Annotated in this window: 42 protein-coding genes (1 of these 42 running past the window's edge); 20 read left to right on the plus strand and 22 right to left on the minus strand. The window is 74.3% G+C overall.

Annotated features, from left to right (window positions below):
* Positions 1-420: 420 nt before the first annotated feature.
* Positions 421-870 (plus strand): PTS glucose transporter subunit IIA, encoded by a 450-nt coding sequence (locus tag ABZ861_RS27950; RefSeq protein ID WP_361635585.1) that lies wholly within the window; start codon positions 421-423, stop codon positions 868-870.
* Positions 871-949: 79 nt separating this feature from the next.
* Positions 950-2,620 (plus strand): phosphoenolpyruvate--protein phosphotransferase, encoded by a 1,671-nt coding sequence (ptsP, locus tag ABZ861_RS27955; protein ID WP_361635587.1) that lies wholly within the window; start codon positions 950-952, stop codon positions 2,618-2,620.
* A gap of 96 nt (positions 2,621-2,716) precedes the next feature.
* Here the strand turns inward: ptsP and ABZ861_RS27960 are convergent, their stop codons facing one another.
* The gene (locus tag ABZ861_RS27960; RefSeq protein ID WP_361635590.1) at positions 2,717-3,655 is read right to left on the minus strand and encodes a hypothetical protein; all 939 of its coding nucleotides are present in this window, start codon (positions 3,653-3,655) and stop codon (positions 2,717-2,719) included.
* Between the two features lie 180 nt (positions 3,656-3,835).
* Positions 3,836-5,803, minus strand: coding sequence for an acetoacetate--CoA ligase (locus ABZ861_RS27965; RefSeq protein WP_361635593.1), 1,968 nt, complete (start codon positions 5,801-5,803; stop codon positions 3,836-3,838).
* Between the two features lie 215 nt (positions 5,804-6,018).
* On the opposite strand from ABZ861_RS27965, the gene ABZ861_RS27970 reads away from it, so the two are divergent.
* Positions 6,019-8,403 carry a TIM-barrel domain-containing protein gene (locus tag ABZ861_RS27970; RefSeq protein WP_361635596.1) on the plus strand — a complete coding sequence of 795 codons (2,385 nt, stop codon included), beginning with the start codon at positions 6,019-6,021 and terminating at the stop codon, positions 8,401-8,403.
* An 84-nt stretch (positions 8,404-8,487) separates the two neighbouring features.
* Here the strand turns inward: ABZ861_RS27970 and ABZ861_RS27975 are convergent, their stop codons facing one another.
* On the minus strand, positions 8,488-9,021 hold the full coding sequence (locus ABZ861_RS27975; RefSeq protein WP_361635599.1) for an NUDIX domain-containing protein: 534 nt from the start codon (positions 9,019-9,021) through the stop codon (positions 8,488-8,490).
* A gap of 601 nt (positions 9,022-9,622) precedes the next feature.
* Between ABZ861_RS27975 and glpK the strand changes: the two genes are divergently transcribed.
* On the plus strand, positions 9,623-11,161 hold the full coding sequence (glpK, locus tag ABZ861_RS27980) for a glycerol kinase GlpK (RefSeq protein WP_361635602.1): 1,539 nt from the start codon (positions 9,623-9,625) through the stop codon (positions 11,159-11,161).
* A gap of 251 nt (positions 11,162-11,412) precedes the next feature.
* Here glpK and ABZ861_RS27985 read toward each other — a convergent pair whose 3' ends face one another.
* The 4 genes from ABZ861_RS27985 to ABZ861_RS28000 form a co-directional block, all read right to left on the minus strand.
* Positions 11,413-12,018, minus strand: a complete 606-nt coding sequence (locus ABZ861_RS27985) for an ATP/GTP-binding protein (protein WP_361635605.1) — start codon at positions 12,016-12,018, stop codon at positions 11,413-11,415.
* Between the two features lie 115 nt (positions 12,019-12,133).
* On the minus strand, positions 12,134-12,523 hold the full coding sequence (locus ABZ861_RS27990; RefSeq protein WP_361635608.1) for a DUF742 domain-containing protein: 390 nt from the start codon (positions 12,521-12,523) through the stop codon (positions 12,134-12,136).
* 9 nt (positions 12,524-12,532) lie between these two features.
* Entirely contained in the window at positions 12,533-12,967 is a 435-nt protein-coding gene (locus ABZ861_RS27995) for a roadblock/LC7 domain-containing protein (RefSeq protein ID WP_361635611.1), read from the minus strand.
* A complete protein-coding gene (locus ABZ861_RS28000; protein ID WP_361635614.1) occupies positions 12,964-16,074 on the minus strand; it encodes a nitrate- and nitrite sensing domain-containing protein in 3,111 nt (1,036 codons plus the stop codon). Before ABZ861_RS28000 ends, ABZ861_RS27995 begins: the two co-directional genes overlap by 4 nt.
* A 422-nt stretch (positions 16,075-16,496) precedes the next feature.
* Between ABZ861_RS28000 and ABZ861_RS28005 the strand changes: the two genes are divergently transcribed.
* The 4 genes from ABZ861_RS28005 to ABZ861_RS28020 all read left to right on the plus strand — a co-directional run bounded on the left by ABZ861_RS28005 (position 16,497) and on the right by ABZ861_RS28020 (position 19,137).
* Positions 16,497-17,072: a hypothetical protein gene (locus ABZ861_RS28005; protein WP_361635768.1), complete on the plus strand. Its 576-nt coding sequence runs from the start codon at positions 16,497-16,499 to the stop codon at positions 17,070-17,072.
* Positions 17,073-17,369: 297 nt separating this feature from the next.
* Positions 17,370-17,999: a DUF3887 domain-containing protein gene (locus tag ABZ861_RS28010; RefSeq protein WP_361635617.1), complete on the plus strand. Its 630-nt coding sequence runs from the start codon at positions 17,370-17,372 to the stop codon at positions 17,997-17,999.
* A 59-nt stretch (positions 18,000-18,058) separates the two neighbouring features.
* Entirely contained in the window at positions 18,059-18,280 is a 222-nt protein-coding gene (locus ABZ861_RS28015; protein WP_361635620.1) for a PLDc N-terminal domain-containing protein, read from the plus strand.
* Between the two features lie 65 nt (positions 18,281-18,345).
* A complete protein-coding gene (locus ABZ861_RS28020) occupies positions 18,346-19,137 on the plus strand; it encodes an alpha/beta fold hydrolase (RefSeq protein WP_361635623.1) in 792 nt (263 codons plus the stop codon).
* Between the two features lie 9 nt (positions 19,138-19,146).
* Here ABZ861_RS28020 and ABZ861_RS28025 read toward each other — a convergent pair whose 3' ends face one another.
* From ABZ861_RS28025 to ABZ861_RS28040, 4 genes are all read right to left on the minus strand, one after another.
* The gene (locus ABZ861_RS28025) at positions 19,147-23,850 is read right to left on the minus strand and encodes a hypothetical protein (protein ID WP_361635626.1); all 4,704 of its coding nucleotides are present in this window, start codon (positions 23,848-23,850) and stop codon (positions 19,147-19,149) included.
* A gap of 96 nt (positions 23,851-23,946) precedes the next feature.
* Positions 23,947-24,855: a hypothetical protein gene (locus ABZ861_RS28030; RefSeq protein ID WP_361635629.1), complete on the minus strand. Its 909-nt coding sequence runs from the start codon at positions 24,853-24,855 to the stop codon at positions 23,947-23,949.
* Between the two features lie 334 nt (positions 24,856-25,189).
* Positions 25,190-26,716, minus strand: coding sequence for a hypothetical protein (locus ABZ861_RS28035; RefSeq protein WP_361635632.1), 1,527 nt, complete (start codon positions 26,714-26,716; stop codon positions 25,190-25,192).
* A 228-nt stretch (positions 26,717-26,944) separates the two neighbouring features.
* A complete protein-coding gene (locus ABZ861_RS28040) occupies positions 26,945-27,640 on the minus strand; it encodes a GntR family transcriptional regulator (protein WP_361635635.1) in 696 nt (231 codons plus the stop codon).
* A gap of 235 nt (positions 27,641-27,875) precedes the next feature.
* On the opposite strand from ABZ861_RS28040, the gene ABZ861_RS28045 reads away from it, so the two are divergent.
* Genes ABZ861_RS28045 through ABZ861_RS28055 form a run of 3 tightly spaced genes read left to right on the plus strand, consistent with a single transcriptional unit; the run spans position 27,876 to position 30,291 of the window.
* Positions 27,876-28,634 carry a 5-oxoprolinase subunit PxpA gene (locus tag ABZ861_RS28045; protein ID WP_361635638.1) on the plus strand — a complete coding sequence of 253 codons (759 nt, stop codon included), beginning with the start codon at positions 27,876-27,878 and terminating at the stop codon, positions 28,632-28,634.
* The gene (gene pxpB, locus ABZ861_RS28050; RefSeq protein WP_361635641.1) at positions 28,631-29,422 is read left to right on the plus strand and encodes a 5-oxoprolinase subunit PxpB; all 792 of its coding nucleotides are present in this window, start codon (positions 28,631-28,633) and stop codon (positions 29,420-29,422) included. Before ABZ861_RS28045 ends, pxpB begins: the two co-directional genes overlap by 4 nt.
* On the plus strand, positions 29,419-30,291 hold the full coding sequence (locus ABZ861_RS28055; protein WP_361635644.1) for a biotin-dependent carboxyltransferase family protein: 873 nt from the start codon (positions 29,419-29,421) through the stop codon (positions 30,289-30,291). The genes pxpB and ABZ861_RS28055 overlap by 4 nt, the downstream gene beginning before the upstream one ends.
* A 105-nt stretch (positions 30,292-30,396) precedes the next feature.
* Here ABZ861_RS28055 and ABZ861_RS28060 read toward each other — a convergent pair whose 3' ends face one another.
* Both ABZ861_RS28060 and ABZ861_RS28065 read right to left on the minus strand, forming a co-directional pair.
* Complete coding sequence (locus tag ABZ861_RS28060) at positions 30,397-31,815, minus strand: HEAT repeat domain-containing protein (RefSeq protein WP_361635646.1); 1,419 nt, start codon at positions 31,813-31,815, stop codon at positions 30,397-30,399.
* A gap of 332 nt (positions 31,816-32,147) precedes the next feature.
* Complete coding sequence (locus ABZ861_RS28065) at positions 32,148-32,540, minus strand: ankyrin repeat domain-containing protein (protein WP_361635649.1); 393 nt, start codon at positions 32,538-32,540, stop codon at positions 32,148-32,150.
* A 359-nt stretch (positions 32,541-32,899) separates the two neighbouring features.
* Between ABZ861_RS28065 and ABZ861_RS28070 the strand changes: the two genes are divergently transcribed.
* Both ABZ861_RS28070 and ABZ861_RS28075 read left to right on the plus strand, forming a co-directional pair.
* Positions 32,900-33,094 carry a hypothetical protein gene (locus ABZ861_RS28070; protein WP_361635652.1) on the plus strand — a complete coding sequence of 65 codons (195 nt, stop codon included), beginning with the start codon at positions 32,900-32,902 and terminating at the stop codon, positions 33,092-33,094.
* Positions 33,095-33,164: 70 nt separating this feature from the next.
* Positions 33,165-34,976, plus strand: coding sequence for a hypothetical protein (locus ABZ861_RS28075; RefSeq protein ID WP_361635655.1), 1,812 nt, complete (start codon positions 33,165-33,167; stop codon positions 34,974-34,976).
* Between the two features lie 320 nt (positions 34,977-35,296).
* Here ABZ861_RS28075 and ABZ861_RS28080 read toward each other — a convergent pair whose 3' ends face one another.
* Positions 35,297-36,796: a PLP-dependent aminotransferase family protein gene (locus ABZ861_RS28080; RefSeq protein ID WP_361635658.1), complete on the minus strand. Its 1,500-nt coding sequence runs from the start codon at positions 36,794-36,796 to the stop codon at positions 35,297-35,299.
* A gap of 115 nt (positions 36,797-36,911) precedes the next feature.
* Between ABZ861_RS28080 and ABZ861_RS28085 the strand changes: the two genes are divergently transcribed.
* From ABZ861_RS28085 to ABZ861_RS28100, 4 genes are all read left to right on the plus strand, one after another.
* Positions 36,912-37,595, plus strand: a complete 684-nt coding sequence (locus ABZ861_RS28085; protein ID WP_361635661.1) for a hypothetical protein — start codon at positions 36,912-36,914, stop codon at positions 37,593-37,595.
* On the plus strand, positions 37,592-38,359 hold the full coding sequence (locus ABZ861_RS28090) for a glycerophosphodiester phosphodiesterase (protein WP_361635663.1): 768 nt from the start codon (positions 37,592-37,594) through the stop codon (positions 38,357-38,359). Before ABZ861_RS28085 ends, ABZ861_RS28090 begins: the two co-directional genes overlap by 4 nt.
* 49 nt (positions 38,360-38,408) lie before the next feature.
* A complete protein-coding gene (locus ABZ861_RS28095; protein ID WP_361635666.1) occupies positions 38,409-39,755 on the plus strand; it encodes an MFS transporter in 1,347 nt (448 codons plus the stop codon).
* Positions 39,756-40,035: 280 nt separating this feature from the next.
* Complete coding sequence (locus ABZ861_RS28100) at positions 40,036-40,410, plus strand: RNA polymerase-binding protein RbpA (protein WP_009187548.1); 375 nt, start codon at positions 40,036-40,038, stop codon at positions 40,408-40,410.
* A gap of 165 nt (positions 40,411-40,575) precedes the next feature.
* Here the strand turns inward: ABZ861_RS28100 and fxsA are convergent, their stop codons facing one another.
* The 4 genes from fxsA to ABZ861_RS28120 all read right to left on the minus strand — a co-directional run bounded on the left by fxsA (position 40,576) and on the right by ABZ861_RS28120 (position 44,726).
* A complete protein-coding gene (gene fxsA / locus ABZ861_RS28105) occupies positions 40,576-41,139 on the minus strand; it encodes an FxsA family membrane protein (RefSeq protein ID WP_361635669.1) in 564 nt (187 codons plus the stop codon).
* A 41-nt stretch (positions 41,140-41,180) separates the two neighbouring features.
* Positions 41,181-42,005 (minus strand): polyprenol monophosphomannose synthase, encoded by an 825-nt coding sequence (locus ABZ861_RS28110; protein WP_361635672.1) that lies wholly within the window; start codon positions 42,003-42,005, stop codon positions 41,181-41,183.
* A 590-nt stretch (positions 42,006-42,595) separates the two neighbouring features.
* Entirely contained in the window at positions 42,596-44,200 is a 1,605-nt protein-coding gene (locus ABZ861_RS28115) for an amidohydrolase (RefSeq protein ID WP_361635675.1), read from the minus strand.
* 85 nt (positions 44,201-44,285) lie between these two features.
* The gene (locus tag ABZ861_RS28120) at positions 44,286-44,726 is read right to left on the minus strand and encodes an Lrp/AsnC family transcriptional regulator (RefSeq protein ID WP_361635678.1); all 441 of its coding nucleotides are present in this window, start codon (positions 44,724-44,726) and stop codon (positions 44,286-44,288) included.
* Positions 44,727-44,994: 268 nt separating this feature from the next.
* On the opposite strand from ABZ861_RS28120, the gene ABZ861_RS28125 reads away from it, so the two are divergent.
* Positions 44,995-45,504: a hypothetical protein gene (locus ABZ861_RS28125; protein ID WP_361635681.1), complete on the plus strand. Its 510-nt coding sequence runs from the start codon at positions 44,995-44,997 to the stop codon at positions 45,502-45,504.
* A 595-nt stretch (positions 45,505-46,099) separates the two neighbouring features.
* Here the strand turns inward: ABZ861_RS28125 and ABZ861_RS28130 are convergent.
* The 3 genes from ABZ861_RS28130 to ABZ861_RS28140 form a co-directional block, all read right to left on the minus strand.
* Positions 46,100-47,272 (minus strand): acyl-CoA dehydrogenase family protein, encoded by a 1,173-nt coding sequence (locus ABZ861_RS28130; protein ID WP_361635684.1) that lies wholly within the window; start codon positions 47,270-47,272, stop codon positions 46,100-46,102.
* A gap of 339 nt (positions 47,273-47,611) precedes the next feature.
* A complete protein-coding gene (locus ABZ861_RS28135; protein ID WP_361635687.1) occupies positions 47,612-51,169 on the minus strand; it encodes a choice-of-anchor D domain-containing protein in 3,558 nt (1,185 codons plus the stop codon).
* Positions 51,170-51,826: 657 nt separating this feature from the next.
* Positions 51,827-53,245, minus strand: coding sequence for a peptidase C39 family protein (locus ABZ861_RS28140; RefSeq protein WP_361635690.1), 1,419 nt, complete (start codon positions 53,243-53,245; stop codon positions 51,827-51,829).
* 374 nt (positions 53,246-53,619) lie between these two features.
* On the opposite strand from ABZ861_RS28140, the gene ABZ861_RS28145 reads away from it, so the two are divergent.
* Both ABZ861_RS28145 and ABZ861_RS28150 read left to right on the plus strand, forming a co-directional pair.
* On the plus strand, positions 53,620-54,240 hold the full coding sequence (locus tag ABZ861_RS28145) for a hypothetical protein (protein WP_361635693.1): 621 nt from the start codon (positions 53,620-53,622) through the stop codon (positions 54,238-54,240).
* Between the two features lie 465 nt (positions 54,241-54,705).
* Positions 54,706-56,589: an AAA family ATPase gene (locus ABZ861_RS28150; protein WP_361635696.1), complete on the plus strand. Its 1,884-nt coding sequence runs from the start codon at positions 54,706-54,708 to the stop codon at positions 56,587-56,589.
* A 351-nt stretch (positions 56,590-56,940) separates the two neighbouring features.
* On the opposite strand, the gene ABZ861_RS28155 is transcribed toward ABZ861_RS28150, so the two are convergent.
* Positions 56,941-57,671 carry the 3' portion of a hemolysin family protein gene (locus ABZ861_RS28155; RefSeq protein WP_361635699.1) on the minus strand. The gene runs 355 nt beyond the window's last position, so 731 of the gene's 1,086 nt are visible here — the last part of the coding sequence; its start codon lies off the right edge, out of view — the gene reads right to left on this strand; the stop codon is at positions 56,941-56,943.

Genomic DNA, 57,671 nt, shown 5'->3' on the forward strand with positions numbered 1-57,671 from the left:
GCGTTGACTTTTGGCACGCTGTTGAGTTCTCAAGGAACGGACGCTTCCTTCGTACTCACCCTCTCGGGCTTTCCTCCGGGCGCTTCCCTTCGGTGATCCAAACTCTATCAGGCTTTTCCGGTCTCTCTGACCACCGTCCCGCAGGCATGCGGAAGTGATCCGGAGATAGGATCTGATTTGTTGGATGCCGCCAGAGCCGAGACGCTGAGTCGCGCCGTTCGGCCTCAAGCAGAAGAACGACAGTACACGGACTGCGGAGCTGATGCAAACCTCCGGGCTCGGTGGTCTAGACCACTAGGGTGAGCTGTCGTAAGCTCGCGCCCGGATCCGGTGCTTACCGTGACATGCGCTGCTGCGCAGCGCGCCGTCCGGGACACGCAGCGACGGCCCACACCCATCTCCACTCCTGGGAGGCTTCCCATGACCACCGTGACGTCCCCGATCGCCGGACGCGCCATCGGACTGGCGGCAGTGCCGGACCCGGTGTTCTCCGGCGCCATGGTCGGACCGGGCACGGCCATCGACCCGGTGCGCGAGCCCTCCGAGGCGGTCGCCCCCGTGGACGGCGTCATCGTCTCGCTGCATCCTCACGCCTTCGTCGTCGTCGACGCCCACGGCCACGGTGTGCTCGTCCACCTCGGCATCGACACCGTGCAGCTCAACGGCGAAGGCTTCGAGCTGCTCGCGAGCAAGGGCGACACGGTGACGCGCGGCCAGGCCGTGGTGCGCTGGAACCCCGTCGCCGTCGAGGCCGCCGGCAAGTCCCCCGTGTGCCCGGTCGTGGCGCTGGAGGCCACCGCCGAGTCCCTCTCCGAGCTGCGCGAAGACGGCGACGTGAAATCCGGCGACAGCCTCTTCGGCTGGCAGTAGCACTTCCGCCGCTCTGAGCACGGCGCACAGAACGACCACCGCGGCGGCCGGGTCCGCCGCACTACCGGAGACGGGTGACATGGAGACAACGCTGCGAGGCGTCGGTGTGAGCCACGGCGTGGCGATCGGCGAGGTTCGGCACATGGGGACGGCGGTGCTGGAGCCGCCCGCCAAGCAGATATCCGCGGAGGAGGCCGAACGCGAGCAGGGACGGGCCCGCCAGGCCGTGGACGCGGTGGCCGCCGATCTGACGGCGCGCGGCCATCTCGCCGGCGGGGAGGCCCAGGCCGTGCTCGAGGCGCAGGCCATGATGGCGCAGGACCCGGAGCTGATCGCGGACGTGGACCGGCGCATCGTCGCGGGCAGCACCGCCGAGCGTGCGGTGTACGACGCCTTCGCGGCGTACCGGGACCTGCTGGCCGGTGCGGGCGAGTATCTGGCGGGGCGGGTGGCGGATCTCGACGACGTGCGCAATCGCATCGTCGCGCGTCTGCTCGGCGTGCCGATGCCGGGCGTGCCGGACAGCGACGAGCCCTATGTACTGGTCGCCCGGGACCTGGCCCCGGCGGACACGGCGCTGCTCGACCCGGCTCTGGTGCTGGGCTTCGTCACCGAGGAGGGCGGGCCGACCAGCCACAGCGCGATTCTGGCGCGGGCGCTCGGCGTGCCGGCGATCGTGGCGCTGCCCGGCGCGGGTGAGCTGGCCGAGAGCACGGTGGTCGCCGTGGACGGGAGCACCGGCGAGGTCTTCGTGAATCCCACGGCCGAGAAGCGGGCCGAGCTGGAGGCCGCGGCGGCCGAGCGGAAGGCGGCGCTGGCCGGGTCCACGGGTCCGGGGGCCACCTCCGACGGTCACAAGGTGCCGCTGCTGGCGAACATCGGCGGCCCCGCGGACGTGGCTGCCGCGCTGGAGGCCGGCGCCGAGGGCGTGGGCCTGTTCCGGACCGAGTTCCTGTTCCTGGACGACGCTGAGAACGCGCCGTCCGAGGAGCGGCAGGTCGCGGCTTACCGGCAGGTCCTGGAGGCCTTCCCGGAGGCCCGGGTGGTCGTGCGGGTGCTGGACGCGGGTGCGGACAAGCCGCTCGGCTTCCTGACACCGTCCGACGAGCCGAACCCGGCTCTGGGCGTGCGGGGGCTGCGGAGCCTGCTCGATCACCCGGAGGTGCTGCGCACACAGCTCACAGCGCTCGCCAAGGCGGCCGAGGGCTTGCCGGTGTACCTGGAGGTCATGGCGCCGATGGTCGCGGACCGGGCCGACGCCAGGGCGTTCGCCGACGCGTGCCGTGCGGCGGGGCTGCGGGCGAAGTTCGGTGCGATGGTCGAGATCCCGTCGGCGGCGCTGCGGGCGCGTTCGGTGCTTCAGGAGGTCGAGTTCCTGTCGCTGGGGACCAATGACCTGGCGCAGTACACGTTCGCGGCCGACCGGCAGGTGGGCGCGGTGTCCCGGCTCCAGGACCCGTGGCAGCCCGCGCTGCTCGACCTGGTCGCGCTGGCCGCCGAGGCGGCGAGGGCCGAGGGCAAGAGCTGCGGCGTCTGCGGTGAGGCGGCGTCCGATCCGCTGCTGGCGTGTGTGCTGACGGGTCTGGGGGTCACCTCTCTGTCGATGGGTGCGGCGTCGCTTCCCTATGTGCGGGCGACACTGGCCAAGCACACGCTGGCGCAGTGCGAGCGGGCCGCCGCCGCGGCGCGGGCCGCGGACAGCGCGGACGAGGCGCGCGGTGCGGCGCAGGCGGTGCTGTCGGGCGCGTGACGGCCGGTCGGGCGGTCGGCTGGTTCGCGAGGGGCGCTCCACCGGTGGGTGGGGCGCCCCTCGCGTGTGGCAGTGCGCGTGCCCGTGGGTCGGTTTTCAGTGCGGGTGTCCGTGGGTCGGTCCGGCGTCGCCGAGGTCGGGCGGGGTGCTGTAGTCGACGTCGGACTCGGGTCCGATCAGGTCGCCGGATTCCATGTCGGTGCAGTAGGCGTCGAAGACCTCGCCGGCGGTGAGGGGTTCCAGGCCGTCACCGCGCAGCCGCCAGCCGTAGACACGGTCCGGGGCGCCGGGCGCGGTGGTGCGCATGACGAGTCCGCCGGGGCTGCGGGTGGCGATGCCGAGGGCGAGGACGGTGGTGAATCCGAGCGCTTCGGTCTCGTCGAGCCGGGTCACGCCGGTGTCCGGGGCGGGGAGGCCGGAGTGCGCGCCGCGGTCGCCTTCGGGTGGGTCGTCGTCCGCGTGCAGGGCGGCGACGAGGGGCTGGGGCACGGTGGTGACGCTGCACACGAGGTGCCGTTCGCCCGGTGGGGCCGTGTCGAGGACGCGGGCGACGAGGTCGGCGGCGCGGGCGAACGCGGCGCGGCCGATGTCCTCGCCGCAGGTGGCGCAGGGGCCGAGCCGGGCGAGGAGTGTGGTGGCGTACTCCCAGGCGGCCTGGCGGGCGGCCTCGTCGACGAGGTCGGGGACGAGTTCGGCGAGCGGCCTGCCGTCGTAGGGGACGGCGGGGCCGGTGGTCGCCAGCTCCGCGGTGTAGCGGGCGCGGCTGGCGGAGGCGTCGGGGTCGAGTCCGGCGCCGGCGCACCAGGCCGCGTACTCCTCGGGGTCGAAGAGGGCGACGGTGGTGTGGCTGCCTTGGGCGGCCAGGGTCTTGAGGAGGGCCTCGACCTGTTGGAGGTAGACGGCGTGGTCGTGGAAGGCGAAGCTCCGGTAGCGCCGCATGGCGCGGAAGTCGTGTTCGTCGGCGAGCAGGCCGATGGTGCCGACGATCTCCCGGCGCAGGACGCGTCGCATGGTCCGGTGGTCGGTGTGCGCCATGTTCTCCCCCTGTGTGCACAGTCGGTCAATGCTCACTCACAGTAACCGGGGGCACTGACAACGGGGCGGCGAGGCAAGGGGGGCGGCCGGGACGGGGCCGCCCTCGGACCGCGCCTGGGTCGTCGGCGGGTCCGGGGCCGGCTTCGGCGGCTGACCGCTGGGCTGCGGCCGGCCTCGGGGTCAGGCGCGCTCGCGGGCCAGGTTCTCGTAGAAGCGCAGCAGGTCGAGGTCGTCGACGGAGCCGGGGTTGACCGCCTGTTCCAGCGGGGCGCCCTGGAGCAGGCGCTTGACCGGGACCTCGATGCGCTTGCCGGTGAGGGTGTGCGGGATGCCCGGCACCTGGATGATCTCGTCGGGGATGTGCCGCGGGGAGAGCTGTTCGCGGATGGTCTGCTTGATCTTGCGCACGAGCGCGTCGTCCAGGACGGCGCCGGGGGCGAGGTGCACGAACAGCGGCATCCAGTAGCCCCCATCGGACTGCTCGATGCCGATGACCAGGGATTCCTTGATCTCGGGGAGCCGTTCGACGGCTTCGTAGATGTCGGCGGAGCCCATGCGGACGCCCTGGCGGTTGAGCGTGGAGTCGGAGCGGCCGTGGATGACGACCGAGCCGCGGGAGGTGAGCGTGATCCAGTCGCCGTGCCGCCACACGCCGGGATACATGGCGAAGTAACTGTCGTGGTAGCGACTGCCGTCGGGGTCGTTCCAGAAGTGGATCGGCATCGAGGGCATCGGGTTGGCGACCACCAGCTCGCCGACCTCGTCGATGAGCGGCGCGCCGCTCGGATCCCAGGACTGGAGGTCGGTGCCCAGGCAGGGGGCCTGGAGTTCGCCGATGTGGACGGGGAGCGTCGGCACGGCGCCCGCGAAGCAGGAGCACACGTCGGTGCCGCCGCTGACGGAGGCGATCCACAGGTCGTCGCGGACCTCGTCGTGCAGCCAGCGGAATCCGTCGGGGGGCAGCGGGGAGCCGGTGGTGGCGACGCACTGCACGCGGGAGAGGTCGTAGTCGCGGCCGGGGTGGACCCCGGCCTTGCGGCAGGCCATGACGTAGGCGGCGGAGGTGCCGAAGAGGGTGGCGCCGGTGCGTTCGGCGATCCGCCACTGGGCCCCGGTGTCGGGGTGGCCGGGGCTGCCGTCGTACAGGATGACCGTCGTGCCGGTGAGCAGGCCGGAGACGAGGAAGTTCCACATCATCCAGCCGGTCGAGGTGTACCAGAAGAAGCGGTCCTCGGGGCCGAGGTCGCAGTGCAGGCCGAGCTGCTTGAGGTGCTCGACGAGGATGCCGCCCTGGGACTGGACGATGGCCTTGGGCAGGCCGGTGGTGCCGGAGGAGTACAGGACCCACAGCGGGTGCTCGAAGGGCACCTGCTCGAAGACGGGTTCGGTGTCCCCGGCCGTGAGCGCCGCCCATTCGAGGGCGCCGTCGGGGGCCGGGGCGCCGAGCAGCGGGATGTGCACGACCGCCCGCAGGGTGGGCAGCTCGCGTCGCAGCTCGGCGACGACGTCGGCGCGGTCGTGCTCCTTGCCGCCGTAGCAGTAGCCGTCCACGGTGAACAGGACGACGGGTTCGACCTGCTGGAAGCGGTCCAGGACGCTGCGGGCGCCGAAGTCGGGCGCGCAGGAGGTCCAGACGGCGCCGACGGCGGCCGTGGCCAGGAGAGCGACGACGGCCTGCGGGATGTTCGGCAGGTAGCCGCTGACGCGGTCTCCCGGGCGCACGCCCAGGGCGCGCAGTTCGGCGGCGAGCGAGCCCACCTGGCGGCGCAGCTCGGCCCAGGTGACGGGACGCGGTTCGCAGCTCTCGTCGACGTACAGGAGCGCGGCGTCGTCCGGCCGGGCGGCGGCCGCGCGCAGGGCGTGTTCGGCGTAGTTCAGGGTCGCCCCGGGGAACCAGCGCGCGCCCGGCATCGTGCGGTCGCCGAGCACTTGTGCGGGGGGCGTGTCGAACCGTACGTCGAACCACTGCGTGACGGCCGTCCAGAAGGCCTCCGGCTCGTCGACGGACCAGCGGTGCAGGGCGGCGTACCCGCCCCCGGACGGTGCTCCGCAGTGCTCGGCCGCCCATGCCTGGAAGGCGGTGATCCGGGCCCGCGCGATGCGCTGCGGGTCGGGCTGCCAGAGCGGCAGAGGGTTCGCGGTCGGCATGGGGGCGGCTCCCGGACTGTGCGCGTCGTGTGCGTCGGACCGCGCACGGGCTGGGGTGTGCGCGTGACGCGGCTGACAGCGACGATGCCACGTGATCGACTTCAGCACCAGGGCGGAGCCCACACAGTCCGGGTCGGGAAAGTGTGGTCCGGCACTCGGTGAACGGCAGTTGAACGACGGGCGCGGGCGGCGCCGTCAGTGGCAGGGTGAACAGCATGGACGGTCGTGACCTGGTGCGTGCGGTGAAGGCGGTCGGCTCCGCGGGGGCGGCGCAGGGACTGCGGACCGTACGGGCCGCCTGGCGCACGCGGCGCGCCGACGCCAGGGACCTGCCGCGGCGGGGGGCCGAGCGGGCGCGGACGCCCGGCGCGGTCCAGGACGCGGCGCCGGAGCCGGGCGGCGGGATCGTCCGGTTCAGCCGGTCGGAGCTGCGCGTCCTGGTCGCGGTCAACGGCGCGGTCTTCTGGGGCTGGGACGGCGCGGCGCCCGAGCCTTCGTACGCGCTGGCCGGCCGGTGTCCGGACCCGGACCCGCGCGCGGTGCTGGAGCCGGACAAGGACGGCGGCTGGCGCGTCGTGGCCGAGCGGGTCACCGTCGCCGTGTCCCGGCAGGGCGCGGTCGAGGTGCGCACGCCCGGGGGCGTGCCCCTGCGCCGCGATCTGCCGCCGCGGTGGTGGGAACCGGTCGGCGGGGGCCCGGGACGCTGGATGCAGCGCTCGGAGGTGGCGCCCGACGCGAGGTTCTACGGGCTCGGCGGGCGAGCCGCGGGAGTCCGGCTGCGCGACGGCGTCTACCGGCTGTGGAACACCGATCCCGGCCGGCCCTTCGCACCGGGTGACGACCCGCCGCACCTGACCATGCCGGTGCAGTGGGCGGTGGCCGACGCGGGCACGCATCTGGCGTTCCACGACAACTCCGGGGACGGCGCGGTCATGCTGCGCGAGGGCGAGGAGGGCGCCGGGTCGGGCCATGACCGGGCCGGGGTGAGCGAACTGCGGATGGACGGCGGCCCGCTGCGCTGCTGGGTGGTCGTCGGCACTCCCGCGCGGGTGGCGCACGTCTGGGCCTCGCTCACCGGGGCGGCGGCGCTGCCGCCCGCCTGGGCGCTCGGACACCACCACGCGCGCCGGCGCTTCGGCGTCGAGCAGGAGGTGCGGCGGACCGTGGCGGGCTACCAGGAGCACGATCTGCCCCTCGACGCGGTGCATCTGGACGTCGAGCACCTAGACGCGCACCAGGTGTTCACCGTCGACCAGGACCGCTTCCCGAAGCTCCCGGTGCTGGCCGAGGAACTGCGCCGGGACGGGATACGCCTGGTGTCGGTGATCGGCCCAGGGGTGCGGGCCGCGCCGGGCGGCGCGGTGCGCGACGAGGGAGCGGCGCGGGACGTCTTCGTGCGCGACGCATCGGGCGAGGTCGTCCGGGGGGTGGGATGGCCCGGGGAGACGGTCTTCCCCGACTTCACGGACCCGCGCGTGCGCGCGTGGTGGGGCGCTCTGCACGAGGAGCGGCTGGACCAGGGGTTCGCGGGGGTCTGGCACGCCATGGACGCGCCGACCTCCTTCGCCGCCTTCGGCGAGCCGACGCTGCCCCGGTCGGCCCGGCACGCCCTGGAGGGTCGCGGCGGCGACCACCGCGAGGCGCACAACGTGTACGCCCTGTGCATGGCCCGCGCCGGGTACGAGGGGCTGCGCGCCCTGGCCCCCGGTGAGCGGCCGTTCGTGCTCTCCCGCTCCGGCTGGGCGGGCACGCAGCGCTACGGCGGCGCCTGGTCGGGGGACGTGGCGCCGGACTGGCCGGGGCTGCGGGCGTCGCTGTCGCTGGTGCTGGGGCTGGGTCTGTGCGGGGTGCCCTACACGGGTCCGGACGTCAGCCAGCCGGACGCGAGCGCCTCGCCCGAGCTGTATCTGCGCTGGTTGCAGATGAGCGCCTATCTGCCTCTGTTCCGCACCCGGACGGACGGGCCGGAGGGGTGCCGGGAGCCGTGGGAGTTCGGGCCGGACGTGCTCCGGCACGCGCGCGGGACGCTGATGGAGCGGCGGCGGCTGCTGCCGTACTTCGTGACGCTGGCGCGTCTGGCGCGGCAGACGGGGGCGCCGTACGCGCGCCCGCTGTGGTGGGGCGCGCCGGAGGACCGTGCCCTGCGGGACTGCGAGGACGCCTTCCTGCTCGGCGACGGTCTGCTGGTGGCCCCGGTGCTCCACCCGGGCGCGGACGGCCGCACGGTGCGGCTGCCGCCGGGGCGCTGGTACGACACGGCGACGGAGCGGGCGTACGAGGGGCCGGGGCCGGTGCGGGTGGACGCCCCCCTGGGGCGGATTCCGCTGCTCGCGCGCGCGGGCGCCCTGATACCCGTGCGGGGCGACGGAGGCGGGCTGGAGCTGGAGGCCTGGGCGCCGGCCCCGGGGCGCACCGGCGGCGGGCTGGTGGCGCCGGACGCGGGCGACGGCTGGGACGAACCGGAGTTCGAGCGTTACGCGGTGCGCTGGGCGGGCGGCCGGGTGGTCGTGGACCGAGAGGGCACCGACGGTGCGGCCGGGGCGGGTGGGCCGTCCCGTCCGGTCCGGGTGCGCGGGCTCGGCGGGCCCGACGAGCGTTGAGGCAGGGAGACGGCGGCCCTCCCCCTTTTTGGAAGACCGGCGCCCTTCAGGTACACCAGCGTCCTTCGGGGACACCGGCCCTGTTCAGTACCGGCCCTCGAACCAGGCGCGTACGGCCAGGGTGTGCAGCGGGAAAGCGAGTTCCTCGGCCCGGCGGAGCAGGCGCCAGCCCTCGGTCTCGTCCGTGGCGGCGGACGGCGGCAGTTGCCCGGCCGGGCGTTCCGGCAGGAGCCCGAAGAGCAGCAGGTGACCGTCCGGGGAGCTCATGGCGTCGGCGAGGCGCACGTCGCGCGCCGCCGCCTCGATGCCGGTCTCCTCGCCGAGTTCGCGGACGACGGCGTGCCGCCAGTCCTCCCGGTCGTCGACGTAGCCGCCGGGCAGAGCCGTGCCCCCGCGCGCGGGAGCGACAGTGCGGGTGATCACGATCAGGGCGGCGCCCCGGGTGTCGTACACCGGCTGGAGGGCCACCGCGACCGGCAGCGGGTTGCGGTAGGCCGTGGTCCCGCAGGCGGGGCAGGTGCGGGGCCAGCCGGAGACGCCCTCTCCGTACGAGGCTCCGCAGGCCGAACAGTGCGAGTTCGGAGCGGAGTTGACAGGCGGGTGCTGGTTTTCGGACACGCGCGGACTGTATCCGATCGCGACACGGTCACCGGCAGCCTGGGTCTCCGCCTGCGTCGGCCGCTCGCGCGCCTGCCGTGCCGGGCGAGGTCCGTGAGGCGCGCGCCTGCTCTGCCGGGTGGTCGGCGCCGCGGCCCGCGCGTGCGCCCTGCCGGGTCAGCGCCGTGGCCGCCGCCGTAGGAGCTATCGCCGCCGTCGCCGCTGCCCTTACTGTCGGCTGCCTTGACGCTCTGTGTGCGCGGGTGAACACTTCCCGTGTCGGTCAGTCGAGGTCGGCTCCCGGCCCGGCGCTTCCGGCCTGCGGTGCCGTGGGGCCCGCCCGCGCTCGTACGCCCGCTCGCGGACGGCCTCTCCCCCGGCGGGGGCGGCGTCCGTCGCTCCTGCCGAGCAGGTTCCCGCGCGTGAGGGACAAACTGATAGCAGTGAGGACAGAAGGGCTGCCGCGGCCCCTCGGTCCTCCGCCTCTTCTCCGCCCCTGGAGACGCGGCTACGTGATCCAGCGGTCCGCGGCCGGGCCGGGCGCCGACTCCGCGGAGCGGAGGAGCGTTCGCGGGCGCCGGCCACCAGGCAGCCAGAGGACCCTCGTGACCAAGGGGTAGCCATGACGGACAACGCCGTGAAGGCCCGCAAGGCCGAGAAGTACGTGGCCGCAATCGACCAGGGCACCACCTCCAGCCGCTGCATCGTCTTCGACCGCAGCGGCTCCATCGTCGCCGTCGACCAGCGGGAGCACCGGCAGATCTTTCCCAAGCCGGGCTGGGTGGAGCACGACGCCATCGAGATCTGGTCCAAGGTGCAGGCGGTGGTCGCGGGAGCGCTGGCCAAGGCGGGACTGCGCGCCGAGCAGCTCAGCGCGCTGGGGATCACCAATCAGCGCGAGACCACCGTCCTGTGGGACCGCGCCACCGGCAAGCCCGTGCACAACGCGATCGTCTGGCAGGACACCCGCACGGCGGCCCTGTGCGACGAGCTGGGCGGCGCAGCCGGGCCGGACCGGTTCCGTGAGCAGACCGGTCTGCCGCTCGCCAGCTACTTCGCCGGCCCGAAGGCCGCCTGGCTGCTGGACAACGTGCCCGGCCTGCGCGACCGCGCCGAACGCGGGGAGATCGCCTTCGGCACGATCGACTCCTGGCTGATCTGGAACCTCACCGGCGGCGTCGACGGCGGGCGGCACGTCACCGACGTGACCAACGCCAGCCGCACCATGCTGATGAACCTGCTGACCCTCCAGTGGGACGAGGCCATCCTGTCCGCCATGGGCATCCCGGAGGCGATCCTGCCCGAGATCAAGTCCTCCTCCGAGGTGTACGGGACGGCCGTGGGGCAGCTCAGGGGCGTGCCGGTGGCCTCGTCCCTGGGCGACCAGCAGGCGGCCGTGTTCGGCCAGGCCTGCTACGACGTCGGCGACGCCAAGAACACCTACGGCACCGGGAGCTTCCTGCTGCTGAACACCGGCGACCGGCCCGTGCCGTCGAAGTCCGGGCTGCTCACCACCATGGGCTACCAGATCGGCGGCGAGGCGCCCGTGTACTGCCTGGAGGGGGCCATCGCGATCACGGGCGCGCTGGTGCAGTGGTTCCGGGACCAGCTCGGCATCATCCGCCACGCGGACGAGATCGAGTCGTTGGCGGCGAGCGTGGAGGACAACGGCGGCGCCTACATCGTGCCCGCGTTCTCCGGTCTGTTCGCGCCCTACTGGCGTGCGGACGCGCGGGGCGTGGTCACCGGGCTGACCCGGTACGTCACCAAGGCGCACCTCGCGCGGGCGGTGCTGGAGGCGACGAGCTGGCAGACGCGCGAGGTCGTGGACGCCATGTACCAGGACTCCGGCGTAAAGCTGACCACGCTGAAGGTGGACGGCGGCATGACGAAGAACGACCTGCTCATGCAGCACCAGGCGGACGTGCTGGACGTCCCGGTGATCCGGCCCCGGATCTCGGAGACTACCTGCCTGGGCGCCGCGTACGCGGCCGGGCTCGCCACCGGGGTGTGGAGCGACCTGGAGGAGCTGAGGTCGCACTGGAAGACGGACGCCGAGTGGACTCCGTCCATGGAAGCCGCCGTGCGGGACCGCGAGTTCCGTCGCTGGCGGCGGGCCGTGGAGAAGAGCTTCGGCTGGATGGAGGACGGCGACGAGTGAGCGCGGGCGCCCGGCTGCGGACGGCTCCGCAGCCCCTGGACGCGGCCCGTGCCCCGGTCGGCGGGGCGCGGGCCGTGCGCCGTCCGGGGGCGGGCGTCGGGCGAACGCGGTCGGCGGGCACGGGCGCTCAGCGGTGGGCGCGGGCGCTGAGCGTCGGGCATGGGCGCTGAGCATCGGTCGCCGGTGCGGGCACGGTGCCGCGGGCGGTTGCCGCCTCGTCCGCCGGGCGCGGGTGGGGGCGCGAGTGCGGGTCAGTTGGTGAGGGCGCGGCGGCGGCTCGCGGTGTGCGCCATCGCGTGCCGGACGACTCCGATGAGGACCTCCTTGACCGACTCCCGGTCGCGTGCGTCGCACAGCACGACGGGCGTCCCGGCGTCGAGGTCGAGGGCCTGGCGGATCGTCTCCTCCGGGTACCGGACGGCGCCCTCGAAGCAGTTGACGCCGACCAGGAACGGTATGGAGCGGCGCTCGAAGTAGTCGACGGCGGCGAAGCAGTCCTCGAGGCGGCGGGTGTCGGCCAGCACCACGGCGCCGAGCGAGCCCTCGGACAACTCGTCCCACATGAACCAGAAGCGCTCCTGGCCGGGCGTCCCGAAGAGGTACAGCACCAGGTCCTCGCGCAGCGTGATGCGGCCGAAGTCCATGGCCACGGTGGTGGTGCCCTTGGCCTCCACCCCGCTGAGGTCGTCGACCGGGCGGCCCGCCTCGGTGAGCACCTCCTCCGTGCGCAGCGGCCTGATCTCGCTGACCGCGCCGACGAGGGTCGTCTTGCCCACGCCGAAGCCGCCGGCCACCAGGATCTTGAGCGTGACGGGCTCGACCGGGGGCTTGCCGCGCTCAGAGCGCCCGAAGATCATCGCTTTCCTCTCCTGCTCGACAGGGGTCGGGCGGCGGGACGAGGTCGGTGACGGCGTTGCCGCGGTCGGCCCAGAACTGCCGGCCGGTCATGCCGTCACCCCGCTTCCGCGCCGTTCACAGCGCCCGCAGGCCGTTGATCACATCGCGCAGAATACTCTCGTCGGGCAGTTCCGCGGGCGGCACCGGACGGCTCACGTGGACGTATTCCTCGTCCACGAGGTCACCGATCAGCACGCGCACCACGCCGACCGGAAGATCGAGTTCGGCGGCGAGTTCGGCGACCGACTGCGGGGCGTCGCGGCACAGGTCGACGATGTCCACGTGCTCCGGCGACAGCGCGTGGTCCGGGTCCTCCACGCGGTACTCCGCGACGACCAGCGCGATCAGGTCGAGGCGGTGCTGGGCCGCATGGCTGGTGCGGCCCCTCGTCATGGCATACGGACGGACCACCGGACCGGCTTCGTCGTCGAACCAGTGGCTTGCCGCCTGGCCGTCTCCGCTCATGTCCTCTCACTACCCGCCGGCGGGCAGGTCGGTGCGCGGAGCGGCCCCCAGATGCACGCCGACCCGTTTGACGAGCAGCGTCATCTCGTAGGCGACCATCCCGACGTCGGAGTCGGCCTCGGACAGCACGGCGAGGCAGCTCCCGTCGCCGGCGGCGGTCACGAACAGGAAGGCGTCGTCGAGTTCGACCACCGTCTGCCGGACGCTGCCCGCCTCGAAGTGCCGGCCCACGCCCTTGGCGAGGCTGTGGAAGCCCGAGGCCACCGCGGCCAGGTGCTCGCTGTCCTCCCTGGTCAGGTCCTTGGATATCCCCGTGGGCAGGCCGTCTCCGGAGAGCACGATGGCCTTGCGGACGCAGGCGATCCGGTCCACGAGGTCGTCGAGGAGCCAGTTCAGCCCCCCGCGGTCGGTCGCGGTGTGGCCGGTCGCCTTCGGTGCGGTCATCGACCGTCCCCCTTAGTCGTTCCTGGCGCTGTGCCAGTGGTTCCTGGTGCTGCGGCGCCGCGGGCGGCGTCGTCCGCGGCGTTCTCCTCCCGGCCGCGCTGCCAGCCGCGCTGGAGCGAGGCCATACGGCTGCGTACCTCGTCGGCGTCCCGTTCGGCCGGGTGGGTCCGGTCCCGGGCAGGCCGCTCGGGAGTCTCTTTGAGCTGCGGGGCGAGGCTCGCTTGCCGCACGCGGCGGGGCAGTGCCGCCGCGTCGGGTGCGGGCTGCTCCGGGGCGGGGGGCGCGGGCTGCCCTGGTGCGGCGGGCGCGGGCTCGCCGACGGCGCCGGTCGCGGGCTCGCCCGGGATGGCGTGGTCGCGGTCCGGGGCGGCGGTAGCGGGCTCGCCCGGGGCGGCGGGGTCGCGGTCCGGGCTGTCCGGTCCGCCGCGCGCCGGGGCGGCTCGGCGGCGCTGGGGCAGCGCGGGTGGCTCGGCCGCGGCCCCGGAGCGCCCCGTCGCCGGGCTGCCTCCGCGCGCGTGGGGGCGGCCCGCGGCGTCAGCGGCGCGGTCGTCCCCAGGGCCGCCTGCGTCTCGGGCGGCGCGTACGTCTCGGGCGGCACCTGCGCCTCGGGCGGCACCTGCGTCCCGGGTGCCGCTGGCGTCCGCCGCGGGGGCGGACCGGCCGAGCGGCGTCTCGCCGCGGCGGCGGGTGGGCAGCGGGGCGGCGACCTCCGTCTCCGGGCCGTCGCCGCCCGCTGCGGAGGAGTGCTCGGCGCTCTGCGCACGAGAGCGCGGCTGGCCGACCGGGCGGCCATGGGAGCTGACGAGCTTGGGGGTGTGGCGGCGAGGCAGGGGGATCGGAGAGCCGTCGCCCTCTTCGCCCCTGGCGCCGCGTTCCGGAGCGCCCAGCAGCCCGGCGCTCTGCCGGGGCGCCGTGCGGCCAGGCGTCTCGCCGGTCTGCGGACGACCTCCGGGACGGTGCTGGCGGAACAGTCCGCCGTGTGCACCGTCCTCGCCGTCTTCGTCGTCAAGGGCGTCCAGCACGTCCGGGAACGCCTCGACCGGCTCGAGTTCGACGGACGACCCTAGCTCCACCGGCCCGTCCAGCAGCGAGACCGGCAGGCCCGGGAGCTGCACCGGTGACGAGGACAGGGCCGCCCTGCGGCCGTCCTCGCGCTCGGTCCTCCGGGCGGCCCGCCCCCGGTCCAGGCGGAAGCCGACGCCGTTGGTGTCGGCGGCGTCGTCGGTGAGCAGCGCGTCGGGGAGGAACACCACCGCGGTGGTGCCGCCGTACGGGGAGGGCTGAAGCGAGACGCGCACGTTCTGCCGCTGGGCGAGCCGGCTGATCACGAACAGTCCGAGCCGGTCGGTGTCGGACAGTTCGAACTCGGGCGTCTCCGCGAGCCGGAGATTGGCGTCCAGCAGCGTCTCGGCCGCCATGCCGAGGCCGCGGTCGTGGATCTCCAGGGTGAAGCCGTTGGCGACGCGTTCGCCGACGACCTGCACGGCGGTGTGCGGCGGGGAGAACACCGTGGCGTTCTCCAGGAGTTCGGCGATCAGGTGGGTGAGGTCGGCGACGGCGGGGCCGGTCAGGGCGACCCCGGGCAGCCGGCGCACCTCGACGCGCTCGTAGTCCTCGACCTCGGCGACGGCGGCGCGTACGACGTCCATCAGCCGGACGGGTCTGCGCCACTGCCGGGACGGTGCAGCGCCGGAGAGGATCACCAGGCCCTCGGCGTGCCGGCGCATGCGGGTGGTCAGGTGGTCCAGACGGAAGAGGTCCGCGAGTTCCTCGGTGTCCTCGGTGCGGCGCTCCATGGCGTCGAGGAGGGTGAGCTGCTTGTGCAGCAGGACCTGGCTGCGGCGGGCGAGGTTGACGAAGACCTCGGAGACGCCGGCGCGGAGTTCGGCCTGCTTGACGGCGGCCTCGACGGCGGCGCGCTGGAGGGTGTTGAGCGCTTGGCCGACCTCGCCGATCTCGTTCTTGTCGTACTCCAGGCGCGGAACCTCGGTCTCTACGTCGACCTTTTCGCCGGCCGACAGGCGACGCATCACGCCGGGCAGGCGGACGCCGGACGCCTCGTGGGCCTCCAGCCGCAACTGCCGCAGGTCGCGGATGAGCGCCCGGCCGACGCGCACCGACAGGAAGAGCGAGAAGAGCACGGCGATCAGGCCGAGGACGCCTGCGACGGCCGCCTGGAGGATGACGTTCATCGCGACCGGGCGGACTTGATCCTGGTAGTGGTCGCGGGCCTGGTCGTCGAGGGCAGCCAGGCCGTCGAGCGCTCCCGCGGAGGCGGCGCCCCAGCTCTCCGCGGTGACGCCTCGGGGGGCGCCGGACGCCGTGGAGGCGGCGGCCTGTTCGGCGGCGCGCAGCGAGACGGAGGACGCGTTCGCCCAGAAGCCGTAGTAGCGGCTCCGTTCGGGGGCGGGCAGCATCGGGAGGCTGATGTCGTACAGCATGGACCGCTGGGCGACCAGGTCGGAGAGGGCGCGGCTCTCCTCGTGGGTGACGGCGCCGACGACGAGCGAGGAGCCGAGCAACGCGTCTTCGCGGGAGAGGAGTTCGCGGGCTCGGGCCAGGTTGACCAGGGCGCGGTACTGCTTGTCCAGGTTCGCGTCGTCGATGACGTGGAGGCTGGCGAGCAGGACGTAGCAGGGGTCGACGAGGTGGTCGTAGAGGCTGAGCGCCTCGGCCCGGTCGACGGTGCGGTCCTCGACGCTGCGGCGCAGCGAGTCCAGGGCGCCGAGGGCGTCCAGCACGGCGCCCAGCCGGCCGCCGGATCCGGCGTCGAGCGCCTCACGGACGTCGCCGCTCTGCGCGTCGCGGCGCAGCGCGGCCACGCTGCGGTCGGTGGCGGTACGGCTGCGCCGCAGTGCGGCGAGGCCGTCGGCGTCGCGCGGGTCGGCGAGGTGGACGAGGCTCTGGCGCCGCTCCTGCTGGAGCGCGCGGACGACGTCCTCGGCCGGATAGGCGACCTTCTCGGCCACGGACCGCGCCTGGAAGAGCTGGCTCGCCTGGCGTCCCGTGATCACCGTGGCGAACGCCCAGATCGCGGCCAGCGACAGCAGCGGCACGAGAAGCAACGCCACGATCTTCCGGCGGATGGACTTCCCGCGAAAGCGCATGGACTCCCCCAGCTCGTCCCCCCACCGACCGGGGGTGCACATGTGCGTCAACAAACGGCGCGAGCCTACTACCGACACACAGTCAACTCGAAGGCCCGACCGGAGTGTGAACTTCCGTTCTAGCGACGAGAGATGATGAGTTGTCCGGGCATGGCGGGAGATGGCGGCACGGAACGGGGAGGGGGCAGGATATGCGAAATCGGCCACGGGTGCGCTCTGGTTGGCCGATTCTTTTCGCTCGCCGGGAATCTTCGCGCTCCTCCGCTCGTCTTATGCGTAGGGCTTCGGGGCGGAATCGGCCACTGGAGCCGCATCCCGCAACTGGGCGGCGTAAAGCAGCGCAAGCCGGGCAGCCACTGGGAAGCCGGTTTTTCGAGCACCGGGGGGCGAGCGGTCTGCTGTCGGTGGGGAGTGACATGTTGATGGGCACGGCGGGGCGACGCGAGAGGACCACCGGCGAGGGAGTGGGGCCGTCAAGAGCGCTATGGGCGCCGCAGGCCCCGGTTCACGACATTCCGGCGGCCGACGGCCGACGGGAGCCGACAGCGGGGGCACGGGGCGCGGCAGACGTGGCGGAAGAGGTCGAAGCCGCCGGGCAGACCGGCTATCGGACGCTGTGGATCGAGGAGCCCGCGCGTCGGCGCAGGCTGCCGGATCCGGTGCGCAGAGCGGCCGTGCGGGCGTTGCTGATCATCTCCGTGACGCTCATCCAGACCGTGGTGGCCTTCCTGTGCACCCTGGCCGGCACCTGGCCCGCCCTGCCCCTGGGGCTCAGCAGTGTGGCGAGCATCGTGGTGGCCACCTGGGCGGCGCTGGACGTCTGGGTGACCCGCCAGGCGTGGAGCCAGCGCAACGGCGTGGTCTCGGCGCCGAACAGCACGGCGCGCTCCCTGCGGCGCGAGCGACGGTCGTCCCGGCGCGAACAGCGGACGACGCGGCGCTCCCAGGAGCGCATACACCGGCGGCGGAGCGGCGCGGGGCGGCTGTCCCACTCCTAGGGGGCGTGCGCTGTCGCACTTCGCCCCCAGCCCCAGGGCCGCGTGCGGGTCGTGCGTACAGCGTCGCCCTCTCAGCCGTGCGCGGGTCATGCGCGCGCTGTCGCATCCCAGGCCGCGCGCGGGCACGTACGCGGCCGTCGCACTCCCCGGCGGGTCGCGAGAGGTGCGGAGTCGGCGCGCGGAACCGGCGCGCCCCTTTCCCAACCGTCAGCGCGCTCCTTCCCGGGTCACGGGCGGTGCGCGGGCCTGCGTAAAGGAATCCTTGACAGCATCTTCGTGTCAAGGCAACCTTGACATGTGGCCGACTCTTCGATGTCCCTCGCCGCCCTGAGCGCTCTGCTGGCCGAACGGGCCGCAGCCCTGTCCGCGGCGGTGGGCAGCCCGCTGACGCCGCCCGCCTACCTGGATCTGGTGCGGCGTTCTCAGAGCGTCGACGACGTGGCGGGGCAGGTGCTCAAGCTGTGCGTGCAGCAGGCTCGGGACGCCGGTCACACCTGGCAGGAGATCGGGGACCTGCTCGGAGTCACCCGCCAAGCCGCTTTCCAGCGGTTCGGCAAGCCCATCGACCCCCGAACGGGAGAACCCATGGACAAGACGGTGCGCATGACCGACGCCGCCGAACGCGCCACCGCCGTCGTGACGCACGTCCTGGAAGGCCGGATGGAGGAAGCCAGGCGGTCGTTCAACGCCGAGGTGCTGGCGGCGTTCACCGACAAGGCGCGGGGCGACGGCCTCGCCGCGGTCACCGGCCTGGTCGGCGCGTTCGAGGGCTTCGGGCAGGACGACCCGTTCGTCCGGCGCATCGGCGACCACACGGTCGTCGACGTCCCGCTGCGCTACGAGGCCGGCGACATGAAGGCCCGGGTCGCGTTCGACGGGGACGAGAAGGTCGCCGGAATCTTCATCCTGCCGCCCGAGACGCCGTAACCGTCGCCGTAGGGACGCGGTAAGCGCCCCGCTCCCCCTCGTCGAGAGAAGAGACTTCCGTGCTGGCCGACTCCCTCAGCCCGTCGCCGTCCGCGTCCGCACCGTGGGTCGCGCTCGTGCCGCTCGTCGCGCTCCTGCCCGCCCTCCTCTGCATGGTCGACGTCGTGCGCCACCAGAACACTCGGAGCCTGACGCCGCAGACCTGGCTCGCGATCTGCGCGTTCGGGAACGTCTTCGGCCTCGTCGCGTACCTGAAGTTCGGCCGGTCCGAGGATCGTTAGCCCGGTCAGGCCGCCAGCGCGCGCTCTAGTTGTCTCCTGCTCGGACGTCCTGCGATCATCCGCACATGCTCGTTCTCAAAGATGATCTCGGACACCTGTCCTACGACATAGCCGGCGACGGACCGCCCGTCGTGCTCGTGCACGCCGGTGTCGCCGACCACCGCATGTGGGACGCGGTCGTGCCCGCTCTCGCGGAACGCCACACCGTGATCCGGTACGACCTGCGCGGCTTCGGCGAGTCCGCGCCTCCCACCGGCGCGTTCCGCGAGACCGACGACCTGAGCCGTCTCCTGGACCACCTCGGCCATGAACGTGTCCAGCTCGTGGGCGCGTCCTGGGGCGGGCGCGTGGCCGTGGACTTCGCGCTCACGCACCCGGAGCGGGTACGGCGCCTGGCGATGCTCGCCGCACCGTGGCCGCGCTACGCCTGGTCTTCGGAGATGATCGCGTACGACGAGGCCGAGACGGCGGCCTTGGAGGCGGGCGATCTGGACGCCGCCGTGCAGGTCAACCTGGACATGTGGCTGCGCGGGCCCGTCCGCGAGTGGGACGACGTGGCCGACGGGCTGTCCGAGCGGCTCCGCGGCCCGCTGCGGACGTCGCTGGTGAACCAGGCCCTGGTGGGGCAGCACTCCCAGGGTCCCGCGACCGGCGACCTCGCCGCCGTCTCCGTCCCCACCCTGGTGGGCGTCGGGAAGCTCGACGTCGCGGACTTCCAGGACATCGCCCGCCGCTACGCCGCCGAGATCCCCGGCGCCGCCCTGGTCGAGTTCGCCGGCGCGGCTCACCTCATCGCCATGGACGCGCCCGCCGAACTCACCGCGGCACTGCGTCCGTTCCTCACCGAGAGCAGTTGAGGACCGCGGTCAGGCCGGGCGCCTGAACATCCGGGTGGCCGTGATCTCGCTGTGCACCGCCTCGCCGTCCGGGGCCTGCTGGGGCAGTCCCGGACGGAGGTGTTCCTCCACGCTGATGTACTTCAGCCCCGCCCGGAGGTCCGCGTCGTTGCGCATGCGGATGACGAGCGGGAACTCCGCCAGTGCCGTCGTGTCGAACAGGCCGGTGGTGTAGAGCAGTTGGACGCCCAGGGCGTCGGAGACGGCCCGCTGGAGTTCCAGCAGGTAGGTGGCGTTGGCGCGGCCGATGGGGTTGTCCAGGAACAGCGTGCCCGCGTGGCGGTGCCTGTCCCGGCCCCGGTCGTTCGACCGCAGGGCCGCCATCGTGCAGTACAGGGCGATGGCGGCGGTGAGCAACTGGCCGCCGGAGAACACGTCGCCCATCTGGCCGACGGGCACGCGCTCGGCGCGCAGCACGGCGTCCGGCTTCAGGATCTCCACCGCGACGCCCTTGGGCTGGAGCGCGGCGCCCACTCCGCGCAGCAGCAGGGACATGCCGTCGCGGCGCAGGTCGGAGTTCTTCTTGACGGCGGCGCGGGTCGCCTCGTCGATGACCTCGCCCAGCCGCTCGGTGAGGGCGGCCTGGTCGGGCTCCTCGAACCGGATGCGCAGGAACTCCTGCCCGGACCACTCGCCGAGCCCCTCCGGCAGGCGCGACAGGCGCTGGGCGGAGCGGAGCGTGGCGAGCGCGGACTCGACGAGGCCGCGCAGCCGGTCCACGATCGAGTCGCGGTTGCGCTCCAACTGGGCCAGTTCGTCGGTGAGGACGCGCAGCCGGGGCGCGAAGGCGTCGGCCCACTTCTGGGCGTGCTCGGGGAGCGCGGAGGCGGGCAGCTCCCGGATCTGCTGCCGGGCGGGGGTGCGCACCTGCTCGTAGCGGGTGGAGTTGGCGTGCCGGACCAGGACGTCGCTCGCCTCGCGCACGGCGGCCTCGGCGGCGGACAGGTCGGCGGCGCAGCCGCGCAGCGAGCGGCGGGCCTCGGCTGCCGCCTGCCGGGCCGCGTCCAGAGCGCCCGGGTACGGCGCCGGCTCCTCCTGGTCCTCCTCGCCGGTGTGCTCGCGCAGCAGGTCGCGGAGCAGGGCGGCGGTCTCGTCGAAGCCCCCGGCGGCGTCCTCGGCGGCGCGGTGGGTGTCCAGCAGCTCCGCGTGCGCCTCCCGGGACTGGGCCAACGCCCCGGTGCGGGAGGCGAGTTCGGCGGCAGCCGTGCGGAGCAGGGCCTGCGCGTGCTCGGCGTCGCGCGGCAGCAGCTCCTCGGGCAGCGCGGTGTGCGCCTCGGCGTCCTCGGGCGCCAGCCGCTCGGCCTCGCCGCGCAGCCGCCCGAGCTGTTCGCTGGCGGTCGACATCCGGGTCTCCAGGAGCTGCACCAGTTCCTCGGCGCGGGCCGCCGCGGCCTGCCGGGACGGCCCGTCGGATCCGTCGGGCGAGGACAGGAGCTGCTCCGCGCGGGTGCGGACCTTGTTGGTGAGCCGGTCGAGTTCGGCGCGGGCCGCGCTCTCGTCGCTCTCGGCGCGTGCCTGTTCGGCGCGCAGGTCGGCGCCGACGCCGACCTTCTCGTACACCTGGGACGCGGCCCGGTACGCCTCGCGGAGGGCGGGCAGGGACGTGCTCGGCGCGGTCCCGTCGGCGTCGGGCACCTCGTCGGGGGCGCCGGCGATCTCGGAGCGCTCGGCGCGCAGGGCGCGGGCGGTCCGGCGGGCGTCGTCGGCGGCGCGCTGAGCGGCGCGCCGGTCCTCGTCGGCCGCTCGGGCGCGGTCCAGGCAGGACTGGGCGCGGGCCTCCGACTCCGCGCCCTCGTCGGCCAGTTCGCGCAGCCTGGCCTGCCAGCCCGCCCGCTCGCGCAGCCGGTAGGCGAGTCCGGCGAGGGCGTCGGCGGCGCGCCGGGCCTTCTGCGCGGCCTCCTGCCGCTCGTCGCGCAGCGCGGCGGTCTCGGCGGCGCCCTCCTCGGCTTCCGCCCGCGCGGTCCGCGCCTCGGCCCGCTCGGCTTCCCTCTCCCCGGCGAACGCGCGGGCCTCGGCCGCGGCCGCGGCGAGTTCCCGCAGGCGTCCGGCGGGACAGCCGGTGCGCCAGGAGCCGAGACGGGCGGTCAGTTCCCGGTCCTTGCCGAGCCGGGCGGCGAGGCGCCGGATCTCCTCGTCCCGCTCGGCGGCCCGTGCGCGCAGCGTCTGCCGCTCCTCGTCGGCGGCCTGCTCGTCGTGCATGGCGGGGTTCGGGGGAACCAGAAAGACGCCGAAGACGCCGGTGGGCGCCGCGTCCGCGGGCGGGGTGGGCGCGAGCAGGGCGGCGGCGGTGCCGACGGCCACGGCGGACCGGGGCAGCAGGGCCGCCTCGGCGAGCGTGTCGCGGGCGCGGGCGTGCGTGTCCGGGTCGGTGATGATCACGCCGTCGACCAGTTCGGGCCGGGCGGCCAGCACGCGCGCGTGGTCGGCGGGGTCGACGGCCTGGGCGAGATAGCGCCACCCGGGCAGCGCGGGGATGCCGTGCTCGCCCAGGAACTCGACGGTGGCCAGCACGTCGGGGCCGGGCGGGAGGAGCCCGCCGTCGCCGAGCGCGCCGAGGATGCGGGAGTCGTCGGCGGCGGCCGTGCGCAGCTCGAACAGGTGCCGTTCGGCGGAGGAGACGGCGTCGTCGAGGAGTCCGCGCAGCTCGTCCGCGTAGCGGTCCAAGTCCTCCGGGGCGAGGACTCCGTCACTGGCCTGGGCGTCGCCTGCGGGGTGCGGGTCGCCGCCGGCGCCGGGCGCGGGCGTCCGGTCCTGCGGCCCCCGGCCGGCGCCGGCGTCCTCGGCGCCGGTACGCGGCGCCGGTACGCCGGGCCGTGCGGCGGTACGGGCGCCGGGCAGGCTCAGCAGCTCCGCCAGCCGTTCTTCGGCGGCCAGCGCCTCGGCGATCCGCCGTTCGGCCTGGTGGGAGCGTTCGGCGGCCGTCGCCGCGTCGGCCGCGCGGGCCGCGGTGAGTTCGGCGCGGGACTCGGCGGAGGCCGCCTCGCGGGCGCGCTCCGCCGCCCTGCGGGCGGCGTCGCGGGCCTCGTCCCAGGCGGCGACGGCGGTCTTCTCCGCGTCGGCGGCGGCCAGGGCGGCGCGCGCGGGGTTCGCGTCGGGGGCGCTGTCGTCGAGCCAGCCGGCGCGGACGGCCTCGGCGGTCTCCTGCTCGACCTCGGTCAGCCGCTGGCGCAGGTGGCCGGTCTCGCTGCGGGCGCGCTGCGCCTCGGTGGCGGCGGCGGTGGCGTCCCGGTGGGCGGTCTCGCCGACTTCCTGGAGCTGCGCGGACCGCTCCTCCCCCTCGTTGGCGAGGGCTTCGGCGTTCTGCGCGGCGGCGTGCAGTGCCCGTACGAGGTCGACGGCGGCCTTGGCGCGGGCGGCGAGCGCCGGGGCCGCGTCGCGCTCGGCCTCCTGGATGGCGGCGGAGACGCGGGCCGCCCGGTCGGCGGCGGCGCGGTGGCGCAGCGCGGCCTCGGCGGCCTGCCAGGCGGAGTGCAGGGTGCGGGCGTCGGCCAGCTCCCGCTTCTGCGCGGCGGCGGACTTCTCGGCGGCGGCCAGCGCCAATGAGGCGTGGCGGTAGGCGAGTTCGGCGGCGATCAGCGCGCCGCGCTCGCGGGCGCTCGCGGAGTGCGTCACGGCGGAGGCGGCGGCGGTCACGCGCTGGGCGAGGTCGGCGGCCCGGACGCGCTCCTGGACGGCGCGGGCGGACAGCCGCCGGGCCAGGGTCCGGGTGCGCCGTTCGGCGCCGGTGTGCACGTCGCGGGCGTGGGCACGGCTCTGGGCGGCGTCGACGATCCGGCCGAGCAGGTCGACCGAGCCCGCGGTGAAGTCCCGTTCGGCGATCAGTTCGGCGCGGCGGCCCAGCTTGTCGCCGAAGCCGCTGACCAGGTCGGCCAGTCCGTCGGTGTCGCGGGTGTCGGTGACGGCGCGCAGCAGCAGGTCGGTGAAGTCGGAGTCCCTCTTCACGGCGAACAGGCCGGCCGCCTCGCCCTCGTCGGCGTTCATCTCCCGCTGGTAGCGGAAGAGTTCGGGGTCCAGACCGAGGTCGCCCAGGTGCTCGATCCACCGGTCGTGGATCTCCTCCCAGTGCACCTCCAGATGCGGATACGCCTTGCCTGCCTCGGTGATCGCGTCGCGGAAGCCCTTCATGGTGCGCCGACGGCCCTGGGCGCCGGACTGGCCCTCGGCGGGCGGCCGGACGGAGGTGGCCTCGGCGACGGGGAGGCCGTCCAGGCTCAGCCCGGGACCGGGCCGGAAGGAGTACCACGCCTCGGCGAACTTGCGCGGGTCGTTGGACACCTGGCGCCCGCGCCACTCGCTGACCTTGCCGACGACCAGGCACTCGCCGGTCTGCACGTGCTGCCATTCCAGCGCCACGTGCCCGCAGTCGTCGGCGAGCAGGAACTTGCGCAGCACGCCGGAGCTGGCGCCGCCGAGGGTGTTGCGGTGGCCCGGCAGCATCACGGAGAAGATCAGCTTGAGCAGGACCGACTTGCCGCCGCCGTTCTCCAGGAACAGCACTCCGGCGGGCGCGGGCCTGCGCGGCGGGCCCACCGGCTCCTCCTCGAAGAACTCCGCCTGGGCGGGCGCGGGGTCGGGCACCGGCTCGCCCACGCCCCGCAGGTCAAGCACGGTGTCGGCGTAACGCGCACCGGCGGGCCCGATGGAGTAGAGGCGGACCCGGGACAGCTCGTACATGGCGGACTCTCGTCAGTCTTCTCGCGGATCGGGGGTGTTCGGGCGGTTGCGGCGGTCGGTCGGGGAGACAGGGCCGGGCGGGAGGGCTCAGGGCGCTCAGGGCTGGGAGGGGGCCGAGGGGGTCGCGGCGGAGTAGAAGGGCAGCCCGGCGTCGGGCGCCAGCTCCAGGTCGTCGGTGTCGTCGGCGGGCAGCAGGCTCGGGGCGCCGTCGGTCACCGGGACGACGCCCAGGTCCAGGAGTTCGGCCATCGCGGCGCCGGACGCCATGTCGCGGACTTGGAGCTGGTAGCGGGCAGTGGTGCGGTAAGTGCCGCCGCTGTCGTCGCCGGTGCGCTGGAGGAACCCGGAGTCGGTGAGGAAGGCCAGGGCCTTGGCGACGATGCCGGTGGTCGAGGCGGACGGACGGCGGGCGTCCTTGGTCGCGCCGGTCGCGCTGCGTCTGGCCCAGATGCGCCAGGCGGCCTCCAGGCCGGGCGCGTCGCTGGCCGGGTCGGTGTTCTCGCCCTGCTCCTCGGCGCGCTCCTCCAGACGGCGGCACGCCTGCCGTACGAAGGCGTCGACGCCGTTGACCGTCACACGCCCGATGTAGGCGTCGTCGGCCAGGTCCTCGGGCCGCGGGAAGGCCAGGGAGGCGACGGCGAGATGGGCGAGCCCGTGCAGGAAGCGGTCGCCCGAGTCGGCCGCCGTCCGGCGGGCGTAGTCGCCCATGCGGACGGCGAAGACCGAGTCCTCGGCCGCGGTCACCGCCATCCCCGCGCGCGCGGAGACCTCCAGCACGACCAGTCCCAGACCGGCGGCGACGGCGTCGGCGAGCCGGGCAAACGCCGGGTCGTCGCGATGGCGGCGCAGCAGCTCGGCGTACTCCTGGTCCCGGGCGGGCTGGAGTCTGGGCTGGAGGCCGAAGGCGACGAGCCGCGCCGCGTCGGCGGCGTCGGCGGGGGTGACGGCGGCCGTCGTGGGCGCGCCGCCGGATTCCGGCTCACTCCGGTCGACGTGCTCGGTCACGGGCGATGCTCCTTGCTGGGGTGGTGCGCGTCGCGGGGACGGTGGTCGGGGCGGGATCGGTGGTTATGACGGGGTTGGTGGTCGAGGCGAGGTCGGTCGTCGGGACGAGGTTGGTGGTCGAGGCAAGGTCGGCGGTCGTGACGGGGTCGGTCGTCGGGGCGAGGTCGGTGCTCGGAGTCGGGGCGGTGCCCGGGGACGGGGGTGCGCCCCAGGACGGACGTGCGCCCCAGGACGGGGGTGCGCCCGGCGCCGCTCGGGCGGCGGTCACCGGCGCGGTGCTCGTGGCGCGGGCGGCGCCCGGCTCCTCCAGGAGCGGGCGCGGGCCGGGCGGGGTTCACGCCGCCTCCGTCCGGTCGGCGGCCATGCCGGCCGCGTCCAGCAGGGCCGTGCCGACGATCAGGTCGGCGCCGCCGAACTCCGCGTCGTCCAGCTCGGCGCCGTCGTCCACGGCGAACAGCAGCTTCTCCTCGCCCTGCCGGTAGGCGGTGCCGACCGGCGGGCTGGCCGCGTGCACGGCGAGGAGGGCGACCAGGTAGGGCAGTTCGGCGTCCTTGCGGCGGGCCTCGGCGAGCAGGCCGGAGAGCCTGCGGGGAGCGTCGGCGGGCAGGTCCAGCAGCTCCTTGGCGGCCGCCAACTGCTCCTCGCTGAACCGGCTGTCGTCCGGGGTCGCGATCAGGTCGGGCTCGGGCATCTCCGCGCCCAGGTGCTCCCGTTCCGCAGGCGGCGTCAGCAGGATGTCGATCAGGTCGCCGACCCGCACGGAGACCGGGGTGCGCAGACCGGCGCCGTGCGCGAAGAAGGCGTCCGTGACGCCGATCGCGTCCTGGAGCGGAAGCGGCAGCACGGGCGCGAGCAGGTGGCCGTACAGGTCCGTGCCGGAGGCAGTCAGGGGGGTGGCGAACGCCTGCCGGTCCTGTTCGGCGCGGAAGAGGGGGCCGGCCTCCAGCAGCCGCGCCTGGAGCTGGGTGTGCCGGCGGATGCAGTCCTTGACGATGTCGACGAGTTCGGCGGCCCGCCGCTTGTTCTCGGGCTCCTCGGTCTCGTCGCGGGCCTTGCGGATGTTGGTGAGGATCGCGTTCTCGTGCCGGTAGCGGTCGGCGACGTGGTCCAGGGCCTCGGCGATCATGTCCGGCACGGCGTCGAGCCAGTCCACCGCGCGCACGTTGCGGCGGGTGGCCTCCAGGGCCCGGCGCAGGGTCTCGGAGTACTGCACGGTCCGGTAGCGGGCCTGCTCGGCGGCGAGTTGGGCGTCGGCGAGCCGGCCGCGCCTGATGAGCACCTCCAACTTCACCTCGGCGGCGATCTGCGCGCTGGTGACGTCGGTGTCCAGGGCCCCGACCAGGACGTTGACCGCTTCGTCCGTCGTGCGCAGGTACACGGCGCCGCCCGGTCCCGGCACCTCTTCGAGGAGCTTGAAGTCGTAGTCGCGCCGGACATAGGCGCCGTCGGGGGCGAACGTGCCGTACACCGCGCGGAAGCCGCGGTCGGCGCTGCCGACGTTGATCAGGTTCTCCAGGACCCAGCGGGCCACGCGCTCGTGCTCGGCGGCGGGGCGGCCCGGGGCCTGGGCGGCGACGCGCGGGACGAGCCGGGCCACGATCTGGTCGTGGTCGGCCCCGGTGTCGAAGTCCATGTGGAGCGTGACGAGGTCGATGGCGGCGAGCGCGACCTCCGCCATGCCGTAGACCGAGTACTCGCCCGCCAGGTTGGCCTTGCGCGCGTCGAGGTCGTGCAGCGGCGCGGTGCAGGCGAGCGCGCGCAGCCGCCGCGCCAGCCCCTCGTCGGCGGCCGGCCCCGGTGCGGGGCGCGGCGCCGCGCTGAGCTGGGCCGGAACACGGTCCGTCGGTGCAGGCGAAGTCACGGTGCACAGACTAGGTCCTCGGTCTGACATCGACCCAAACGGCCCAGACGCACCCCGTGGCCGGACGGCCGGACCGTGGCGTGGCGGCCGTGCTCCCCGCACGGAGGCCGCGACCGGCCTCGTCGTCACCTCGGCCCCGGTGGGACGGAGTTCGGCAGGACGGGAAGGAAATCGGCCGACTTCGAAGGAGTTCGGAAGACCTGAAGTGAAGAACCCGAAGAGGGGGATCTAGCCCTCCTCGCCGACCCTCCGCCGGTACACCTCCACCACCTTCTCCAGCGAGTCGTCCAGGTAGACCGCGAGCATCCGCTCCGCCCCGTCCAGGTCGCCGGCCTCCAGCGCCCGCAGGAGCTGCCGGTTGCGGGTGAAGTAGGGCTCGTGCAGCCGCTGCGGATCGTCCACCACGTGGAAGGCGAGGCGCAGTTCGGCGAAGACGGAGCGCATCAGCTCGTCGGTGCGCTCGCTGCCGGCCAGCGCGACCAGTTCGCGGTGGAAGTGGATGTTGGCGGTGCCCAGGTCCTTCCAGTCGCCCTGGTCGGCCGCCCGCCGCCCCTGCTCGACGGCCGCGGCGAGCCCGTCGAGCGCGTACGGCGGCCGGCCGAGGCCGCGCACGACGGCGCACTCGACGAGGCGCCGGGTGCGGTAGATGTCCTCGACGTCCTCGACGGCCAGCACCCGGACGAAGACGCCCCGGTTCAACTCGTGGACGAGCAGACGCTCGTGGGTGAGCAGGCGGAACGCCTCGCGCAGGGTGTTGCGGGAGACGCCGAGCGCGCCGCCGATGTCGTCCTCCGGCAGCCGGGCGCCGGGCGGGAAGTAGCCGTCGGCGATGCGGCTTCGGAGGATGTCCGAGACCCGCTCGGCGGTGCTGGTGCGGCCCAGCAGGGCGCGGTCGTCGGCCAGTGTCCTGAGCTGCTCTGCCATGCCCGGATTCAATCGCATACGCAAGAAGGGAACAACAGAGGTATTGAGGGATCGTTCAACGATCCTCTACCATGCTGGATAAAGGTGCCGCCCGGTCCCCAGCACGACTCCCCCGCCCCGGTCCCCGGCCTCCGTTCCCGTTCGCCCTCACCCCCGAACCGGGGCATATGTTCGTGACTGACGCCCGCGACGAGCGGTACCGCGTGGCCTGAGCAGAAACGCGAGGGACCGGCCCATGGCCTCCATCGATCTCAACGCCGATCTCGGCGAGGGCTTCGGCCGCTGGCGGCTGACCGACGACGAGGGGCTGCTGTCCGTCGTCACCAGCGCGAACGTGGCCTGCGGCTTCCACGCCGGGGACCCGGTCACCATGCGCCGGGTGTGCGAGACGGCGGCCGAGCGCGGCGTGCGGATCGGCGCGCAGGTCTCCTACCGGGACCTCGCCGGGTTCGGGCGGCGGGCGATGGACGTGCCGCGCGCCGAACTGGCCGCCGAGGTCGCCTACCAGATCGGCGCCCTGGAAGTGTTCGCGCGCGCGGCGGGCGCCCGCGTGTCGTACGTCAAACCGCACGGCGCGCTCTACCACCGGGTGGTGCGCGACGAGGAGCAGGCGGGCGCGGTCGTCGAGGGCGTGCTGCTCGCCGGCACCGCCCTTCCGGTGCTCGGGCTGCCCGGCTCGCGTCTGCTGGAGCTGGCGGGGGAGGCCGGACTCGGCGCGGTCGCCGAGGCGTTCGCGGACCGTGCCTACACCGACGAGGGCACGCTGGTGCCGCGCGACCGGGACGGCGCGGTGGTCGCCGACCCGGAGTCGGTCGTCGAGCGCTCGCTGGGCCTGGCCAGCTCGGGGACGGTCCGCTCGCACACGGGAGCGGTGGTCGGGGTGCGGGCCCGCTCGCTGTGCCTGCACGGGGACACGCCGGGCGCGGTGGAGCTGGCCCGCCGGGTCCGGGAGCGGCTGACGGCGTCCGGTGTGCGGGTGGAGGCGTTCGCATGAGGGCGCTGCCGGTCGGCGACGACGCGCTGCTCGTCGAGGTCTCCTCCGGCGGGCAGGCGCAGGCGCTGCACGCGGAGCTGGTGCGCCGCCGCGCCGAGGGCCTGCTGGCGGTCCGGGAGATCGTGCCCGCCGCCCGGACGGTCCTCCTGGACGGCCTGGCCGAACCGGACCGGGTGGCCCGCGAACTGACCGCCTGGGACGTGCCCCCGGCGCCTCCGCGCGGCGACCGGACGGTGGAGCTGCCGGTGCGGTACGACGGCCCCGACCTCGCCGCCGTCGCGGCGCACTGGAACGTCGGCGAAGCGGAGGTCGGCCGTCTCCACGCGGCCACCGAGTTCCGCGTCGCGTTCTGCGGGTTCGCGCCGGGCTTCGGCTATCTCACCGGGCTCCCGGCCCGCTGCCACGTCCCGCGCCGGGCCGCTCCGCGCACCGCGGTCCCGGCCGGATCGGTGGCGCTGGCCGGCCCGTACACCGGCGTATACCCGCGCTCCTCGCCGGGCGGCTGGCAGTTGATCGGCACGACGGACGCGGTGCTCTGGGACCCCGCGCGCGTGCCGCCCGCACTGCTGTCGCCGGGCACGCGCGTGCGGTTCGTCCCGGTCGGGCCGGAGGAACCGGTCGACGCGGGACGTGCGGCAGACGATGCGCGGCGTGCTGCCGGGGCAGGCGCCGCGGAAGAGACCGACGAGTCCCCTGCGGACGAACAGGCCAAAAGGGACGTTGCGGCGGGACGGCCTAGAGAGGACGGTGCGACGGGACGGCCCGGAGAGGCGGGTGCGGCGGGATGACGGACCGTGGTGTCGCCGTCGTCCGGGCCGGTGCGCTGACCACCGTGCAGGACGAGGGGCGCGTCGGCTGCGCGCACCTCGGCGTTCCCCGGTCGGGGGCGCTGGACGCGCCCGCCGCCGCCCTCGCCAACCGGCTGGTGGGCAACCCTGTCGGCGCGGCCGTCCTGGAGACGACGCTCGACGGGTGCGCGCTGCGCCCCCGCTCGGAGGTCGTCGTCGCGGTCACCGGCGCGTTCTGCCCCGTGACGGTGGACGGGCGGCCCGCCGCCTGGGGAGCGCCCGTACGGGTGCCGTCCGGGGCCCTGCTGGAGGTGGGCGCGGCGACCGCGGGCGTACGCGGATACGTGGCCCTGTCCGGCGGGGTCGCCGTGGAGCCGGTCCTGGGCAGCCGCTCCACGGACCTGCTGTCCGGACTCGGACCCGCGCCGCTCGCCGTCGGCGCGCTGCTCCCCCTGGGACCGTCGACCGGGCCGCCCGCGCGCGTGGACGTCGCCCCGCAGCCGCGGCCGCCGGCCGAGCTGGTCCTGCACGTGGTCCTCGGGCCGCGCGGGGACTGGTTCACCGGTGAGGCCCTGCGGCGCTTCACCTCCCGCCCGTACCGCGTGTCGCCGCACTCCAACCGGATCGGGCTGCGCATCGAGGGCCCCGCGCTGGCCCGTGCCCGGGAGGGCGAGCTGCCCAGCGAGGGCATGGTGCTGGGCGCGGTCCAAGTGCCGCCGGACGGCGGGCCGGTGGTCTTCCTCGCCGACCACCCCACCACAGGCGGCTATCCGGTCATCGGCGTGGTCCGCGCCCGCGACCTCCCAGCCGCCGCCCAGGCCGCCCCGGGCACTCCGGTCCGCTTCGCGGCGGTCCGGCGGCGGCGCTGAGCGGCCCGACCGGCCTGCCCCTGCCGCCCGGCAGGGGCCTCGGCCTCGCCCCGGGCCGCAGACCGCCGGGACCGCACGGCCGCGGCGACGCAGGCCCGCGCGCGTTCAGACCGTCGGCAAGTCAGGGTTGATCCGGCTGCGGACCGCCGTCTGGACCTCGGCCTCCTCGGCCGGATCGGCGGCCAGTCGGCGCAGTCGCTCGACGACGCGCGTGTCCCCCGTCTCGGCGTGCCGGGCGGCGAGTTCGCGGGTGGTCTCCTCGCAGTCCCACAGGCACTCGACGGCGAGGCCGGCGGGGAAGGACGGGTCCGTGGCGGCCAGGGCGCGGGCGGCGCGGCCCCGCAGGTGGGAGGAGGCGGTCTCGCGGTAGACGTGGCGCAGCACGGGCGCGGCGCATGCGATGCCGAGCCGTCCGGCCCCGTCCACGAGGGTCCACAGGGCAGGGGCGTCGGGCCCCTCGCCCCGGACGGCCTCCCGGAGGGCGGCGAGCACGAGGTCGCGGTCGCGGGCTTCGCCGCGGCAGGCGAGCACGCGGCCGGCGGCGGCGCCGAGCGGGTCGGGGCGGTTGACCCAGCCGCGCGCCCGGTCCACGGCCCCCGCGCCGCGCATGCGTTCGAAAGCGGCGACGGCGGCCTCGGCCACGGGGGCGGAGCCGTCGCAGACGGCCGCCTCGATCAGGTCGAGGGCGCCGGAATCGCCCGCGTCGGCGAGGTAGCGCAGAGCGGTGCAGCGCGCGCCGTCGTCGCCCTGTCGCGCGGCCAGCAGGATCTCGGTCCGGTCCGCGGGCCCGGCGACGGCGGCCAGGCAGCGGGCGGCCGGCACGTCGAGCGCGGCGCCGCGGTCCAGGCCCTGCTGGGCCCATTCGAAGACGGCCCGCACGCTCCAGCCGGGCCGCGGCCCGGTGGGGCGGAGCTGTCGCTGCCAGCGGTCGAAGCTGCCGGTCTCCTGAGCGGCCCGTACGCGTGCGGCGATCGACGGGCGCGGGTCCTGGGCCCACAGCCGCCAGGGCCGCGGCTCGAAGGCGTCGCGCACGGCGACGGCAAGTCCGGCGTCGCCCTCGGCGTCGGCGGCGAAGCGCGCGAGGACCGGCGCGGCGAGGGCGCGCAGCCCGGAGTCGTCGTCCCGCAGCGCCAGCTCGTCCAGGGCCCAGGCCCAGTTGGCGCCCGTGGCCGCGTACCGGCGCAGCAGGGCGAGCGCGTCCCGGCGGCCGTAGGAGGCGAGGTGGCCGAGGACGGCGAGGGCGAGCCCGGTACGGGACTCGTCGGCGTCCAGGGCGTCCTCGGGGTCGAAGAGGTGGGCCGCGACGTCGTCCAGCTCGCCTCCGAGATCGAGGAAGAGCCGGGCGTAGTACAGGGAGCGGTTCTCCACCTGCCAGTCGCGGCGGGGGTCGCTCAGCACGCAGTGGTTGAGCGCCGCGAGCGCTTCGGCACGGGGCGCGGTGAGCGCGTGCAGCGTTCCGTCGCCGCGGCCCCGCTGGAGCAGGCCGAGCAGCGTGCCGCTGGGCGCTATGACCGGATCGAACATGGAAGACAGCCTCACATCAAGCGTCGACGCAACCGGGGGACGCGCACTACCTGGCCGCGCGACAACACGTCGGGGCGCCCGCCGTCTCTTGCTTGCTGTTGACCATCTTCCTCTGCCTCTCGTCGGTGACCCGTACGGGCCGCATCACGGGCCGCGCGGCGCGGCAACGCCTGCCCAGCCGTCGCGTCCGTGAATCACGACGTCATGATGACCCCGGCGTCCGCGCGACCGCGACCGATATTTCCGGCGGCCCGCCGTCGCCCGGCCCGATCCCGCGCCGCGCCGGACGCGCAGGGGGCCAGCGCGTGGACGGCGTGCGGACGGCGCCGGGGTCACTGCTCGCCGAAGAGTTCCAGCAGTTCGGCCCGGCCGAACATGCGGGCCGTGTCGAGAGCCGACGGCGTGCCCGCGGAGGGGTCGGCGCCGCCTTCGAGGAGGGCCCTGATCACTTCCTGCTCGCCCTTGAACACGGCGCCCGCGAGGGGGGTCTGGCCCCGGTCGTTGACGCGGTCGGCGTCGGCGCCGCGGGCAAGCAGGGCGCGTACGGCGTCGGCGTGGCCGTGGTAGGCGGCGAGCATCACGAGGCAGTCGCCGCGGTCGTTGGTGAGGTTGGCCGGGACGCCGGCGTCCACGTAGGCCGTGAGCGCCTCGGTGCGCCCCTGCCGGGCCAGATCGAAGATCTTGGTCGCCAGCTCCACGACCTCGGGGTCGGGGGCTTCGCTCATGGGCCGGACCGCCTCTCACTGCGCGTGTCGGGTGACTGTCGGTCATGCTGGGACTACCGGGATGCGCGACGGGGACCGCATGACCGGCGCCGCGCACGGCCGCGGGCGCGACAGTGCCGTACCGGCGAATCGCCAGCGTACTGGCTCCGTCGCCCCGCGGGCGGGGGCGCCCGGGGCGGCCGGTCGTGCGCCGGCCGGCCCGCGCACGACCGGTCGTGCGGGCCGACCGTTCGGCCCCCCTCGGCCGGGTGAGTGGATTCGAACGGAAATCACCCGGTTGCACCTTTTGTCATATGGATTCATGCTGTGATGTTGGAAGGACTCAGGGTGACCGTCCCCCTCGACACCAGGAGATTTACATGATCCTCTCCATCTCAGGCGTCGTCCTGTTCGGCGTCATCGGCTTCGTCTTCTTCCGCAAGGACGGACTGAAGCCCTCGCACGCGTGCGTGTCGACGCTGTTCGGCTTCTACCTGTCGAGCACCGCCATCGCGCCGAGCATCCGGGCCGGCGGCGAGAGCCTGGCCAGCCTGCTCGGCGGGATGAGGTTCTGACGCCGCCCCGAGGACTTTCCACACCACCGGTTCAGGGGACCCGTCCCCGTAGCACTCACTGGAGGCAGCAGTGGCCCGGCGGCCCCTCCCCCGCATTCTGAGCACAGGCGGCGCGCAGCTCGCCCGGAGCCGGGAGCTGGCCCGGACGGCGGCCGACGGCGCCACCGACGTCCTCCACCCGCTGGTCGCCATCGCCCGCGGTCTGGGCAGGCTCGCCGTGGCCGGCCGGCGCAGATTCGCCGACACCCCGAAGGACCGGCGCGGGCCGCTGCTGTTCCTGGCGGTCTCGGTGACCCTGGTCGTCGCCCTGGTGCCCTACGGTCCGCTGCTCGCCGCCCTCACCGTGATGGCGGCGGCGGGCTGGGTGGGCCGCGACCGCACCCCGTCCGAGCCCCGGAGCGACGAGGGCCCCCGCATCGAGCGCCTGTCCTCGCTCTACGAGGCGCTGGTCCCGTACTTCTTCGCCGCCGAGGACCCGGCGCCGCTGTACGCGCACGGCGGCGAGTGGCAGAAGGCGTTCACCGCGCACGCCTTCGACGACTCCGGCCGCCTCTCCCACCTGCTGGTCCGCTACCCCGCGTACTTCGCCGACGGCGAGCCCGCGGTCCGCGCGCGGATCGAACACCTGCTCACCGCCAAGGCGGGGCGGGGCCGCGAGTACCTCTTCGCCTGGGACGAGTCGGCCAACGAACTCACCGTCACCGCGCTCGCGCCGCTGCCGACGGACGTCCCGGCCCAGCGCTTCGTCACCGCGCCCAGCGAGACCGTGCTCGGCTTCACCGACCCCAGCGAGGTCCAGCGCACGCTCCCGCTGTCCTTCGGCGAGGAGCACCGCGACGTGCCGCCGGTCGTCTGGCGCACCGGCCTGCGCTCCACCGAGCCGCACCTGCTGGCCTTGGGCCAGCCCGGCAGCGGCGCCTCCACCCTGCTGCGCTCCCTCGCGCTCCAGGCCCTCCAGTACGGCGACGTCCTCGTGGTCGACGGCGGCGGCACCGGCGAATACGCCTGCCTGACCGGCCGGGACGGGGTGCTCGGCGTGGAGTGCGGGCTCGCCGGGGTGCTGGCGAGCCTGGACTGGGCCGCCGCCGAGACCGAGCGACGGCTCCTCGCCGTCAACCACGCGCGGCAAGCCGGCCATCCGCCTCCGGAGGACACCAAGCGGCCGCTGTGGCTGCTGCTCGACCGGCCCACCGTGTTCACCCATCTGGCCGACTCCACCGGCCACAAGGACCCCCAAGCGCTGCTTCAGGCGCCGCTGCGACACGGCCGCGCCGTCGGCGTCACGGTCGTCGTGGCCGAGCAGTTCGACGGCGCGGAGGCCCTGAGCGACGCGCTGCGGCAGCACACGCGCGCGCGGGTCGTGCTCGGCCCCGCCACGGCGGAGCAGCTCAAGGCGGTGCTGGGCGCGCCGCCGCACACCTCTCCGCCGCCCGTCGTCCCGCCCGGACGCGGCTACGCCCGGCTGGGCACGGGCGCCGTGCTGCGCCTTCAGGTCCCGGCGACGCCCGATCCCTACGACGACTCGGCGGACGCGGCGCACCGCAAGGCCGTCGGGGACCTGCTGCCGCCGAAGACGACCCCCGCGGACGGCGGGACGGCGCCGGACGGCGGCGCGACGGCCGCCGGAGAGCCCTGCGACCTCACGAAGGCGGCGGTCCCGGCGCGGGAGGGCGGCGCCGAGGCAACGGCGGCGTTCAGGGACACGTTCGTGGCCACCGAGGAGGCTTCGGCGCCGGAGGGCGGGGCCGCGGTCACGACGGTCTTCAAGGACACGTTCGTGGCCACCGAGGGGGCATGGGCGCCGGAAAGCGGCGCCGCGGTCGCGACGGTCCCCCTGGGCACGTGCGCGGCCACCGAGGCGGCCGTGGCGGAATCCACCTGACGGGAACTTCGACGGGGACCCCGAGGACGACCGACACGGAGGGGAACGGTCCGCCCGGCAGCGGCGGGCTCCACGGCAGGCCGGACGGCGACGGGGCGCCTGAAGGGACGGGCCGCCTGAACGGGCGGTGCGCCTGACGGGGCGGGGCGCCGGACCGGGTCCCGGGGCCGGGCGCCACCGCCGCGACGCCGGGAGCGGACGCGAGACGCCGCGAGACGCCCGCGAGCAGGCTGCCGCCCCTCGCCGCACCACTCCCCATCCCGCACCCGCACTACGGGCCACGGCCACGGCCACGGCCACGGCCACGGCCACGGCTACGGCTACGCCACGAACGTCCGCGGCCCCTCCCCGCTCCCCTGCGCCCCCGTCTCCACCAGCCGGGCCGCCGCGGCCAGCCGGACGGCCGCCTCGTCCGCCACCGCTCCCCCCACGGTGAACGGCAGCCGGACGTAGCCCTCGAAGGCGCCGTCGACGCCGAAGCGCGGGCCGGAGGGCACCCGGACGCCGACGCGCTCGCCGGCCTCCGCCAGGCGCGAGCCCGACAGGCCCCCGGTCCGCACCCACAGGGTCAGGCCACCGCGCGGCGCCTCGAACTCCCATTCCGGCAGCTCCCGCCGGACCGCCGCCACCAGCGCGTCGCGGTTCTCCCGGGCCTGGCTTCGGCGGAGTTCCACCGCCTGCTCCCAGCCACCGGTGCTGAACAGCCAGTTCACGGCCAGTTGCTCCAGCACCGGGGTGCCCATGTCGGCGTAGGCGCGGGCGGCGACCAGGCTGCGGATCACGTCGGGGGCCGCGCGCACCCAGCCGATGCGCATCCCCGCCCAGAACGCCTTGCTGGCGGACCCTACGGTGATCACCGTCGAGCCGGCCGGGTCGAAGGCGCACATCCGGCGCGGCATCACGAGGTCCGGGTCCAGGCGCAGTTCGCTCATCGTCTCGTCCACGACGAGCACCGTGCCGGCCGAGCGGGCCGCCTCCACCAGGCGGCGGCGCTGGTCCTCGTCGGCGAGGGCGCCGGTCGGGTTGTGGAAGTCGGCGACGACGTAGGCGATCCGCGGCGCGGCCTCGCGCAGCACCTGGCGCCAGCGGTCCAGGTCCCATCCGGCCAGCCCCTCGGCCATCGCCACCGGCACCAGCCGGGCGCCCGCCTCCCGCATGAGCTGGAGGATGTTGGCGTAGGACGGCGACTCGACGGCGATGCGCTCGCCGCGGCCGCCGAAGAGATGGCAGATGGCGTCGATGGCCCCCATGGCGCCGGTGGTCACCATGACCTGCTCGGGCATCGTGGGAATGCCGCGCGCGGTGTACCGCTCGGCGATCATCGCGCGCAGCGCGGGCAGGCCGGCCGGGTAGTCGCCGTGCGTGTGGGCGTAGGGCGGCAGCTCTTCCAGGGCGCCCTGGACGGCGCGGGTCAGCCACGGCTCGGGGGCGGGCAGGGCCGCGGTGCCCAGGTCGATCACCGATCCGAGGGCCTCGGGCGGCAGCGGTTCCAGGCCGCGCGCCGGCAGGGGGTTGCCGGCCGGGACCGCGGTCCAGCTTCCGGCGCCGCGCCGGGACTCCAGGAAGCCTTCGGCGCGCAGCGCCTCGTAGGCGGCGGCGACCGTGGTCCGGCTGACGGAGAGGGCGAGGGCCAGCTCGCGCTCGGCGGCCAGCCGGGCCCCCACCGGCACGCGGCCCTCCAGGACCAGCAGCCGGATTCCGTCGGCGAGCGCACGGTAGGCGGGCGGGCGGCGGGAACCGGGGCCCGCGAGGCGCTCCTGCTGCGAGCCGAGCAGCCGGGCGAGCTGCGCGGCGCCCATCGCCGAAGTCCACTGGACCATGTCGACCAGTCCACCTTTCTTGAATTGGCCATGGATGGGGTGCGACGTCCCCCTCCAGAGTGTCACGGAGCAGGCCACTTCCGCCATCGACACTTCCACCGTCAAGGGGGGCGCTGTGTCCACGAAGGACCGCCGCGTATTCACGCAGGACCGCACTCGCAGACTCGGGCGGCGACTGCTCCAGCTCGGCGCCGGACTCGTCCTGTTCGGCGTCAGCTCAGGGCTGCTCGTCCGGGCGGGCCTCGGGCTGGAGCCCTGGGGCGTACTGCACCAGGGGCTGGCCCGGCTGACCGGGCTGACCATCGGCCGGGTGTCGATCATCGTGGGCGCGGCGGTGCTGCTGCTGTGGATCCCGTTGCGTCAACGGCCCGGTCTGGGGACCGTGTGCAACGTCTTCGTGGTCGGCCTGGCCATGGACGGCACCCTTTCGGTGACGCCCGCCGTGCACGGGCTCGTGCCGCAGGGGTCCCTGCTGCTGGCGGCCGTCGTGCTCAACGGCGCGGCGACCGGGCTCTACATCGCCGCCCGTTTCGGCCCCGGCCCCCGCGACGGGCTGATGACCGGGCTGCACCGGCGCACCGGCCGCTCGGTCCGGCTGACGCGCACGGTGCTGGAGGCGGCGGTCGTCGCCACCGGGTTCGCCCTCGGCGGCGCCGTGGGGGTGGGCACGCTGCTGTACGCCGTGTGCATCGGCCCGCTGGCCCAGTTCTTCCTGCGGGTGTTCGCCGTGCCGGAGCCCGCTGCGGGCAGCACGGCGGTCGCCGGCCGGTCACCCGAGGCGGCGATACTGCGTCCGTGACCACTCTCGCGCGCCATCCCTACCTCGACCATCCCGGTCCTCTCCCGTTCGCCCACCGCGGCGGGGACGCCGACGGCCTGGAGAACACCGCGGCCCAGTTCCGGCGCGCGGTCGAACGCGGCTACCGGTACGTCGAGACCGATGTGCACGCCACCGCCGACGGCCGCCTGGTCGCCTTCCACGACGCGACCCTGGACCGGGTGACCGACGGCGCGGGCCGGATCGCCGACCTGCCGTGGCGGGAGGTGCGGCAGGCGCGGGTGGCGGGCAGGGAGCCGGTGCCGCTCTTCGAGGAGCTGCTGGAGGCCTTCCCCGAGGCGCGCTGGAACGTCGACGTGAAGGCGGAGCCCGCCCTGCTGCCGCTGCTGGAGCTGATCGAGCGGACGGACGCCTGGGGGCGGGTCTGCGTCGGCTCCTTCTCCGAGGCGCGCGTGGCCAGGGCGCAGCGGCTGGCCGGGCCCCGGCTGGCGACGTCGTTCGGCGTCCGCGGGGTGCTGGGCCTGCGGCTGCGCTCCTGGGGCGTCCCGGCCGCGGTGCGCCGGTCGGCCGTCGCCGCGCAGGTCCCGGAGTCCCAGTCGGGCGTGCCGGTGGTCGACGCGCGCTTCGTCCGCGCGGCCCACGCCCGCGGACTGCACGTGCACGTGTGGACGGTCAACGATCCGGAGCGGATGCACCGGCTTCTGGACCTCGGCGTGGATGGCATCATGACCGATCACATCGACACGCTGCGCGAGGTCATGGAGGCACGGGGCGTCTGGGCCTGAACCCGGCCCCGGCCCCGCGCGGCGTTCACGGCGGGGAGGGGAGGCACGGGTGACGACCGGCACCGTGCGGGCTGAGGCGGGCGACGACGTCGCCGGACGGCGGCGCGAGCAGCGCGGCTGGTACGTCTACGACTGGGCGTGCTCGGTCTACTCGACCAGCGTGCTGACCGTGTTCCTCGGCCCCTATCTGACCTCGGTGGCCGGCGCGGCGGCGGACGCGCGGGGCTTCGTGCACCCGCTGGGCGTCCCCGTGCGGGCCGGGTCGTTCTTCGCCTACTGCGTCTCGGCGTCGGTGATCCTGGCCATCGCGGTGATGCCCGCCGCGGGCGCGGCGGCCGACCGCACCGGCCGCAAGAAGCCGCTGCTGGCCGCCGCCGCGTACACCGGGGCCGGCGCGACCGCCGGCATGTTCTTCCTGGACGGCCACCGCTATCTGCTGGGCGGCGCGCTGCTGATCGTCGCCAACGCCTCGGTGGCCGTCTCGATGGTCCTCTACAACTCCTACCTGCCGCAGATCGCCCCGCCCGAGGAGCGCGACGCGGTCTCCTCGCGCGGCTGGGCCCTCGGCTACGCGGCCGGCTCCCTGATGCTGGTGGCGAACCTGGTGCTGTTCAGCGCCCACGACGCGTTCGGCCTGTCCGAGGGCGCGGCCGTGCGCGTCTGCCTGTCCTCGGCCGGGCTGTGGTGGGGCGTCTTCACGCTCGTCCCGCTCAGACGGCTGCGCGACCGGCGGACGGACCCGGCCGCGCGTCCCGCGCCGGGGTGGCGGCAGCTCGCCGCCACGTTCCGCGCCATGCGGGGCACGCCGCACACCCTGGCCTTCCTGCTCGCCTACCTGGTCTACAACGACGGCATCCAGACGGTGATCTCCCAGGCGTCCGTGTACGGCTCCCAGGAGCTGGGCCTGAGCCAGTCGACCCTGATCACGGCGGTGCTGATGGTGCAGGTGCTGGCGGTGGCGGGTGCGCTCGGCATGGGGCGGCTGGCCAGGGCGTACGGCGCGAAGCGGACGATCCTCGGGTCGCTCGTCGCCTGGACGTTCACCCTGGGAGCGGGGTTCTTCCTGCCCGCTCGCGCACCGGTGTGGTTCTTCGTGCTGGCGGCCGGCATCGGACTGATCCTCGGCGGCAGCCAGGCCCTGTCCCGGTCGCTGTTCTCCCACCTGGCGCCGCCCGGCAAGGAGGCGGAGTACTTCTCGGCGTACGAGATGAGCGACCGCGGCATGAGCTGGCTGGGGCCGCTGCTGTTCGGGATCGCCTACCAGGTGACCGGAAGCTACCGGGACGCGATCGTCTCCCTGGTCGTCTTCTTCGTGATCGGTTTCGCGCTGCTCGCCCGGGTGCCGGTGGAGCGGGCGATCCGCGACGCGGGCAATCCCGTTCCCGACCGGATTTAGCGCTCCGGCCGAAAGGGCGGTAGTGTACGCGTTTGGCCTGCCAGACGTACCGTTACTGCGTGTCAAAAACACTGAGACGCCGGGTGACATTCCTCTTGCGGATGTGACATACCGGGCGTCGGTGGGTACTGCACTGATTGACAAGGCTGCGGCTACGACGGCGACGCACGACCCGTACCGGGACACCGGAGCGGGAATCTTTACCGCCGACCGGACGTTGACCGGATGACGACGACAGCGACACCTGTCCTGTGGGCGACAAGCCCGGGAGGCACGATTCATGAGTGAGCGAGCTCTTCGCGGCACGCGCCTCGTGGTGACCAGCTACGAGACGGACCGCGGCATCGACTTGGCTCCGCGCCAAGCCGTGGAGTACGCATGCGAGAAGGGGCACCGGTTCGAGATGCCCTTCTCGGTCGAGGCGGAGATCCCGCCGGAGTGGGAGTGCAAGGTCTGCGGGGCCCCGGCACTCCTGGTGGACGGCGACGGACCTGAGGAGAAGAAGGCCAAGCCGGCGCGTACGCACTGGGACATGCTGATGGAGCGGCGGACGCGCGAGGAGCTCGAAGAGGTCCTCGAAGAGCGGCTGGCCGTGCTGCGTTCCGGTGCGATGAACATCGCCGTGCACCCCAGGGACAGCCGCAAGAGCGCCTAGTCCCGGGGGCGGCCGACCCACAGCGCCATATAAGTGACCGCGGGCGCCGCACGTCGGAGACGACGTGCGGCGCCCGCGGTTTCGCGTGTCGCTGTGCGCATGTGACGAATGTGAGCGGGGTCCGCGCGTGGGATCAGCGCGGGGCTTCCCCGGGTGTCGGGGCGGTCAGCGGGTCAGCGGCGGGCGCTCCTCGCGGGGCGCGTCCCCGGGGCGGTCGTCCCGGATGACCTCGCCCTGGACCACCTTGCCGTCGGGGCGGCGGACGCGGGCCTGCTGGAAGGCGTCGCCGAGAGAACCGGGGACGACCCGGCGCAGCCTGCGGTCGACCGTGCGCCGCGTGTACCGGCCGACGACGCGCTGGACCGGCGGGAGCAGCAGGAGCAGTCCGGCCGCGTCGGAGAGGACGCCGGGGATCATCAGAAGCAGGCCGCCGAGCATCGTCAGACCGTTGCCGCCGCGCCCGGCGGACGGCGCGTCGCCGCCGCCGCGCAGCGTCTGGCTGAGGTTCTGGAACGCCCGGCGGCCGGCGCGCTTGATCACCACGGCGCCGAGCACGGCGCCGGCGACCAGCAGCAGAGCGACCGCGGCGCCGCCCACCGCGCCCGCGAGCATCGTGAGCAGCCAGATCTCCAGCGCCAGCCACACGGCGACGCCCACCGGCAGATACCTGCGCGGCCGGGAGCGTCCCGGGCGGTTCGGAGAGGCGGAGGTCGGAGCGCTGGTCGTCATGGCTCCAGTGTGCCTGGCCCCGGCTCAGCGCCGGATAAGCACTACTGCGGACTCTTCCCCTGGGCCTTCTCCCGGCCCTTCTCCTGGCGGCCGGTGAGCTTGGTCATCCGCTCCCCCACGCCCCACGCGGTGACCCGCCACAGCGCTTCCACGAGGATGTCGCGGCTCATCTTGGAGTCGCCGAGTTCCCGCTCGACGAAGGTGATGGGCACCTCGACCACGTGGTATCCGGCCTTGACGGCGCGGCGCGCCAGGTCGACCTGGAAGCAGTAGCCCTGCGAGGCGACCTCGTCCAGGCCCAGGCCCAGGAGCGTCTCGCGGCGGAAGGCGCGGTAGCCGCCGGTGATGTCCCGCAGCGGCAGGTCCAGGGCGAGGCGCGAGTAGAGGCTGCCGCCGCGGGAGATGATCTCGCGGCCCTTGGGCCAGTTCACCACGCGGCCGCCCGGCACCCAGCGCGAGCCGAGCACCAGGTCGGCGCCCTTGAGGGCGGTCAGCAGCCGGGGCAGCTCCTCGGGCTGGTGGGAGCCGTCGGCGTCCATCTCGACCAGCACGCCGTAGTCGTGCTCCAGGCCCCAGCGGAAGCCCGCCAGGTAGGCGGCGCCCAGGCCCTCCTTGCCCTTGCGGTGCAGCACGTGCACCTGCGCGTCCTCGGCGGCCAGCTCGTCGGCGAGCTTGCCCGTGCCGTCGGGGCTGTTGTCGTCGGCCACGAGGACGTGCGCCTCCGGGACGGCCTTGCGCACCCGGCCCACGATCGCCTTGATGTTCTCCGCCTCGTCGTAGGTCGGGATGATCACCAAGGCCGTGCCGAGCGGGCCGAACCGCCTCTCCTGGCCCCGAGCCGCGAGGGTGCCGTCGCCGTCGTTCACTGCTGCCCCTTCATGTCCGTACCGCAGGGGACCACCATAGTGCGCTCGGCCTGCGGGGATGCGCCACCGCGACCGAGCCGGAGCGTCGAATCGGCGGGTCGGGGCGGGAAAGCCCGTCGTCGGCGGTGAGCAGGATGCCTGTGGGGAACGAGATGCCCGTGCCCCGCGGGGCGCGTCGCGCGGTCCAGCGCGCTGCGGAGGGGGCCCGGCGCCCTTCGGGCCGACCTGGGACCCGCTGGCTGCGGATCGACCGAGAGCCGTTGTCTACTGAGCGGCCGGGCCCCACCCGGGTCGCACCTTGCCGACCGTCCGGAACATTCCCCCGCCGTAGCGGGCGCTGCGCCTGGCTCCATTGACGGCGCCCCATCGCGGCGACCGTCCCTGACCCAGCGGCACTGCGACGCGGGCACGGAAGTTCCCAGGCCGGGCGTCCGGTGGTGGACCCGGGAGAACCTACCGGCCCCCTGCCGCCGTCTGTCAAACAGCCCGCTGACCGGCGCCGGCCGCAGGGGCCGGCGGGCCGCCGCGGAGGATGCCCAGGTGACGCCCCGGCCCGGTGGCGGGGGCCTGCGCCGCACCGCCTCGGGATGTCACTCGGCCGGGCGTACGAAGACCGTCCGGCCGCCCACCACGGTCCGCAGGCACAGCGGCAGGTCGCGGCCCGGGGCGAGGTCGGGCAGCCCGGGGGTGCCGGAGCGGGGGTCGGTGGACCAGCGCGCCACGCGGTCGTCGGGGGCCTGCACGAGGAGTTCGCCGGTACGCCAGACGGCGTAGTCGGCAGGGGCGCCGGGCGCCAGGACGCCCGCGTCGTCCCGGCCGATCGCGCGCCAGCCGCCGCGCGTGTGCGCGGTGAACGCGGCGCGCACCGAGACGCGGTGCTCCGGGGTGCGGTGGAAGGCGGCGGCCCGGACCGTGCCCCACGGGTCCAGCGGGGTGACGGGGCTGTCCGAGCCGAAGGCGAGCGGGACTCCGGCCCGCAGCAGCGCCGCGAACGGATTCAGCGTCCGCGCCCGCTCGGCGCCCAGACGCTGGGCGTACATGCCGTCCTCGCCGCCCCACAGCGCGTCGAACGCGGGCTGCACAGACGCGGTCAAGCCCAGCTCGGCGAAGGCGGCGACGGTCTGCGCGGTGAGCATCTCGGCGTGCTCGACGCGGTGCCGTGCGGCGCGGACGCGGGCCAGGCCCACCTTCTCGGCGGCGGCGCGCACCCCCTCGGCGACGGCGGTCACGGCGGCGTCGCCGATGGCGTGGAAACCGGCTTGCAGGCCCGCCTCGGTGCAGGCGACGACGTGGGCGGCGACGTCTGCGGCGTCCAGGTAGGCGGTGCCGGTGTGGGCGGCGTCGGCGTACGGCGCGTGCAGGCAGGCGGTGTGCGAGCCGATGGAGCCGTCCGCGAAGAGGTCGCCCGCGGCGCCGAGCGCGCCCAGCTCCCGCGCCTTGTCGGCGTCCTGCTCCGCCCAGTAGCCGACCACGCGGGGGCCCTGCCGCGCGGCGGCGAGCCGGAGCAGGCCGGTGAAGTCGTCCTCGGAGGAGATGTCTGGGCCGCCGCACTCGTGCACCGTGCCGATGCCCAGGGAGGCGGCGTGGGCGAGCGCGGCGCGCTGCGCCTCGGTGCGCTGAGCGGAGGTGACCGCGCCGAACGCGGCGGCGCGCACGGCGTGGTGCGCGTCCGCGGTCAGCGGGCCGTCCGGCCGCCCGAGGTCGCCGCCGGTCAGCTCGATCAGCGCGGTGGTGGCCACGGCGGAGTGCACGTCGATCCGGCTGAGGTAGAGGGGACGGCCGCCGGCGGCCTCGTCCAGCTCCGCGCGGGTCGGGGGGCGGCCGCCGGGCCACCGGGCCGCGTCCCAGCCGTGGCCGAGCAGGACCTTGTCGTCGGGGCGGGCGGCGGCGAAGGCGCGGACCTGGGCCAGGGCGGCTTCCAGGGAGGGGGCGCCGGACAGGTCGAGGCCGGTCAGCGCGAGACCGGTGGCGGTGGTGTGCACGTGCGCGTCGGTGAACGCCGGGGTGACGAGGTCGCCGTCGAGGTCGATCACCTCGTCGACGCCGTCCGCGAACCCGTCGGCCGCGCCCTCGGAGCCGACCCAGGCGATGCGTCCCGCCTCGACGACCATGGCGGTGGCGAACGGGTCGGCGGGACTGTGGACCTCGCCCCGGCGGAGAAGGACGGTCTGCGGTTCGGCGGTGCGCTCACTCATGGGGACCAGTCTCGCGCCTCGCCGGAGCCGCGCCGCACCCAGGTCGGCGGGCCACGCCGGCGCCCGCCGCGACGGGCCGGTCCGCTCAGACGTGCGGCGGCCGGGCCTCGTACGGGGTCGACAGCACGACCGTCGTCCGGGTCGACACCCCCGCCAGGGTCCTCACCCGGGCGAGAAGCTCCTCCAGTTCGTGGGGGGTGGCCACGCGCACCTTGAGGATGTAGTTCTCGTCGCCCGCCACGCTGTGGCACGCCTCGATCTCCGGCACCTCGGCCAGCCGGTCGGCGATGTCGTCGGGCGCGCTGGGGTCGAAGGGCTTGACCGAGATGAAGGCGGTCATGGGCAGCCCGACCGCCCCCGGGTCGACGACCGCGGCGTACCCGCGGATGACGCCGCGCTGCTCCAGCCGCCGCACCCGCTGGTGCACGGCCGACGTGGAAAGGCCCGTCGCCTTGCCCAGGTCGGTGTAGCTCATCCGCCCGTCCTTGACGAGCAGCTCCACGATCTGTCGGTCCAGCTCCTCCATGGCGCAAGAACCTACAGGGCGCCCGATCTTCCCCGATAGCTCGGCGGCGCAGGTCATGCCGCGTGCGTACCAAGGAGGGGCGCGGTGGGCGGGCTGCCTGGCACGACGGATCGGTCCGTGCGCGCACGGGCCGGGGGCATGTGACGAACGCCACAGCATTGACCCACTCTCTGTGACGCTCTCGTGATTACCGGCGAGATCCGCAGGGAAGTGCTTGCTGTGGTCGAGGCCGCAGCGCCTTCACGGCCCACCTGAGGGGGAGAAACCCATGCAGAGTCTCAAGCGCCCTGGTCGTTCCACGTCCAAGCGGCAGCAGCCGGTCGTCGCGCCGCAGCCGGAGGGCGTCGATCCGGAGAACTCAGATAGCCCTGAGAACTCGGATAACCCGGATAACGCCGAAAACGCTGAGAACGCTGAGAACCCAGCGGAGTTCGACGCCGAGGCGGCCGACGCCTACGACACCTTGGAGATGTACCGGGTGATCTGCCCGGAGTGCGCCCAGCCCATCGCGCTGCTGGCGGACGAGGAGATCCTGCCGGAGCACGCGCTGTGCGCCTCGCCGTGGAACCCGTTCGGGCTCACCGTCTGCGCGGGGACCGGGCGCAGCGCCTCGACGGCTCGCCCGGCGGACGACTCCGCCGAGCCCCAGGAGCAGCAGACGGCCCTGCTGCTGACGCTCCCCCAGGGTCTCGACTGGCGGATGCAGCCCTTCTCGCACGTCGGCGGCCCGGCCTCGCGCCCGATGCGCGTGCCGGTGATGCGCCCCAGCGCCGCCTGACCGCCCGGTCGCGAGGACGCGCCCCGTGCACGACTGCCCGGCTGCCCGGCGGCGCGTCCCCGTCGTGACGCTGTCTGGTCACGCGCGCTTCTCCGCCTGCGCGGGGCTCGTCGCGCCCGCGGGGGGCTCGACGTGTCTACGGGGGGCTCGACGCGTCAGCGAGGGGCTCGACGTGTCCGCCGGGGGGCTCGTCGCGGTCGCGCGGGCTTGAGGCGTCCGCGAGGCCCCGCGGCGCTCGCGGCAGCGTGGGCGCGCGGGCGCCGCGCAAGTCGTGCGCGCCCGAACCGCCGCCACAGGGTTCGCTCGGGCGCGGGCGCCGTTGAACTCACGCTCGAATCGAACGACCGGTGACCTGTCCGCCCGGCGCCGCGTTGCCCTGGCATGACCCTCACCCAGTCGGCAGCCGGGCTTCGGCGGCGCACCTTCGTGCCGCGGCCCGTGGAAGCGGTTCCTCAGCCTGCGCCCCCGCAGCTCCCGGACCCGCCGATCTACCGCGAAATGGTGCGCGCCTGGTCCGACCGGGGCCGCACCCTGCCAGGGCGCGACGACCCGGAGTGGGTCCGGCTCGCCGCGCCCTTCCCCGGCCTCGGCCAGATCAGCGGGTCTCCGGACCCGCGACGTGACGGGCGATGACCATCCGCTGGATCTGGTTGGTGCCCTCCACGATCTGGAGCACCTTGGCCTCGCGCATATAGCGCTCGGCCGGGAAGTCGGCCGTGTAGCCGTAGCCGCCGAGCACCTGGACGGCGTCGACGGTCGCCTTCATCGCGGTGTCGGTGCAGAACAGCTTCGCCATGGCCGCCTGCCGGGCGAACGGCCGGCCCGCGTCGCGCAGGCGCGCCGCCGCCAGGTACAGCGCCCGGCCCGCCTCGATCTGCGTCGCCATGTCAGCGAGCAGGAAGCGGAGCCCCTGGAAGTCAGCGATGGGCCGCCCGAACTGCCGCCGGTCGGCAGCGTAGGCGACCGCCTCGTCGAGCGCCGCCTGGGCGAGGCCGATGGCGCAGGCCGCGATGCCCAGTCGGCCCGAGTCGAGCGCGGACAGGGCGATGGCGAAGCCCTGGCCCTCCTCCCCGATCCGGCGGTGGTCCCCGACCCGCACGCCGTCGAGATGGATCTGCGCGGTCGGTGAGCCCTTCAGGCCCATCTTCCGCTCCGGCGCGGCCGCGCTCAGCCCCTCGGCGTCGCCGGGCACCAGGAAGGCCGTGATGCCGCGCGGGCCCTCGCCGCCCGTGCGCGCCATGACCGTGTAGAAGTCAGCGACCCCGCCGTGGGTGATCCACGCCTTGGTGCCCGTGATCACCCAGTCGTCGCCGTCCCGCACCGCCTTGGTGGTCAGCGAGGCGGCGTCGGAGCCGGAGGCGGGCTCGGACAGGGCGTACGCGCCGAGCAGGCCGCCGCCCAGCATCCGCGGCAGGTACTCGGCCCGCTGCTCCTTGGACCCGTACGCGGCGAGCCCGTAGGCGGCCAGCGTGTGGACGCTGACGCCGAGGCCGACCGTGAGCCGGGCCGCGGCAAGCTCCTCCAGGACCTGGAGGTACACCTCGTAGGGCTGCTCGCCTCCGCCGTGCTCGGAGTCGTAGGGCAGGCCGAGCAGTCCTGACCGGGACAGCAGGGTGAAGACCTCGCGGGGGAAGCGCCCCGCGTCCTCCTCCTCGGCCGCCTTGGCCGCGATCTCATGCTGCGCGATGTCGCGGACGAGCGAGATCAGGTCCCTGGCCTCGTCTGTGGGCAGTTGCCGGTCCACCGGCTGCGGGGCGCGGTCGGGCATGGCGACGCTCTCCTCCCTGTCGGGCACATCGGCGGACGTGCGCCTTGGGTGGGGCGGCTCCGCCGGAGTCTTTCCTCAGCCGGTCGATGCTCGCACTCCCGGGTCGCGGAAGCGGCTGACCAGCGGCTGTGCGCTGTGAGTATGCCCGATCGGAGGCAGGGAGTCACCGGTTAACGACCGCTTACTTCAGGAAAGGCACGGATGTCCGCGCGGGTCGCCCGTGCGCGCCCCGGCGGAGGGCCGCCCCCGCGCTCGCCCGGGGGCCGCGCGGGGGCGTCCGACGGCACGGCCCCTGGTCCGGCGCGTCGGTGCGGCGCCGGACCAGGGGCGGCGGTCACGTCAGGAGTCCCAGACCTGGAACTCCGAGAGCTGGCCGGCGGGCCAGCCGGTGTTCGCCGTGAAGTTCAGCCGGAAGTAGCGCTGGCTGGTCGCGCCGAACGTGAGGGTGACGGTGTTGGCGGCAGACGGGTTGAAGGTGTAGGCGGCGGACGGCTTGACGGTCGTGAAGGCCGAGCCGTCGGTGCTGCCGGTCAGCGACAGCGTCTGGGTGCGGGCCTCCCAGCCCGCGGGAAGCTGGAGGACGACGCGGCTCGCGCTCTTCGTGGCGCCGAGGTCGACCTGCACCCACTGCGGGAAGGCGTTGTTGGCGCTCTCCCAGTAGGTGCTCTGGCTGCCGTCGGTGACGTGGGAGGACGGGTAGACGTCGGCGTGGCTCGATTCGGAGGTCGGGCGGCCCGCCGCGAGGTCGGCGCCCGTGGAGCCCGCCCCCGTGCCGGACAGGGCCACGGTCAGCGGACTGCCGGCGGCGTCGCTGGTGACGGTGAGGGCGCCGGTACGGGTACCGGACGCGGTCGGCTTGAAGGTGACGCTGACGTCGCAGGAGGCGCCGGAGGCGAGCGAGGCGCCGCAGGTGTCGGTCTGGGCGAAGTCGCCGCTGACGGCCACGGAGGAGATCGCCGCGGACGCGTTGCCGGAGTTGGTGACCTTCACGGTCTGTGCGGCGCTGGCGGTGCCCGGCGCCTGGCTCGCGAAGGTCAGGGAGCTGGGCGAGGCGTCGAGGCTGGCCGCCCCCGACGCGGCGCCGCTGGGGAAGACCTGGAGTTCGGAGAGCTGTCCCGCGTTCCAGCCGGTGTTGGCCGTGATGTTGACCCGGACGTACCGGGCGTTGGCCGCGGGGAAGGCGAGGGTGACGGTGTTGCCGGACGACGGGTCGAAGGTGTAGGCGGCGGACGCCTTGAGCGTGGTGAAGGTGGAGCCGTCCGTCGAGCCCTGGATCGACAGGGTCTGCGAGCGGGCGGCCCAGGCGGCGGACGGCGGCAGCTTGAGGACGACCTTGCCGACGCTCCAGGACTTGCCGAGATCGACCTGCGCCCACTGCGGGAAGGAGGACGCGCTCTCCCAGTAGCTGGAGGCGTCGGAGTCGGTCAGGTCGCCGGGGACGTAGGGGCTGTTGCTGGAGCTGGCGGACGCGCTCTGGCCGGCCGCGATGTTGGTGGAGCTGTCCACACCGGTACCGCTGAGGGACACCTTGGTGGGGCTGTTGTTGGCGTTGCTGCTGACGGTGAGCGTGCCGGTGCGCGCGCCCCCGGCGCTGGGCTTGAAGGAGACGGTGACCGCGCACGAGCCGCCGACCGGGAGGGAGGTGCAGTTGTCGGTCTGGGTGAAGTCACCGCTCGTCGTGACCGAGGAGACGGTGGCCGCGCTGGTGCCGGAGTTGCTGAGGGTGACGGTCTGCGCGGTCGCGGTCGCGCCGACCGCGGTCGCGCCGAACGTGAGGCTGCCCGGGGAGGCCGAGACGATCGGGCCCGGCGCGGTGCCGGTGCCCGACAGGGCGGTGGTGTTGGTGACGCCGCCGGCGTTCACGGTCAGGGCGCCGGTGCGCGAGCCGGTCGCGGTCGGCTTGAAGGTGACGCTCACCGTGCACGAGCCGTGCGCGGCGATGGACGAACCGCAGGTGTTGCTCTGGGCGAAGTCGCCGCTCGCCGCGATGGACGTGACGGCGGCCGCCGAACCGGTGGGGTTGGAGACGGTCACGGTCTGCGGGGCGCTGGTCGCGCCGGTGGCCACCGCGCCGAAGTCCAGGGCGCCCGGGGAGGCGCTGACGCCCTCGGCGGGGTAGGGCGGGTAGTTCGGCGCGGGCCAGGGGCCGCACAGCGGAGTGCCGCTGATGCCGGAGTTGCCACCGCCGTCGGTGACCTTGAAGTTGTCGCCCTCGCAGCTATAGACGGGGCTGGAGGCGCCGACGCCCGTCGCGGTGACGTCGGTGAAGCTGGCGGCGCCGCCGGTCTGCTCCTGGAGGGCGAAGGTGCCGGTGCCCTGGATGGTGACGTTGTTCAGGCTGACGCCGCTGACGGTGCCCTCGACCCACTGCACGGCCTCGTAGGGGCTCTGCTGGATCAGCGCGTTCGTCACGTTGATCGGTCCGGTGATGGCGCCCTGGCTGCCGTCGAACCACAGCGCGCCGACGCCGAACTTCCAGTTGGGGTCGAGGCTGCCGGCCCGGACGAAGGTGTTGTCGGAGATGGTGGTGGTGCCCACCGGGGTGGACGTGAAGCGCTGGCCGACGTGGATGCCCCCGCCCTGGGCGAGGCCGGTGTCCTTGACCAGGTTGCCGCTGACGGTGTTGTCGTGGCCGCCGTAGACGGCGATCGCGTTGGCGAGGATCTGCAACTGCACCGTGTTGTTCGAGATGGTGTCGAACGCGTCGGCGCCGATCGCGGAATGGGCCCAGGTGGCGATGCCGTCGTCACCGGTGTTGCGGACGTCGCTGTTGGTGACCGTGGAGTTGGTGACGCCGCCGTGGAAGTTGACGCCGTCGGCGGTGGTGTCGCGGATGCGCAGGCCGCTGAACGTCAGCTTGTCCATCGGGCCGTCCATCCAGGCGCCGACCTTGTCGTGCTCGATCCACAGGTTCGACGCGGACGAGTTGCTCATCGCGCCGCCGAGGCCGTTGACCTGGGCGTCGTCGTTCCGTTCCTGCACGTCACCGAAGATGGCGAAGTTCTGGAGGTGGACGTTGACGCTCGGAGACGGCGCCGAGTTGCCGTAGAAGCCAGGGGCGGCGCCGGTGACCGTCGAGTACCACATGCCGGCTCCGGCCACGGTCACGTTGTTGACCGCGATATGACCCGGGATCTTGAAGGCGCCCGGCGGGATCCAGACCGTGCCGCCCGAACCGGCTGCCCTGATCGCGGAGTTGAAGGCGTCGGTCGAGTCCTTCACCCCGCTCGCGTCCGCGCCCTGCGCGACGACGGAGACCGAGCCGGAAGGCTGGGTGAGGGCCGCTCCGACCTGCTCGAAGTCCGCGAAGTCGATCGTGTACGAGGAGGCCGTGGCGCTCGCGTCGACCTTCAACTGGAAGCTGGTGCCCGCCGGATAGGTGGTCGGGAAGAGGCGGTGCGCCTCGTCGTAGAAGTGGTGCGGGTTGCTGCCGGGCGAGTTGGTGAACGGGTAGTCGCCGTAGTACCAGCTATAGGCGTTGGTCAGCGTGAAGTCGCTCTGCTTGACGCCGTTCACGTACAGCGACAGCGGGGCGGTGTAGACCGAGCCGCCCGAGGTGTCCGGGATGCTGTACCGGAAGTCGATCGAGTTGGTCGCGACCGGGGTGGTGAAGGTGACGTACTGGCCGCTGCCCTGGAGGGTCACGGCCTTGCGGTAGGACGCCTCGTCGGCGAGCTGCCCCTGGGTGTAACTCGGGCCGATCACTGTGCCGTTGGTGGCGGAGTTCTCCGCCTGTACCTCGACGTAGGGCAGGTTGGCGCCTCTGCCGCCGGTCGCCGCGGTCGCCGCCGCGACCGAGGGCGGGGCCAGCGCGAGCGCTCCCGCGGCGAACAACGTCGAGGCGCTCGCCGTCAGGGCGAGCCACCGTCTGAGACCTCTCAACGACTGAAACACCATGAACTCCTCGGGAGATCCTCGGGGTTGGGGGAGAGCCGGATCGGATCGTCGGCACCGCCGGAGGAACGGGAGGAACGGATGCCGGTGGGAGGAGGTGCGGCGGTGTCGGCGCAAGGGGGACCGTATTGACTCGGACGCTCCAGCGCAATATCTCGACACTGCATTGCATATTCCTTGCTGCAAGTTGAAAAAATCTTCCTTGCCCCGAGCCTGGTCAGCCCGACCCGCGGCCGCCGGACCGGCCTGGGCCGCGTCGGAAGTCGATCTCGGGCGAGGAGAGATCCCACTCCAGGGGAGGAGAGATCCACCTCCAGGGGGCGGGGAGATCTCACGGCATTCCGCGGTATGCCGCGCCCGTCGGCATGCGGCTGGGGCGCGGAAGCAGGGGCGACCTGCGGAAGGAGTCACCGGGCGGTGTCTTCACCGAGCCCCGTGATCACGCACGAAGGGATCCCTCACGTACGTCGACAGGCAGAGGCGCACGAAGTACGCGTCTGGAGAACATGAGGCTTTCTGCGCCCCGCCGAGGAAGTCGCTCGTCGGGCGGGGCGCCGGGACGATCAGTGTGACGGGACGGTGGACCTCTGCGGACACCTCGCTCAGGACGGCGCCGACCGACGCCGGAAGGTGTCCGGCCGGCATGCGACGGACCCGGGGTCAGCTCACGCCGACCTCGGCGAGCGCACGGTGCTGAGCCGGTGTCAGGCCGACCGGGAAGTAGAGGTAACAGACGCCGCCCGTACCGCTTCTGACCTGGCCGTTCGCGTCGTAGCGCTTGGTGCGCAGCCAGATGTTCTCGAACTCCCGGCGCCGGTACACGCGCCGCACCGCCTCGTCGCTCGGCGAGGCCGGGTCGTTGGCGATCACGTCTCCCTCGGCGGTGAAGCCGATGACCGCCATCAGATGGCCGGAGGTGCCGTAGCCGGCGCCGGTCAGCTCGGTCTTGAGGAAGGACTGGGAGGTGATGACCGGGATGCCGGCGGCGATCAGCGTCTCCGCGTCGGTGAGCGAGCCCAGGCGGGTCACCACGCCCTGGAGTCCCGGGAAGGTCGCCGCGTAGGCCGCGTTGAACGGCCAGTTGCCGCAGCCGGTGTACTGGTAGTCGTACGTGTACCGGGCCGCGTAGTCGACCTGGGGGTCCGCGTAGGAGGGGTCGACCCAGGACAGTTGCGCGGGGGTGAGCCGGCCGCCCCAGTACCCGACGACCATCTGCGAGGAGGTGGGGCTGCACCACGCCTCGCCGCCGTTGTCGTACTGCGGGTACTGGCCGTCGTGGATGTCCTGCGAGTAGCGCGGAACGGCCAGTTCGCCGCCGGGACCGGAGGGGGTGGAGGCGGGGACGGTGAAGCGGTCGGGCACGTCGGAGGCCATGGCGCCGATCCGCCAGACGGTCGGGGTGAGGCGCGTGCCGGGCCTGCGGTACAGGGTGAGGCGGAGCTGGTAGGCGGCGAGGCGCAGCCCCGAGGCCGGGGCGTCGACGGCGAAGGTGTCCGTCGAGATGCTGCTCCTGCCGTCGCTCTGGCCGTCCACGGAGGTCCGCTTGACGTCCTCGTCGCCCGCCGCCCAGCGGCCCATGACGTACCAGGGGGTCTGCGTGCCGTCGGAGTAGGCGCCGCGCAGCTCTGCCTGGAGCCAGGTGCCGGACGGGGTGTCGGCGTTCCAGGAGGCGACCGCCTCGGTGGCGGGGACGGCCAGGCGGTGGAGCGGGCCGGTCCAGGTGGCGTACTCCCAGGCGGCGGTGGCGCCGGTGTGGGGGTCGGTGTAGTCGGTGACGCCGACGGGCCGCGCGATCACGACGCCGGGGCGGGCGCCCCCGGCCACCCGGGCGCCCTGGAAGGCGCCGGTGAGCCAGTCGGCGCACGAGGTCCAGCCGCGGTAGTCGACCTCGCGAGGCGAGCGGCGCCAGTCGGGCGTGGGGGGCGTACGGGGCGCGGGGGGCGTATGAGGCGTGCCGTCGGGCTGCTGCGCCGCGGCGGCCGCGGGCGTGACGGCGGCCCCCATGACGGCGCCCGCCGCGACGGCGGTGGCCGCGGCGGCCAGGACGGATCTGCGGGACGGCTGTCGGGCGATGCTCATGGGCGGGAGACCCCCAGGTGTCCGAGTCGGGTCCGTGCACGGCGATCTGATCCGCCCACTATGGCCGGGGGAACCGTGGTCCTGCCAGCACTCGGGGGTGCGCCGCGCCCAGCAACATTGGTCTCTGCCATTGGCATGACCTGCGGGATCGCATCGAAGAGCAGAACCGGAACGCGGTTTTCAGGACGTCCCCGCACGGTTTCCGTTCGGCCATGACCGAGTTGACGGGACGTCCGATGAAGCGCTCTTTCCAGAACCCCGGACGGCCGCCGCGTCGGCGGCGTGGGCCGCCTTAGAATGGCGCCGAGACAGGCTGGCTCTTCCGCACCCGCACGTCGGCACACGCACATCGGCACACGCACAGGGGAACCGTCATGCACCGCCTCGCCGCCGGTCTGCGCGACCTGCCGCCGTCCTGCGGCCCGGTCCGGCTGGTCGGCGTCGACGGGCACGCGGGCTCGGGGAAGTCCACGTTCGCCGGGCGCCTCGCCGCGGCGCTGGGCGGCGCCCCCGTGCTGCACCTGGACGACGTGGCCAGCCACGACGAGCTGTTCGGCTGGGACGCGCGGCTGCTCGCCGAGGTGATCGAGCCGCTGGCCCGGGGCGCGACGGCGCACTGCTCCCGCTACGACTGGCGCGCCCGGCGCTTCGGTCCCGCCCGCGCGCTGCCGCCGGCGCCGGTGATCCTCGTCGAGGGCGTGGGAGCGGGCCGCCAGGCGCTGCGCCCCCATCTGGCCCGCCTGTTGTGGATGGAGCTGCCCCGCGAGGAGGCCTGGGCCAGGGGGCGGGCCCGGGACGGCGAGGAGCAGCGGGAGTTCTGGTCCGCGTGGGTCGCGGCGGAGCGGAGGCACTTCGCCGAGGACCCGTCCCGTCCCTTCGCGGACCTTCTGGTACGGCAGTCGGAGCGGGGATACGAGGTGCTGGCGGGGCCCGCCGGGGCGGTGGGACCTGACCGGAACCTCACCTACCGTGACGACCCCACAGCGATGTGGTGAACGTGTGAAGGCGCCCGCGGGAGAAGTGAGCCGAGTACCCCGACTCTGCTTGACCCGGCGGCCATACAGGTCTTACGTTCTGAATGCGCGGTCATCGAGAGACCGCCCGCAGTCGCGAAGCCCCCGGTCGTTCCCCCGTGATCGGGGGCTTCGTTCTGCCCGCACCACGTTTTCGGGCGCTTCTCCACGCGATTCGCTCACTCTCGGTCACTGAACGCGACGCGCCCCCTTCCGCGCCCCTCGCGCCGCCGTCCCCCCTCTCCCCCGCCCCCCTCCCGGCGAGCGCCCCCTGACAGACCCTTCGGCGGGCGGCGGCCCCCCGGGTACGATGCCCTCGGTGCGACCTTCGAACGGCTGCTCAGCGCACCTGCGACCGCGCTCCGCGGCACAGCGGTTCGATCACAGGGGGCCATCGGGCGGACGCCCGTTGGCGGACTGACGGGGGCACGGTTTGTGGGGGACGTGATGGACTTCGACGCACAAGGCCCCGAAGCCCCGGCGGGCCTCGCCTGGCTGCGCGGCGTGGACGCCTACACCATGGGGGCCTATCCGCAGGCGGAGGAGGAGTTCCGGGCCGCGGTCCGGATGGACCCCGCCATGGCCGACGGCTGGCTGGGCCTGCACGCCCTGCGGGTCGACACGACGACGGCGCTGCTGAGGATGTTCCGGCACCGCGACCGCTTCGGCGAGCAGCGCGCCCGGCACCGCCGCGCGCTCAACTCCTGGTACTGGCTGGGCTGGTGGGTGCAGCCCGTGCTGGAGAGCCCGCGCGATCTGCTGCTCGCGCACGCCTCGCACTGGCTCGACGGACGGCACGTGCCCGAGCTGGACCGGGCGCTGGCCGGTCTTGCGCCCGTGCACGCCGACGGCCAGGTCCGGTTCCTGCACGCCTGCCGCGCCTACCTGGTCAAGGACTGGGAACAGCTCGTACGGCACACCGACCCGCTGGTCGACGACCCGATGCTCGGCATAGAGGCCGGTCTGTTCGGCGGCATGGCCCGGGTCCGGATGGAGATGTACGGGCAGGCCGAGCCGCTGCTGTCCCGGGCGCTGATGCGCTGCCGCAGCGAGCAGCCGCAGCGCAAGGAACTGAGGTACTGGCTGGCGCGGGCCCACGAGGGCACCGGGCGCAGCGCCGCCGCGCTGCCCCTGTATCGGGCGGTGCACCGGGTGGATCCGGCCTTCATGGACACCTCGGCGCGGCTCGCGGCCATCGCCGAGGGCGAGGGCTGGGAGGACGCGGCCGACGGGACCGAGGCAGCCGACCTCGCGGCGATCGCCCTGACCGGGGTCGGCCAGGACAGCGCGGACGGCCCGGACGCCATGGACCCGTTCTTCGGCGCCGAGGGCCGTGACCTGCGGCTCGGCGACCCGGATCCGTCGGTCTCCGGGCTGCTGCCCTCGGCGGCCGACCCGGCGGCGCGCCAGCGCGCGGCGGCGACCGCGGAGCCGCTGCCCAGCGGGCCCACCGACGCCGCGTTACTGGAGGAGGCGCTTGCCGAACTCGAGCGCATGGTGGGTCTGGAGCCGGTGAAACGCCAGGTGAAGGCCCTGTCGGCGCAGCTCAACATGGCCCGGCTGCGGGCCGGGCAGGGGCTGCCGGTGCAGCCGCCGAAGCGTCACTTCGTCTTCTCCGGCCCCTCGGGCACCGGCAAGACCACGGTCGCCCGCATCCTCGGCCGCGTCTTCTACGCCCTCGGGCTGCTCGGCGGCGACCATCTGGTGGAGGCGCAGCGGGCCGACCTGGTCGGCGAGTACCTGGGCCAGACCGCCGTGAAGGCCAACGAGCTGATCGACTCCGCGATCGGCGGGGTCCTCTTCGTCGACGAGGCCTACGCGCTGTCCAACTCCGGGTACGGCAAGGGCGACGCGTACGGCGACGAGGCGCTTCAGGTGCTGCTGAAGCGGGCCGAGGACAACCGCGACCACCTCGTGGTGATCCTCGCCGGCTATCCCGAGGGGATGGACCGGCTGCTGGCCGCCAACCCGGGGCTGTCGTCCCGGTTCACCACGCGGGTGGACTTCCCCTCCTACCGGCCCGCGGAACTCACCGACATCGGCGCGGTGCTCGCCGCGGAGAACGGCGACCGGTGGGACGGCGAGGCGCTGGACGAGCTGCGCTCGATCGCCGGGCACGTGGTCGACCAGGGGTGGATCGACGAGCTGGGCAACGGGCGGTTCCTGCGCACCCTGTACGAGAAGAGCTGCGCCTACCGCGATCTGCGGCTGTCGGGCTACCCGGGCGCGCTGTCCCGGGACGACCTGGCGACCCTGCGGCTGCCCGATCTGATGCAGGCGTACGGCGAGGTGCTGTCGGGGCGCGGGCCGCAGGATCCGTCGGCGCCGTGACGACGGAGCCCGCGGCCCGGGGGCGGGTGTCTCACCGGAGCCCGCGGCCTGGGGGCGGGTGTCCCACCGGAGCCTGCGGCCCGGGGGCGGGTGTCCTACCAGGGCCTGCGGCCCGGGGGCGGGGTGTCTCACCGGGGCCCGCGGGCCGGGGGCCGGGGGCCGGGTTCCCACCGGGGCCCGCGGCGCGGGGGCCGGGTGTCCCACCGGAGCCCGCAGCCCGGGGGCCAGGTCCCCCACCGGAGCCCGCAGCCCGGGGGCCGGGTGTCCCCCCGGGGCCCGCGGCCCAAGGGTCGGGTGTCCCACCAGGGCCCGCGGCCCAAGGGGCGGGGTGTCCCGCCGGGGCACGGCGGCTCAGGTGGCCAGGACCTCCTTCGGTTCCGCTGCGCCCTGCGGTCCGGTCAGCCGGACCTCGGTCGCCACCCGGTGGGCGGGATCGCGGACCTCGCCCACCAGCCGCTCCAGGACGTCCTCCAGGGCCACCACGCCCAGCACCTTGCCGGAGGCGTCCGCGACCTGGGCCAGGTGGGTGGCCGCCCGCCGCATCACCGTCAGCGCGTCGTCCAGCGGCAGTTCGGACCGGAGCGTCGTGATCGGCCGCCAGATCCGCTGCGGCACGGCGCGGTCGGAGTCCTCCAGGTCGAGGACGTCCTTGACGTGCAGGTACCCCATGAAGGCGCCGTTCTCCGCCGCGATCGGGAACCGGGAGTACCCGGTCCGGGCGGTCAGCTCGACGATCCGGCCCGGCGTGACGGACGGGCCGACGGTCACCAGCGCCTCCCGGCCGAGCAGCACGTCCAGCACCGAGCGGGAGCCCAGCTCCAGCGCGTCCCCCAGCCGCTCCTGCTCCTCCGGGTCCAGCAGGCCCGCCTGACCGGAGTCCTCGACCAGGCGGTTGAGCTGCTCGCTGGTGAAGGCGGCCTCCACCTCGTCCCTCAGCTCGACGCGGAAGAGCCGCAGGATGCCTTGGGCGCAGGCGCCGAGGGCCACGGTGACCGGGCGGCACAGCCGGGCGAAGGCGACCAGGCCGGGGCCGAGCCACAGCGCGGCCTTCTCCGGCGCGGCCATCGCCAGGTTCTTCGGCA

This window comes from Streptomyces sp. NPDC046985, from assembly GCF_040644415.1.
Classification (GTDB): Bacteria; Actinomycetota; Actinomycetes; order Streptomycetales; family Streptomycetaceae; genus Streptomyces.

Excerpts from the sequence above, each read along its gene's own strand:
- ABZ861_RS28040 (WP_361635635.1), bottom strand. The coding sequence starts at position 27,640 with ATGGCAGAGCAGCTCAGGACACTGGCCGACGACCGCGCCCTGCTGGGC.
- pxpB (WP_361635641.1), top strand. The coding sequence starts at position 28,631 with ATGAGGGCGCTGCCGGTCGGCGACGACGCGCTGCTCGTCGAGGTCTCC.
- ABZ861_RS28125 (WP_361635681.1), top strand. The coding sequence starts at position 44,995 with ATGCAGAGTCTCAAGCGCCCTGGTCGTTCCACGTCCAAGCGGCAGCAG.
- ABZ861_RS28060 (WP_361635646.1), bottom strand. The coding sequence starts at position 31,815 with ATGTTCGATCCGGTCATAGCGCCCAGCGGCACGCTGCTCGGCCTGCTC.
- ABZ861_RS27960 (WP_361635590.1), bottom strand. The coding sequence starts at position 3,655 with ATGGCGCACACCGACCACCGGACCATGCGACGCGTCCTGCGCCGGGAG.
- ABZ861_RS28130 (WP_361635684.1), bottom strand. The coding sequence starts at position 47,272 with ATGCCCGACCGCGCCCCGCAGCCGGTGGACCGGCAACTGCCCACAGAC.
- ABZ861_RS28120 (WP_361635678.1), bottom strand. The coding sequence starts at position 44,726 with ATGGAGGAGCTGGACCGACAGATCGTGGAGCTGCTCGTCAAGGACGGG.
- ABZ861_RS28080 (WP_361635658.1), bottom strand. The coding sequence starts at position 36,796 with ATGGTCCAGTGGACTTCGGCGATGGGCGCCGCGCAGCTCGCCCGGCTG.
- ABZ861_RS28005 (WP_361635768.1), top strand. The coding sequence starts at position 16,497 with ATGGGCACGGCGGGGCGACGCGAGAGGACCACCGGCGAGGGAGTGGGG.
- ABZ861_RS28115 (WP_361635675.1), bottom strand. The coding sequence starts at position 44,200 with ATGAGTGAGCGCACCGCCGAACCGCAGACCGTCCTTCTCCGCCGGGGC.
- ABZ861_RS27990 (WP_361635608.1), bottom strand. The coding sequence starts at position 12,523 with ATGAGCGGAGACGGCCAGGCGGCAAGCCACTGGTTCGACGACGAAGCC.
- ABZ861_RS28000 (WP_361635614.1), bottom strand. The coding sequence starts at position 16,074 with ATGCGCTTTCGCGGGAAGTCCATCCGCCGGAAGATCGTGGCGTTGCTT.
- ptsP (WP_361635587.1), top strand. The coding sequence starts at position 950 with ATGGAGACAACGCTGCGAGGCGTCGGTGTGAGCCACGGCGTGGCGATC.
- ABZ861_RS28140 (WP_361635690.1), bottom strand. The coding sequence starts at position 53,245 with ATGAGCATCGCCCGACAGCCGTCCCGCAGATCCGTCCTGGCCGCCGCG.
- ABZ861_RS28135 (WP_361635687.1), bottom strand. The coding sequence starts at position 51,169 with ATGGTGTTTCAGTCGTTGAGAGGTCTCAGACGGTGGCTCGCCCTGACG.
- ABZ861_RS27995 (WP_361635611.1), bottom strand. The coding sequence starts at position 12,967 with ATGACCGCACCGAAGGCGACCGGCCACACCGCGACCGACCGCGGGGGG.
- ABZ861_RS28070 (WP_361635652.1), top strand. The coding sequence starts at position 32,900 with ATGATCCTCTCCATCTCAGGCGTCGTCCTGTTCGGCGTCATCGGCTTC.
- fxsA (WP_361635669.1), bottom strand. The coding sequence starts at position 41,139 with ATGACGACCAGCGCTCCGACCTCCGCCTCTCCGAACCGCCCGGGACGC.
- ABZ861_RS27950 (WP_361635585.1), top strand. The coding sequence starts at position 421 with ATGACCACCGTGACGTCCCCGATCGCCGGACGCGCCATCGGACTGGCG.
- ABZ861_RS27965 (WP_361635593.1), bottom strand. The coding sequence starts at position 5,803 with ATGCCGACCGCGAACCCTCTGCCGCTCTGGCAGCCCGACCCGCAGCGC.
- ABZ861_RS28065 (WP_361635649.1), bottom strand. The coding sequence starts at position 32,540 with ATGAGCGAAGCCCCCGACCCCGAGGTCGTGGAGCTGGCGACCAAGATC.
- ABZ861_RS28045 (WP_361635638.1), top strand. The coding sequence starts at position 27,876 with ATGGCCTCCATCGATCTCAACGCCGATCTCGGCGAGGGCTTCGGCCGC.
- ABZ861_RS28020 (WP_361635623.1), top strand. The coding sequence starts at position 18,346 with ATGCTCGTTCTCAAAGATGATCTCGGACACCTGTCCTACGACATAGCC.
- glpK (WP_361635602.1), top strand. The coding sequence starts at position 9,623 with ATGACGGACAACGCCGTGAAGGCCCGCAAGGCCGAGAAGTACGTGGCC.
- ABZ861_RS28055 (WP_361635644.1), top strand. The coding sequence starts at position 29,419 with ATGACGGACCGTGGTGTCGCCGTCGTCCGGGCCGGTGCGCTGACCACC.
- ABZ861_RS28025 (WP_361635626.1), bottom strand. The coding sequence starts at position 23,850 with ATGTACGAGCTGTCCCGGGTCCGCCTCTACTCCATCGGGCCCGCCGGT.
- ABZ861_RS27970 (WP_361635596.1), top strand. The coding sequence starts at position 6,019 with ATGGACGGTCGTGACCTGGTGCGTGCGGTGAAGGCGGTCGGCTCCGCG.
- ABZ861_RS28145 (WP_361635693.1), top strand. The coding sequence starts at position 53,620 with ATGCACCGCCTCGCCGCCGGTCTGCGCGACCTGCCGCCGTCCTGCGGC.
- ABZ861_RS27985 (WP_361635605.1), bottom strand. The coding sequence starts at position 12,018 with ATGATCTTCGGGCGCTCTGAGCGCGGCAAGCCCCCGGTCGAGCCCGTC.
- ABZ861_RS28150 (WP_361635696.1), top strand. The coding sequence starts at position 54,706 with ATGGACTTCGACGCACAAGGCCCCGAAGCCCCGGCGGGCCTCGCCTGG.
- ABZ861_RS28100 (WP_009187548.1), top strand. The coding sequence starts at position 40,036 with ATGAGTGAGCGAGCTCTTCGCGGCACGCGCCTCGTGGTGACCAGCTAC.